Origin of the sequence: Streptomyces sp. MAR4 CNX-425 (assembly GCF_048656465.1) — a bacterium.
GTDB lineage: Bacteria > Actinomycetota > Actinomycetes > Streptomycetales > Streptomycetaceae > Streptomyces.
The window spans coordinates 230,687-286,854 of record NZ_JBMDLF010000009.1 but is presented as its reverse complement, the minus strand read 5'-3'; the positions used below and the strand labels follow the sequence as shown (position 1 = coordinate 286,854).

Annotated in this window: 49 protein-coding genes, 3 tRNA genes and 3 pseudogenes (1 of these 55 cut by a window edge); 16 read left to right on the top strand and 39 right to left on the bottom strand. The window is 74.1% G+C overall.

Features of this window, described 5'->3' with window-relative positions:
* Positions 1–184, bottom strand: a pseudogene (locus ACHZ99_RS24865) (acylphosphatase); its annotated part reaches 95 nt to the left of the window's first position; the annotation flags it as partial.
* A 141-nt stretch (positions 185–325) separates the two neighbouring features.
* Here ACHZ99_RS24865 and ACHZ99_RS24860 point away from each other — a divergent pair.
* Positions 326–1,300: a CAP domain-containing protein gene (locus ACHZ99_RS24860; RefSeq protein ID WP_420306948.1), complete on the top strand. Its 975-nt coding sequence runs from the start codon at positions 326–328 to the stop codon at positions 1,298–1,300.
* Positions 1,301–1,309: 9 nt separating this feature from the next.
* Here the strand turns inward: ACHZ99_RS24860 and mutM are convergent, their stop codons facing one another.
* From mutM to recG, 8 genes are all read right to left on the bottom strand, one after another.
* On the bottom strand, positions 1,310–2,164 hold the full coding sequence (gene mutM / locus ACHZ99_RS24855; RefSeq protein ID WP_420306947.1) for a bifunctional DNA-formamidopyrimidine glycosylase/DNA-(apurinic or apyrimidinic site) lyase: 855 nt from the start codon (positions 2,162–2,164) through the stop codon (positions 1,310–1,312).
* Between the two features lie 7 nt (positions 2,165–2,171).
* Positions 2,172–3,071 carry a ribonuclease III gene (rnc, locus tag ACHZ99_RS24850; RefSeq protein WP_420306946.1) on the bottom strand — a complete coding sequence of 300 codons (900 nt, stop codon included), beginning with the start codon at positions 3,069–3,071 and terminating at the stop codon, positions 2,172–2,174.
* Positions 3,072–3,089: 18 nt separating this feature from the next.
* Complete coding sequence (rpmF, locus tag ACHZ99_RS24845; protein WP_018844671.1) at positions 3,090–3,263, bottom strand: 50S ribosomal protein L32; 174 nt, start codon at positions 3,261–3,263, stop codon at positions 3,090–3,092.
* A gap of 2 nt (positions 3,264–3,265) precedes the next feature.
* Positions 3,266–3,883, bottom strand: a complete 618-nt coding sequence (locus ACHZ99_RS24840) for a YceD family protein (RefSeq protein WP_420306945.1) — start codon at positions 3,881–3,883, stop codon at positions 3,266–3,268.
* Positions 3,884–4,055: 172 nt separating this feature from the next.
* Positions 4,056–5,282, bottom strand: a complete 1,227-nt coding sequence (locus ACHZ99_RS24835; protein ID WP_420306944.1) for a cell division initiation protein — start codon at positions 5,280–5,282, stop codon at positions 4,056–4,058.
* A 24-nt stretch (positions 5,283–5,306) separates the two neighbouring features.
* Entirely contained in the window at positions 5,307–5,786 is a 480-nt protein-coding gene (gene coaD / locus ACHZ99_RS24830) for a pantetheine-phosphate adenylyltransferase (RefSeq protein WP_420307009.1), read from the bottom strand.
* A gap of 80 nt (positions 5,787–5,866) precedes the next feature.
* A complete protein-coding gene (rsmD, locus tag ACHZ99_RS24825) occupies positions 5,867–6,442 on the bottom strand; it encodes a 16S rRNA (guanine(966)-N(2))-methyltransferase RsmD (RefSeq protein ID WP_420306943.1) in 576 nt (191 codons plus the stop codon).
* Positions 6,443–6,569: 127 nt separating this feature from the next.
* Positions 6,570–8,846 (bottom strand): ATP-dependent DNA helicase RecG, encoded by a 2,277-nt coding sequence (gene recG, locus ACHZ99_RS24820; RefSeq protein WP_420306942.1) that lies wholly within the window; start codon positions 8,844–8,846, stop codon positions 6,570–6,572.
* A 145-nt stretch (positions 8,847–8,991) separates the two neighbouring features.
* Here recG and ACHZ99_RS24815 point away from each other — a divergent pair.
* Positions 8,992–9,864: pseudogene (locus tag ACHZ99_RS24815) on the top strand (ATP-binding protein); the annotation flags it as partial.
* A 76-nt stretch (positions 9,865–9,940) separates the two neighbouring features.
* On the opposite strand, the gene ACHZ99_RS24810 reads toward ACHZ99_RS24815, so the two are convergent.
* Positions 9,941–11,104 (bottom strand): RNA-guided endonuclease InsQ/TnpB family protein, encoded by a 1,164-nt coding sequence (locus ACHZ99_RS24810; RefSeq protein ID WP_420306941.1) that lies wholly within the window; start codon positions 11,102–11,104, stop codon positions 9,941–9,943.
* 73 nt (positions 11,105–11,177) lie between these two features.
* On the opposite strand from ACHZ99_RS24810, the pseudogene ACHZ99_RS24805 reads away from it, so the two are divergent.
* A pseudogene (locus tag ACHZ99_RS24805) lies at positions 11,178–14,303 on the top strand (tetratricopeptide repeat protein); the annotation flags it as partial.
* Positions 14,304–14,322: 19 nt separating this feature from the next.
* On the opposite strand, the gene ACHZ99_RS24800 reads toward ACHZ99_RS24805, so the two are convergent.
* Complete coding sequence (locus ACHZ99_RS24800) at positions 14,323–16,074, bottom strand: DAK2 domain-containing protein (protein WP_420306940.1); 1,752 nt, start codon at positions 16,072–16,074, stop codon at positions 14,323–14,325.
* 209 nt (positions 16,075–16,283) lie between these two features.
* Here ACHZ99_RS24800 and rpmB point away from each other — a divergent pair, with 209 nt between their 5' ends.
* Positions 16,284–16,469, top strand: a complete 186-nt coding sequence (rpmB, locus tag ACHZ99_RS24795; protein ID WP_018839653.1) for a 50S ribosomal protein L28 — start codon at positions 16,284–16,286, stop codon at positions 16,467–16,469.
* A 102-nt stretch (positions 16,470–16,571) separates the two neighbouring features.
* On the opposite strand, the gene thiD is transcribed toward rpmB, so the two are convergent.
* Both thiD and ACHZ99_RS24785 read right to left on the bottom strand, forming a co-directional pair.
* Positions 16,572–17,468 carry a bifunctional hydroxymethylpyrimidine kinase/phosphomethylpyrimidine kinase gene (gene thiD, locus ACHZ99_RS24790; RefSeq protein WP_420306939.1) on the bottom strand — a complete coding sequence of 299 codons (897 nt, stop codon included), beginning with the start codon at positions 17,466–17,468 and terminating at the stop codon, positions 16,572–16,574.
* The gene (locus ACHZ99_RS24785; RefSeq protein WP_420306938.1) at positions 17,461–18,435 is read right to left on the bottom strand and encodes a thiamine-phosphate kinase; all 975 of its coding nucleotides are present in this window, start codon (positions 18,433–18,435) and stop codon (positions 17,461–17,463) included. The genes thiD and ACHZ99_RS24785 overlap by 8 nt, the downstream gene beginning before the upstream one ends.
* A gap of 137 nt (positions 18,436–18,572) precedes the next feature.
* Here ACHZ99_RS24785 and ACHZ99_RS24780 point away from each other — a divergent pair, with 137 nt between their 5' ends.
* Together ACHZ99_RS24780 and ACHZ99_RS24775 are read left to right on the top strand one after the other, a co-directional pair.
* Positions 18,573–18,806, top strand: a complete 234-nt coding sequence (locus ACHZ99_RS24780; protein ID WP_018839656.1) for an Lrp/AsnC family transcriptional regulator — start codon at positions 18,573–18,575, stop codon at positions 18,804–18,806.
* A 20-nt stretch (positions 18,807–18,826) separates the two neighbouring features.
* Complete coding sequence (locus ACHZ99_RS24775; protein WP_420306937.1) at positions 18,827–19,405, top strand: DUF3515 domain-containing protein; 579 nt, start codon at positions 18,827–18,829, stop codon at positions 19,403–19,405.
* On the opposite strand, the gene ACHZ99_RS24770 is transcribed toward ACHZ99_RS24775, so the two are convergent.
* The 3 genes from ACHZ99_RS24770 to ACHZ99_RS24760 form a co-directional block, all read right to left on the bottom strand.
* Positions 19,402–20,571: a D-alanine--D-alanine ligase family protein gene (locus ACHZ99_RS24770; protein WP_420306936.1), complete on the bottom strand. Its 1,170-nt coding sequence runs from the start codon at positions 20,569–20,571 to the stop codon at positions 19,402–19,404. The two genes, ACHZ99_RS24775 and ACHZ99_RS24770, sit on opposite strands and share 4 nt — an antisense overlap.
* A 328-nt stretch (positions 20,572–20,899) precedes the next feature.
* On the bottom strand, positions 20,900–21,922 hold the full coding sequence (locus tag ACHZ99_RS24765; protein WP_420306935.1) for an NAD(P)H-dependent glycerol-3-phosphate dehydrogenase: 1,023 nt from the start codon (positions 21,920–21,922) through the stop codon (positions 20,900–20,902).
* The gene (locus ACHZ99_RS24760) at positions 21,919–22,665 is read right to left on the bottom strand and encodes a lysophospholipid acyltransferase family protein (protein ID WP_420306934.1); all 747 of its coding nucleotides are present in this window, start codon (positions 22,663–22,665) and stop codon (positions 21,919–21,921) included. The genes ACHZ99_RS24765 and ACHZ99_RS24760 overlap by 4 nt, the downstream gene beginning before the upstream one ends.
* Positions 22,666–22,821: 156 nt before the next feature.
* Here ACHZ99_RS24760 and cofC point away from each other — a divergent pair, with 156 nt between their 5' ends.
* Both cofC and ACHZ99_RS24750 read left to right on the top strand, forming a co-directional pair.
* Positions 22,822–23,589 (top strand): 2-phospho-L-lactate guanylyltransferase, encoded by a 768-nt coding sequence (gene cofC / locus ACHZ99_RS24755; RefSeq protein WP_420306933.1) that lies wholly within the window; start codon positions 22,822–22,824, stop codon positions 23,587–23,589.
* A 66-nt stretch (positions 23,590–23,655) separates the two neighbouring features.
* On the top strand, positions 23,656–23,859 hold the full coding sequence (locus ACHZ99_RS24750; protein WP_420306932.1) for a hypothetical protein: 204 nt from the start codon (positions 23,656–23,658) through the stop codon (positions 23,857–23,859).
* 154 nt (positions 23,860–24,013) lie between these two features.
* Here the strand turns inward: ACHZ99_RS24750 and ACHZ99_RS24745 are convergent, their stop codons facing one another.
* The 4 genes from ACHZ99_RS24745 to leuC form a co-directional block, all read right to left on the bottom strand.
* A complete protein-coding gene (locus ACHZ99_RS24745) occupies positions 24,014–24,682 on the bottom strand; it encodes an HU family DNA-binding protein (protein ID WP_420306931.1) in 669 nt (222 codons plus the stop codon).
* A gap of 127 nt (positions 24,683–24,809) precedes the next feature.
* Positions 24,810–25,022, bottom strand: coding sequence for a hypothetical protein (locus tag ACHZ99_RS24740; protein WP_344294954.1), 213 nt, complete (start codon positions 25,020–25,022; stop codon positions 24,810–24,812).
* A 126-nt stretch (positions 25,023–25,148) separates the two neighbouring features.
* Positions 25,149–25,760, bottom strand: a complete 612-nt coding sequence (gene leuD / locus ACHZ99_RS24735; protein WP_420306930.1) for a 3-isopropylmalate dehydratase small subunit — start codon at positions 25,758–25,760, stop codon at positions 25,149–25,151.
* Between the two features lie 3 nt (positions 25,761–25,763).
* Entirely contained in the window at positions 25,764–27,176 is a 1,413-nt protein-coding gene (leuC, locus tag ACHZ99_RS24730) for a 3-isopropylmalate dehydratase large subunit (RefSeq protein WP_420306929.1), read from the bottom strand.
* 120 nt (positions 27,177–27,296) lie between these two features.
* Here leuC and ACHZ99_RS24725 point away from each other — a divergent pair, with 120 nt between their 5' ends.
* Positions 27,297–28,013, top strand: coding sequence for an IclR family transcriptional regulator (locus tag ACHZ99_RS24725; RefSeq protein ID WP_420306928.1), 717 nt, complete (start codon positions 27,297–27,299; stop codon positions 28,011–28,013).
* Between the two features lie 82 nt (positions 28,014–28,095).
* Here ACHZ99_RS24725 and ACHZ99_RS24720 read toward each other — a convergent pair.
* From ACHZ99_RS24720 to ACHZ99_RS24670, 11 genes are all read right to left on the bottom strand, one after another.
* Positions 28,096–28,171: transfer RNA gene (locus tag ACHZ99_RS24720), tRNA-Glu, on the bottom strand.
* Positions 28,172–28,207: 36 nt separating this feature from the next.
* A tRNA-Glu gene (locus ACHZ99_RS24715) sits at positions 28,208–28,280 on the bottom strand.
* A 24-nt stretch (positions 28,281–28,304) separates the two neighbouring features.
* Positions 28,305–28,376, bottom strand: a tRNA-Gln gene (locus tag ACHZ99_RS24710).
* Positions 28,377–28,475: 99 nt separating this feature from the next.
* The gene (locus ACHZ99_RS24705; protein WP_078627698.1) at positions 28,476–29,069 is read right to left on the bottom strand and encodes a GTP-binding protein; all 594 of its coding nucleotides are present in this window, start codon (positions 29,067–29,069) and stop codon (positions 28,476–28,478) included.
* Entirely contained in the window at positions 29,050–29,688 is a 639-nt protein-coding gene (locus ACHZ99_RS24700; protein ID WP_420306927.1) for a DUF742 domain-containing protein, read from the bottom strand. The genes ACHZ99_RS24705 and ACHZ99_RS24700 overlap by 20 nt, the downstream gene beginning before the upstream one ends.
* 89 nt (positions 29,689–29,777) lie before the next feature.
* The gene (locus tag ACHZ99_RS24695; protein WP_078524293.1) at positions 29,778–30,191 is read right to left on the bottom strand and encodes a roadblock/LC7 domain-containing protein; all 414 of its coding nucleotides are present in this window, start codon (positions 30,189–30,191) and stop codon (positions 29,778–29,780) included.
* Between the two features lie 9 nt (positions 30,192–30,200).
* Positions 30,201–32,969, bottom strand: coding sequence for a nitrate- and nitrite sensing domain-containing protein (locus ACHZ99_RS24690; RefSeq protein WP_420307008.1), 2,769 nt, complete (start codon positions 32,967–32,969; stop codon positions 30,201–30,203).
* Positions 32,970–33,433: 464 nt separating this feature from the next.
* The gene (locus ACHZ99_RS24685) at positions 33,434–34,027 is read right to left on the bottom strand and encodes a GTP-binding protein (protein ID WP_078627698.1); all 594 of its coding nucleotides are present in this window, start codon (positions 34,025–34,027) and stop codon (positions 33,434–33,436) included.
* Positions 34,008–34,418: a DUF742 domain-containing protein gene (locus ACHZ99_RS24680; RefSeq protein ID WP_026276533.1), complete on the bottom strand. Its 411-nt coding sequence runs from the start codon at positions 34,416–34,418 to the stop codon at positions 34,008–34,010. The genes ACHZ99_RS24685 and ACHZ99_RS24680 overlap by 20 nt, the downstream gene beginning before the upstream one ends.
* Positions 34,419–34,491: 73 nt before the next feature.
* The gene (locus ACHZ99_RS24675) at positions 34,492–34,914 is read right to left on the bottom strand and encodes a roadblock/LC7 domain-containing protein (protein WP_047018298.1); all 423 of its coding nucleotides are present in this window, start codon (positions 34,912–34,914) and stop codon (positions 34,492–34,494) included.
* The gene (locus ACHZ99_RS24670) at positions 34,915–38,553 is read right to left on the bottom strand and encodes a nitrate- and nitrite sensing domain-containing protein (RefSeq protein ID WP_420306926.1); all 3,639 of its coding nucleotides are present in this window, start codon (positions 38,551–38,553) and stop codon (positions 34,915–34,917) included.
* Between the two features lie 596 nt (positions 38,554–39,149).
* Between ACHZ99_RS24670 and ACHZ99_RS24665 the strand changes: the two genes are divergently transcribed.
* Genes ACHZ99_RS24665 through gltX form a run of 3 tightly spaced genes read left to right on the top strand, consistent with a single transcriptional unit; the run spans position 39,150 to position 41,696 of the window.
* The gene (locus ACHZ99_RS24665) at positions 39,150–39,326 is read left to right on the top strand and encodes a hypothetical protein (RefSeq protein ID WP_420306925.1); all 177 of its coding nucleotides are present in this window, start codon (positions 39,150–39,152) and stop codon (positions 39,324–39,326) included.
* Positions 39,327–39,370: 44 nt separating this feature from the next.
* Positions 39,371–40,192: a fumarylacetoacetate hydrolase family protein gene (locus ACHZ99_RS24660; protein ID WP_420306924.1), complete on the top strand. Its 822-nt coding sequence runs from the start codon at positions 39,371–39,373 to the stop codon at positions 40,190–40,192.
* Positions 40,185–41,696 (top strand): glutamate--tRNA ligase, encoded by a 1,512-nt coding sequence (gene gltX / locus ACHZ99_RS24655; protein WP_420306923.1) that lies wholly within the window; start codon positions 40,185–40,187, stop codon positions 41,694–41,696. The genes ACHZ99_RS24660 and gltX overlap by 8 nt, the downstream gene beginning before the upstream one ends.
* A 93-nt stretch (positions 41,697–41,789) precedes the next feature.
* On the opposite strand, the gene ACHZ99_RS24650 is transcribed toward gltX, so the two are convergent.
* Both ACHZ99_RS24650 and ACHZ99_RS24645 read right to left on the bottom strand, forming a co-directional pair.
* Positions 41,790–42,005 (bottom strand): acyl-CoA carboxylase epsilon subunit, encoded by a 216-nt coding sequence (locus tag ACHZ99_RS24650; protein ID WP_420306922.1) that lies wholly within the window; start codon positions 42,003–42,005, stop codon positions 41,790–41,792.
* A 53-nt stretch (positions 42,006–42,058) separates the two neighbouring features.
* Positions 42,059–43,582, bottom strand: coding sequence for an acyl-CoA carboxylase subunit beta (locus ACHZ99_RS24645; protein ID WP_420307007.1), 1,524 nt, complete (start codon positions 43,580–43,582; stop codon positions 42,059–42,061).
* Between the two features lie 336 nt (positions 43,583–43,918).
* On the opposite strand from ACHZ99_RS24645, the gene ACHZ99_RS24640 reads away from it, so the two are divergent.
* Positions 43,919–44,419 carry a MarR family winged helix-turn-helix transcriptional regulator gene (locus ACHZ99_RS24640; RefSeq protein ID WP_420306921.1) on the top strand — a complete coding sequence of 167 codons (501 nt, stop codon included), beginning with the start codon at positions 43,919–43,921 and terminating at the stop codon, positions 44,417–44,419.
* A 104-nt stretch (positions 44,420–44,523) separates the two neighbouring features.
* Positions 44,524–46,059 carry an MFS transporter gene (locus ACHZ99_RS24635; RefSeq protein ID WP_420306920.1) on the top strand — a complete coding sequence of 512 codons (1,536 nt, stop codon included), beginning with the start codon at positions 44,524–44,526 and terminating at the stop codon, positions 46,057–46,059.
* Between the two features lie 24 nt (positions 46,060–46,083).
* Here ACHZ99_RS24635 and cimA read toward each other — a convergent pair whose 3' ends face one another.
* Positions 46,084–47,721 carry a citramalate synthase gene (gene cimA, locus ACHZ99_RS24630; RefSeq protein WP_420306919.1) on the bottom strand — a complete coding sequence of 546 codons (1,638 nt, stop codon included), beginning with the start codon at positions 47,719–47,721 and terminating at the stop codon, positions 46,084–46,086.
* A 383-nt stretch (positions 47,722–48,104) separates the two neighbouring features.
* Between cimA and ACHZ99_RS24625 the strand changes: the two genes are divergently transcribed.
* Positions 48,105–49,181, top strand: coding sequence for a S1 family peptidase (locus tag ACHZ99_RS24625; protein WP_420306918.1), 1,077 nt, complete (start codon positions 48,105–48,107; stop codon positions 49,179–49,181).
* Between the two features lie 93 nt (positions 49,182–49,274).
* On the opposite strand, the gene ACHZ99_RS24620 is transcribed toward ACHZ99_RS24625, so the two are convergent.
* A complete protein-coding gene (locus ACHZ99_RS24620) occupies positions 49,275–50,369 on the bottom strand; it encodes a branched-chain amino acid aminotransferase (RefSeq protein WP_420306917.1) in 1,095 nt (364 codons plus the stop codon).
* 271 nt (positions 50,370–50,640) lie between these two features.
* Positions 50,641–51,681 (bottom strand): 3-isopropylmalate dehydrogenase, encoded by a 1,041-nt coding sequence (locus tag ACHZ99_RS24615; RefSeq protein WP_420306916.1) that lies wholly within the window; start codon positions 51,679–51,681, stop codon positions 50,641–50,643.
* Between the two features lie 131 nt (positions 51,682–51,812).
* Here ACHZ99_RS24615 and ACHZ99_RS24610 point away from each other — a divergent pair, with 131 nt between their 5' ends.
* Positions 51,813–53,393, top strand: a complete 1,581-nt coding sequence (locus ACHZ99_RS24610) for a purple acid phosphatase family protein (protein WP_420306915.1) — start codon at positions 51,813–51,815, stop codon at positions 53,391–53,393.
* Positions 53,394–53,422: 29 nt separating this feature from the next.
* On the opposite strand, the gene ACHZ99_RS24605 is transcribed toward ACHZ99_RS24610, so the two are convergent.
* The 3 genes from ACHZ99_RS24605 to ACHZ99_RS24595 all read right to left on the bottom strand — a co-directional run bounded on the left by ACHZ99_RS24605 (position 53,423) and on the right by ACHZ99_RS24595 (position 56,117).
* The gene (locus ACHZ99_RS24605) at positions 53,423–53,569 is read right to left on the bottom strand and encodes a hypothetical protein (protein ID WP_420306914.1); all 147 of its coding nucleotides are present in this window, start codon (positions 53,567–53,569) and stop codon (positions 53,423–53,425) included.
* A gap of 216 nt (positions 53,570–53,785) precedes the next feature.
* Positions 53,786–54,496 carry an HAD family hydrolase gene (locus ACHZ99_RS24600; RefSeq protein WP_420306913.1) on the bottom strand — a complete coding sequence of 237 codons (711 nt, stop codon included), beginning with the start codon at positions 54,494–54,496 and terminating at the stop codon, positions 53,786–53,788.
* A 37-nt stretch (positions 54,497–54,533) separates the two neighbouring features.
* A complete protein-coding gene (locus ACHZ99_RS24595; RefSeq protein WP_420306912.1) occupies positions 54,534–56,117 on the bottom strand; it encodes an FMN-binding glutamate synthase family protein in 1,584 nt (527 codons plus the stop codon).
* Between the last annotated feature and the right edge of the window lie 51 nt (positions 56,118–56,168).

Genomic DNA, 56,168 nt, shown 5'->3' with positions numbered 1-56,168 from the left:
CCAGCAGCTCCCGGCACCGCTCGCGCGGGCCCTCGGCGACGACCTGCACGCGGCCGTCCGCGAGGTTGGCGGCGAACCCGTCGAGGCCGCCGATCTCCAGCGCCCGGGCCCGGGTGAACCAGCGAAAGCCGACCCCCTGGACCGCGCCGCGCACCCAGGCCGTCATGCGGACGTCGTTGCTCATGGGACGCACGCTATCCGGACGATCGGCCCGCGGGCCCGTGCGGGGCGGGGGGCATGGCGTACAGTCTGCCGACAGTAAGTCACCCGTGTGGGTGATGTGAACGTGTGAAGCCGTTGTCGTCGGACGTGAGGGGTCAGCCGGATGGGCCGCCACAGACGCTCACAGCCCCAGCCCCAGCCCGCCGCCGTACGCCGCCGGGACGCACCCGGCGCCTACGGCGGCGACGAGGTGTACGGCACCGGCCGGCCCCGCGGGCAGCACCGCAAGCAGAGCCCGGCCCGGGCCGGGATGCTCGGCACGTCGGCGGCGCTGGCGGTGGGCGCGGTGGCGATGGCCTCCGGGGTCCTCGGCAACGGGTTCGACCTCGACCGCGGCACCGGCGGCCCCGCCGGGCACGTGGAGGCGGGCGATCCGCCGTCGCCGAGCACGCAGGGCGGCTCGGAGCTGCCGACCCTGGAGGCGTCGCCGTCCGCGAGCGGCGGCTCGGACCGGCCGGAGAGCCCGACGCCGGACGGCAAGAAGGCCGCCGGCAAGGACGGCGGGAAGGACGCGGACGGCCGCGAGTCGAAGAGCGCCTCACCGTCGACCACGGCGCCCGAGCGCGAGCCCTCGAAGTCGGCGGAGCCGTCGTCCGCGTCCCCGGACCCGTCCCGTACGGAGTCGGAGTCGCCGACCCCGACGAGGACCGAGACCTCGGAGCCCACCCGCAGCTCGAAGCCGCCCGCCACGGCCGACGCGGCCACCGCCGCGGAGGCGGAGGTGCTGCGGCTGGTCAACCAGGAGCGCGCGCAGGCGGGCTGCCGCCCGCTGACGAACGACCCGGAGCTGGCGAAGCTGGCCGGCGACTACAGCCAGGACATGGCCGAGCGCGGCTTCTTCGACCACACCGACCCCGACGGCGACGACCCGTGGGACCGCGCGCAGGAGTACGGCATCTCGGACCTCGGCGGCGAGAACATAGCCCGCGGCCAGGCCGACGCGCGGGCGGTGATGGACGCCTGGATGAACAGCGAGGGCCACCGCGCCAACATCCTGAACTGCGACTTCCGCACCCTGGGCGTCGGCGCCCACTTCGCCGGCGGCGGCCCCTGGTGGACGCAGAACTTCGGCTTCTGAGACGCCGCGTCAGCGGCGCGGGGGGCGCTGGCAGCGCGGGCAGAAGTAGCTGGAGCGGTTCATCCACGGGCGGCGGCGGATCGGGGAGCCGCAGCGGCGGCAGGGTTCGTCCTCGCGGCCGTACGCGTCCAGCGAGCGGGCGAAGTAGCCGGACTCGCCGTTGACGTTCACGTAGAGGCTGTCGAAGCTGGTGCCGCCGACCTCCAGCGCGGCGCCCAGCACCGCCCGGACGTGCCCGAGGAGTTCGGCGGTGCGGGGGCGGGTGAAGCCGGCGGTGGGGCGCTCGTAGTGGAGGCGGGAGCGCCACAGGGCCTCGTCGGCGTAGATGTTGCCGACGCCGCTGATCAGCGACTGGTTCAGCAGCGCCCGCTTGATCGTGGTGCGGCTGCCGCGCAGCGCCGCGTGGAACGCCGCGTCGTCGAACGCCGGGTCCAGCGGGTCCCGGGCGATGTGCGCGAGGACGTCGGGCAGCCCCTCGGCGGCGTTCGGGTGCAGCGACAGGCCGCCGAAGGTGCGCTGGTCGACGAAGCGCAGCTCGGTGCCCGTCGCGTCCGCGAAGCGGACCCGGATCCGCAGGTGCTTCTCGTCCGGGGCGGCCTCCGGCTGGACCAGCAGCTGGCCGCTCATGCCGAGGTGCGCCAGCACCGACTCCGGACCGTCCGCCAGCGGCAGCCACAGGTACTTGCCGCGGCGCCTCGGCTCCCCCAGCGGGTGCCCCGCCAGCCGGGCGGCGAAGTCGGCTCCGCCGGCGGGGTGCCGGCGTACGGACCGGGGGTGCAGCACGTCGACCGACGCCACCGTCCGGCCCGCGACCCACTTCGCCAGCCCGCGGCGCACCACCTCGACCTCCGGCAGCTCCGGCATCGGCGGGCTACCGGTCGGCGGCCTGCGCGGCGGGGCCCGCCGCGGCGTCCCCGTCCGCACGGTCCGGCGCGACCGCCGGCGCGGCCTCCGGCGCGTCCGCCGCGGCGGTCGCCGGCGCCGCGGAGCCGTTGCTCCCCGCCGCGCCGTCCTGGCCCGCCCCGGCCGCGGCGTCCGCGCCCGCCGCGCTGATCGCGCGCCACGCGGTGTCCGCCGCCTGCTGCTCCGCTTCCTTCTTGCTGCGGCCGGTGCCGGTGCCGTACGTGACACCACCGACGCGGGCGGCAGCCGTGAAGGTCTTCTCGTGGTCCGGGCCGGTCTCGCTGACCAGGTACTCCGGCACGCCCAGCCCTCTGGCGGCGGTCAGCTCCTGGAGCGAGGTCTTCCAGTCGAGGCCCGCCCCGAGGTTCGAGGACTTCTCGATCAGCGGGTCGAAGAGCCGGTGCACCAGCTCCGACGCCGCGTCGAGTCCCTTGTCCAGATAGACCGCGCCGATGACGGCCTCCAGCGTGTCCGCGAGGATCGACGCCTTGTCCCGGCCGCCCGTGCCCTCCTCGCCCCGGCCCAGCCGGATGAACGCGCCGAGGTCGAGCCCGCGGCTCACCTCGGCGAGCGCACGCGAGTTGACCACCGCGGCCCGCAGCTTGGCCAGCTGCCCCTCGGGCAGATCGGGGTGGCCGCGGAACAGCGTGTCGGTGACCACCAGGCCGAGCACCGAGTCCCCGAGGAACTCCAGCCGCTCGTTGGTGGGCAGACCGCCGTTCTCGTACGCGAACGAGCGGTGGGTCAGGGCACGCACCAGAAGGGCGGGCTCGAGTTCGTACCCGAGCCGCCCTTCCAGGATCTTGGGGGACGAGGCCGTATCCGGATGTCCAGCCGGCGCTTTCCGCGGCGTAGTGGCATCTGACATGAGCCTTCTCCCCGTCGCTCAGACCTCGAGGACCTGGCGGCGGTTGTACGTGCCGCAGTTCGGGCAGGCGATGTGCTGCTGCTTCGGCTCGTGGCAGCGCTCGCACGCCACCAGGTGCGGGACCGCAGCCTTCCACTGCGACCGGCGGTGGCGCGTGTTGCTGCGCGACATCTTCCGCTTCGGAACGGCCACGGCTACTTCTCCTGCTTCTCGCCGGCGCCGTCGTCAGCGCCGTTCGGGTCGTCCTTCTCGCCGTCCGGGACGGTTTCGGCGAGTCCCTGCAACGCCGCCCACCGGGGGTCGACGACGTCGTGGCGGTGGTCCGGGTCGTCCGCGAGCCGCGCCCCGCAGTCGGGGCACAGGCCCGGGCAGTCCTCCCGGCACACCGGCTGCAGCGGCAGTGCGAGCACCACCGCGTCACGCAGCTCCGGTTCGAGGTCGAACAGGTCGTCCTCTAGGTAGAGCGTCTCCTCCTCCGCGTCCGCCTCCTCGGCGTCCGCGCCGGAGGCGCCGCCGCGGGCCACGCGGCCCCGGGCGTCGGTCTCCGGGTAGGAGTACATCTCCTGGAAGTCCACTCGGAGATCCTGCCCGAGCGGCTCCAGACACCTTACGCACTCGCCCGTCGCCCGCGCCCGGGCGGTGCCCGTGACGAGTACGCCCTCCATCACGGACTCCAGCCGCAGCTCCAGCTCGACGGGGTCGTCCTCCGGCACGCCCACCACCTCGTTGCCGAGGTTCTTCGGCGCCGGCACGGTGCGGGTCAGCCGCTTGAGCGTACCGGGACGGCGGCCCAGGTCCCGTGTGTCGAACACGAGCGGGGCGCGGTGGTCCGGATGGGCTTTCAGGGCTTTCCTGCTTTCGTGCACCCTGCGCGTGACGGGCAGGGACGGGCGCGGTGCGGTAGGGCGAGGATCCAGAATACTTCAGGCCCCGCCCAGGACCCAATCCGGGCGCTGCCCCGCCGCCGGGGGGACCGGCGGCGGCTCAGCGGCCGCGGTCGTCGTACTGCCGCAGCTGCGTCATGTCGATCATGCTGGTGTCGAAGAGGCTCGTCTCGTCCAGCGCGGCCGGTGCCGGGGTGTAGCCGCCCTGCTGCGGCGGGTGCGCCTCGTCCTGGCCGTACGGCACCTGCCCCGGCTGGGCGGCGTCGGGGTACGCGCCGGGCGGGGCCTGCTCCGGCTGCCCGGCCGGCTGCGGCCAGCCGTAGCCGGGGTCGGGCTGCTGGTAGCCCTGCTCGTAGCCCTCCTGGTAGCCGTGCTGGTAGCCGGGGGTGCCCTGGCCGTAGTCCGGCTGCGGGTAGTCCGGCTGCTCCGGCTGCGGGTAGCCGTGCTGGGCGAAGCCCTGCGCGGCCGCGGCGGCGCCGTCGGTGCCGTCGTAGTACGCCGCGGCGGCGGGCTGGGGGACGGCCTGCGGCCGGGCGGCGGGCTGCGGGACGCCGGGCTGCTGGTGCGCCGCGCCGGGCGGCGGGCCGTCGGCGAGCTCGGCCAGCTCCGCGAGGTAGCTCTCGTCGGTGCCGGCGCGTGCGCCGGCCTGCCCGAAGGTCTCGCCGAGCTGGTCCGTGGGCCGCGCGCCCTGGAGCTTCTGCCGGCCCCGGCCGACCGCCTCCAGGGTCTTGGCCAGCACCGACTGGAACGCCTGGAACTGGGCGTCGACGTAGTCGTCGGCGCGCCTGCGCTGCTCCTGCGGGTCCGCGCTGCGCTCCGGCGCCGCGTCGGGGCCCTCGTCCCGGCCCGCCGCGTCGAAGCCGTGCGGGTCGTCGTAGCCGGGGGCGCGGCCCAGCAGCTTGTCCCGGCCGCGGTCGACCGAGCCGATGGTCTTGGTGAGGACGACCTCGAAGTTGGCGAGCTTGCTGTCGACGTAGTCGTCGGCCTCGACGCTGATCTGCTCGGCCTCCTGCCGGGCCTCGCCGAGGATCCGGTCGGCCTCGGCCTGGGCGCGCCGGGCCACTTCCGTGTCGGAGATCAGCGCGCTGCGCCGGTTCTGCGCCTCTTCGAGGATCTGCTCGGCCTCGCGGCGCGCGTCCTCGACCAGTTGCTCCCGCCCGCCGAGCAGCTGCTGCGCCTGGGCCAGCGACCCGGGCAGGGCCTCGCGCACCTCGTTCAGCATGCCGAGCAGCTCGGCGCGGTTGACCACGCACGACGCCGACATGGGCATGGACCGGGCGCCCTGGAGGGCCTCCGCGATCTCGTCGAGCTTCCTCTGCACGTCCATGGTTGAAGACTCTACGGCGCCCGGCTAGGAGTTGGTGAGGCGTTCGCCAAGTGCCCGGTCGACCACCGGGGGTACGAGGTGGGACACGTCGCCGCCCCAGGTGGCGACCTCTTTGACCAGGCTGGAGGAGAGGAAGCTGTAGGTCGGGTTGGTGGGGACGAAGAGGGTCTCCACGCCCGAGAGGCCGTTGTTCATCTGGGCCATCTGCAGCTCGTAGTCGAAGTCGCTGACGGCGCGCAGGCCCTTGACGATGGCGGGGATGTCGCGTTCCTTGCAGTAGTCGACGAGGAGCCCGTGGAAGCTCTCGACCGCCACGTTGCCGTACTCCGAGGTGCACTGGCGGATGAGGTCCATCCGCTCGTCGACGGTGAACAGCCCTTTCTTCGACTTGTTGATCATCACGGCGACGTGCACGACGTCGTAGAGCTTCGAGGCTCGGGCGATGATGTCGAGATGTCCGTTGGTGATGGGGTCGAAGGACCCCGGACAGACGGCGCGGCGCAACGGAGGTTCCTCGCTCTCGGGTCCGGTCGTGCGGGTCATGGGGGTTTCGGCCGGCGCGGGGCGGGGCCGGGGACGGGTGGTCATGGGGCGGGTGAGGCGGCGCGACCGTACCAGAGCGTGCCCTCGCCGTAGCGCCTGGACCGGAGCCCCTCGAACCCGTCGGGCCAGGGGAATTCGCCGCCCCGGGTGCTGCGCTCCACGGTGGCGAGCGCGCCCGGGGACAGCCAGTGGCGGGTACGGAGTGTGACGAGTATCTCGCCGACCACGGCGTCCCCGACCTCGTACGGCGGGTCGAGGAAGACCACGTCGTACGGGTCCGGGGGCGGCGGCCCGGCGACGACCTGCTCCGCGCGGGCGTTGCGCACCTCGGCGCCGGGCAGGCCGAGGGCGCGGGCGTTCTGCCGGATGACGCGGGCGGCGCGGGCGTCGGCCTCGACGAGCAGCGCGTGCCCGGCGCCGCGGGACAGCGCCTCCAGGCCGACGGCGCCGGAGCCGCCGTACAGGTCGAGGACGCGCAGGCCGTCGAGCGGGCCGAGGAGGGCCCGCCAGGTGGAGAAGAGACCCTCGCGGGCACGGTCGGACGTGGGCCGGGTGCCGGTGCCGGGCGGCACGGCCAGGCGCCGCCCGCCGGCGGTTCCGGCGATCACGCGGGTCATGGCTGCTGGGTGTCCTTGTCCTCACGGGCGCGGTCGCTCCCACGATATGCCTCCGGGGTGACGGCCGGGGTGCCGCCCGGTGGCGGGCGGGCGCCGGGCGGGCACGGCCCGTACGGCGGGCGCCGGCTCAGCCCTTGTCGAGGAACTGCTCCCGCTCGTCGTCCAGCAGGCTCGCCAGCGCGCCGCGCAGCTCCGGGTACGCGGCCAGCTCCGGGTCCGCCGCCACGAGCGCCGCGGCGGCGTCCCGGGCCTCGGCGATGACGTCCTCGTCGTCGATGACCGCCAGCATCTTCAGGCTGGAGCGCGCCCCGGACTGCGCCTGCCCCAGCACGTCGCCCTCGCGGCGCTGCTCCAGGTCGATGCGGGAGAGCCGGAAGCCGTCCTGCGTGCCGGCCACCGCGTCCAGCCGGGTCCTGGCCGGGGTGCCCTCCGGCATCTCGGTGACCAGCAGGCACAGCCCGGCGGCCGACCCGCGGCCGACCCGGCCGCGCAGCTGGTGGAGCTGGGAGACGCCGAAGCGGTCGGCGTCCATGATGACCATGACGGTGGCGTTGGGGACGTCGACGCCGACCTCAATGACGGTCGTGGCGACCAGCACGTCCACCTCGCCAGCGGCGAAGCGCCGCATCACGTCGTCCTTGGCGTCCGGCTGCATCCGCCCGTGCAGCACCTCGACCTGCAGCCCCGCCAGCGACGCCCCGGGGCCGGCGGAGAGCTGCGCGGCGACGTCGAGCACCGCCAGCGGCGGCCGCTTCTCCGCCTCGTCCTCCGGCGACGGCGGCGCGGACTTCTTCGCCCCCTTGCCTTCCTTGCCGCCCTTGGCCTCCGTCTCCTCGGCGGAGTCGCCGATGCGGGGGCAGACGACGTACGCCTGGTGGCCGCCCTCGACCTCCTCCCGCACCCGTTCCCAGGCGCGGGAGAGGAAGTGCGGCTTGTCGGCGGCCGGCACGACGTGGCTGGCGATCGGCGAGCGGCCGGCCGGGAGCTGGTCGAGGACGGAGGTCTCCAGGTCGCCGAAGACCGTCATCGCGACCGTGCGCGGGATGGGCGTGGCGGTCATGACCAGCAGGTGCGGCGTGCGCTTGTCGTCGCCGCGGTTGCCCTTCGCGCGCAGCGCGTCCCGCTGCTCGACGCCGAAGCGGTGCTGCTCGTCGACGACGACCAGGCCGAGGTCGTGGAACTGCACCTTGTCCTCGATGAGCGCGTGCGTGCCGACGACGATCCCGGCCTCGCCGGTGGCCAGGTCGAGCAGCGCCGCGCGGCGCGCCGCCGCGCCCGAGGAGCCGGTGAGCAGCACGACCTTCGTGCCGTGCTCGGCGCCGCCGAGGAGTCCGGCCTCGGCCAGCTCGCCCATCATCGACGTGATCGACCGGTGGTGCTGCTGCGCCAGCACCTCGGTCGGCGCGAGCAGCGCCGCCTGGCCGCCCGCGTCGACGACGGCGAGCATCGCGCGCAGCGCCACGAGCGTCTTGCCGGAGCCCACCTCGCCCTGGAGCAGCCGGTGCATCGGGTGGTCGGTGGCCAGGTCGGCGAAGACGTCGGCGGAGACCGCCCGCTGGCCGTCGGTGAGGGTGAACGGCAGCCGGGCGTCGAAGTCCGCGAGCAGCCCCTCGGCGGGCGCGGCCCGCGGCACGGCGGGCAGCTGCCCGTCCGCATGCCGCCGCCGGGCCAGGGCGACCTGGAGGACGAACGCCTCGTCCCACTTCAGCCGCTCCCGGGCGGCCCACAGGTCGGCCCTGGTCTTCGGCCGGTGCACCTTCAGCAGCGCCTCGCGCAGCGGTACGAGCCCGCGCTCGGCGCGCAGCGCGGCGGGCAGCGGGTCGGCGACGCCCTCCCAGCCGGTGGCCTCCAGGCCGTCCAGCACGGTGTCGACGGCCTGCTGGAGCTGCCAGGAGGCGAGCTGCCGGCAGGCCGGGTACAGCGGGAGCAGCTTGTTCGCCCACTCGTCGGCGGCGGCGTCCTCGCCGGGGCGGTCCTCGCCGGCCAGCGGCTTGTAGTCGGGGTGGGCGAGCTGCCGCTTGCGGTTGAAGACGGTCACCTTGCCGGCGAAGAGGGCGCGGCGGCCGGGCAGCAGCTCCTTCTGCGGGTGGTACGCGCCGCGGCCGAAGAAGACGAGCGTCAGCCGGCCGCTGCCGTCGGTGATGACGACTTCCAGCCGGCGCCCCCGGCCCGTGCCGAGCATGCCGGCCTTCTCCACCCGCGCGACGACCGTGACGTGCTCGTCGACCTCCAGGTCGGCCAGCCGGGTCAGCTCGCCGCGCTCGGCGTAGCGCCGCGGGTAGTGGTGCAGCAGGTCGCCGACGGTGTGCAGCCCGAGGTGCTCCGCCATCGCCTTGGCGGTCCGGTCGCCGACGGACTTCTTCAGGGACTCTTCCAGCACGGACACGCGTCCATTGCACACCATCGGGCCGACAGAGCGTGGAAACCGCTGGTACCGCGGGCCCGCGCGGTTCTACGATGGTCCGCCTCGAACTCCCCTTCGCGATCACCGGCACCGCTCGGGGTCGCCCGACCCGCGCCGCCGCCCACCCCCCGCCGGCGCTCCCGCGATGACTTCTGAGAACGCTGCCGCGCCCACCTCGTCCCACACCTTCCAGGTCGATCTGCGCGGCCTGGTGGACCTGCTCTCGCACCACCTCTACTCCAGTCCCCGGGTGTATCTGCGGGAGCTGCTGCAGAACGCCGTCGACGCGGTCACCGCGCGCCGCGCGGCCGACCCCGCGGCACCGGACCGCATCCGGCTGTACGCGGGCCCGGACGCCGCCGCCGCGGACGGGGGGCCGGCGGGCGGGCTGCGCGTGGAGGACAGCGGCGTCGGGCTCACCGAGGCGGAGGTGCACGAGCTGCTCGCCACCATCGGCCGCAGCTCCAAGCGCGCCGGGGACCTGGAGTCCGCCCGGGCGGAGTTCCTGGGCCAGTTCGGCATCGGCCTGCTGGCGTGCTTCCTGGTCGCCGAGCGGATCCGGGTGGTGAGCCGGTCGGCGCGCGAGCCGGCGGCGCCGCCGGTGGAGTGGACGGCCGCCGGCGACGGTTCGTACACGGTACGGACCCTCCCCCCGGACGCCCGCCCCGAGCCCGGCACCACCGTGCACCTGACGCCGCGGCCCGGCTGCGCCGAGTGGTTCGACCCGGACCGCGTCGCCGAACTCGCCCGCGACTTCGGCTCGCTCCTGCCGTACGACGTGCGCGTCGGCGAGACGCCCGTCACCGACCTGCCCGCCGTCTGGGACCGCCCGCACCCGAGCCCGGCCGCCCGCCGGGTGGCGCTGGCGGGCCACTGCCGGGAGGTCTTCGGCTTCACCCCGCTCGACGCCGTCGAGCTGGACGTGCCGCTCGCGGGCGTGCGCGGGGTCGCGTACGTGCTGCCGTCCGCCGTCAGCCCGGCCCAGCGCGCGGGGCACCGCGTGCACCACCTGGGCGTCAACTACCTCGGACTGGAATCCGGGGTTTGCAGGCAGTATGAGGCGTGATGCCCCACTGTGGTTCCTGCGTCCGGAGCTATCTTGCGGTAGCTCTGGGGCGGTTGACTGCGCCCCGCTTCCACGCAGCCTCGCCGCGGTGGGCGATGTTGCGGGAGCCGTTGTGGTCCGCGTGCATGACGATCCCGCAGGAGCGGCACGCGAACCGTGCTTGTGTCACCCGGTTGGTCCGGTGGGTGTGCCAGCACTCGGAGCACTGTCGGGAGGTGTTGCGCGGGTCCACATGGACCACGGCGACACCGGCCCGCCGGGCTTTGTACTCGACGAAGGCGCCGAGCTGGGCGAAGGCCCAGGAGTGCAGTCGTGCCCGCTGGTCCTTCTTGGCCGTGACCCTCTGCCGGATGCCGCCCAGGTCTTCCAGGACGATCGCGCGCGAGGTGCGTTCAGCGGTATGCACGAGCTTCTTGGCGATGATGTGGTTGCGCTGAGTGGCGTATCGTGCCTCGCGGCGCCGGTTGCGCTTCAGGGCTCGCGCGGCGGACTTGGTGCGCTTCTTCTGGAGCTTGCCCCGAAGGTCACGCCTGCGCTTGCGGTAGCGATTGACCTGGCGGCCGGACATGATCTCGCCGTCGGATGTGGTGGCGATGTTCACGATCCCCAGATCCACGCCGAGGAACCCGTCCGGCTCGGACACCGGCGGTTCGGGGACATCAATGGTGGCGTACAGGAAGAACATCCCGTCCCGCATCACCAGATCCGATTCGCCCTTACGGGACGCCAGCAGCCTCATGGCCTCGGGCGAGCAGATGAACGGGACACCCTTGACACGTCCGGCCACGGTCCAGATGGACACCGTCCGGGCGTCCAGATTCCACGTCAGGATGCGGTCGTCGTATGGCTGCGCGGCGTCCTCGCGGAAGACGACCGGCTTCGACTCCACCCACGCACGACTCTTGGAGCCTGGCGGACCGTAGTTCCCCGCCCGGACGTTCGCCTTCACGGTGGCGTAGGCGTCACACACCTTCTTCACCACGCGCACGGCCGGCTGCGCCCCCAGATCGAAATCAGCCTTGATCCGGTGGTACACCGCCTCTTGCAGCACGTTCCGCCGCTTCAGGCCCTTGGCGAACGCCACCTGAGAGGCCACGTTCGCGGCCCGGTTACAGGTACGCAGGGTCGCCGCCAAAGCGTCCGCGTCATACGCGGACACCGGCAGCAACTTCACCTGCGCAACAATCTTCACGCAGAACACGCTAGTACAACCGGTCACCAGACATCAAACTAGGAGAACGCAAAGGAGCCCGAGGGCCCCGGCGTTCGTGCCCTTCGCGCGGCTGCTGCGCATGTGGGACGAGCGGCCGGAGGACTTCGACGAGGAGGACACCCACCGGCTGTTCTGGATGTTCAAGTGGGTCTCCTCCGGGATGATCGACCAGCCGCACATCCCGCTGGCGGCGATGGAGAAGTGGCTCGCCGAGATGGGGCGCCGCTACCGCCTCGCCGGGCACAGCGAACGCGCCGTGCGGCAGGCGGATTACCACATCGCGGAGCACGTCGGCGACGAAGCGCGCGCCGCCCGCGCGTACACCGCCTGGCGCGCCGCGGAGCGCGACGCCATGAGCGACTGCCACGCCTGCGAGCTGCGCGGCCAGGGCGGCTGGGAGGCGGCCCACGGCGACGACGCCGCGGCGCTGGAGCTGTGGCGGCCGGTGCTCGGCGGGGTCCACGCCTGCGCCCACGAGCCGCACGCGACGCTCGCGGAGTCGCTGCTGCCGCTGCTGCGGCTGGGCCGGTCGGCGGAGGCGCGGGCGAACCACCTGCGCGGGCACCGGATGGTGCGGCAGATGGAGAGCATGCGGTTCGCGTTCGCGCGGCACGTGGAGTTCTGCGCGCTGACGGGCAACGAGGCGCGGGGGCTCGAACTGCTGGCGGAGCGGCCGGCGTATCTGGCGGACCGCGGGGAGCCGTCGAGCCTGATGGCGTACCTGGCGGTGACGACGCTGCTGACGCGGCGGCTCGCGGCGCTGGGACTGGGCGGTGAGCGGGTGGTGGGCCCGCCGGGGGCCGCCGGGGGCGCGGCCGGCGGGTGGACGGTCGCGGAGCTGGCGGCGTACGCGGAGCGGGAGGCGCTGGAGCTGGCGGGCCGCTTCGACGCGCGGAACGGCACCGCGGCGGTGTCGGCGAGGGTACGGGAGCGGATGGCCCGCGAACCGCTGGCGGAGCGGCTGCCGCTGGGGCTGCGCGCGGGCCGCGCGGCCGGCGCGGGGCGGCGGGCACCGGGGACGGCGGGTCCGGCGGACGGACCCGCGACGGGGGCCGCGGCGGGTTCCGCTGCCGGTTCCGCGGCCGGGGCGGCCGCCGTCCGGCCCGGGGTGGCGGAGCTGCTCGACGCGGCCCGGGAGCGGACGGCGGCCCGTCACCCCCGGGCGGTACGGGCCTGGGCGGAGGCGGCGCGCGCGGCGGCGGAGGCGGGCACGGAGCTGGACGTACGCGACCGCGCCGCCGCCGCCGCGCACCGCGCCATGGACCCGGCCACCGCGCCCGGCGAGGCGGCGGCCCTGTTCACCACCTCGGCCGAGCTGTTCGAGGCCGCCGGCGACCCGGGCCAGGCGGCGGTGTCGCGCGCCCGCGCGGCGTTCGCGACGGCGCTCGACGGCCGTACGGAGGAGGCCCTGGCGGCGGTCTCGGAGCCCTGCGCCCGGGCGCAGGCGCTGCACGCGGAGGGCCGCGCGAGCGCGGGCCAGGCGGTGGCCCCGCTGGTCAGCCGGGCCCGTATCCACGTGCTGCGCGCCGAGGCCGAGGCCGCCGCGCCGCCCGCGCCGGACTCCGCCGCTCCCGCTCCCCGTACCGCCGACGAGGCGCTCGCCGCGCTGCTGGCGTTCGCCGAGCCGCACCGGGACGACCCCCGCGTGGCCGGCCGGATCGCCGAGGCGCACGAGCTGCTGGCCGGACTCGCCGCGAACCGCGGCGACGCGGAGGGCGCCGCCGCGCTGTACGAGCGGGCGATCGGCGAGTACGCCGCCGCCGGCGTCCCCTGGTACGCGGTGCAGGCGCAGGCCGGGCTGGCCGGGCTCGCCGCCGGCCGCGGCGACCGCGAGACCGCCGAGCGCGCCGTGCGCGGCGCGCTGGAGCACAGTGCCCTGTACGACAGGCCCGCAGGGGAGGCGAGCCTCCACCTGCAACTGGCCGACCTCCTCTGCAACACCGGCCGCGACGCCGAAGGCGCCGAGCACCTGCTCGAAGCCGCCCACTGGGCCGACGAGGCCGGCGACGGCGACGGCATGGGCGCCTGGGCCCGCCACCACCTCGGCGGCGCCCTGCTGCGCCTGGGCCGGACGGCGGAGGCGGCGACGGTGCTGGAGGACGCGGTCGCCGACCTGGCCGCGGAGCGGCACGGCGACGGCCCCGTCGTCCAGACCCGCTGGTGGCTGGGCGACGCCCTGGGGCGGCTCGGGGAGCACCGGCGGGCGGCGGAGCAGTTCCTGCTGGCCGCCGAGGTCGCGGCGGGCTGGGGCGGCGAGGGGGCCCGCGACCACGCGGTGCTGGCGACGCTCGCCGCGCAGTCGCTGAGCGCCGCGGGCCTCGACGCCGAGGCGGGCCGCGCGTACGAGCGCGCCGGCGCGCTGTGGCGGGAGCTGGGCGACGTCCCGGCGCTGATCCGCACGCTCCGGGCCCGCGCCTGGCTGGCCGTCCGCCCGGGCGGGCCGGGCCCGGCGGCGGGGCGGGAGCTGATGGCGGAGGCGGAACGGGAGTTGACGGCGGCCCTGGCGCCGGAGGCGGGAGCGGCGGCCGACGAGGCCGCCGGGCCGGCGGGTTCCGCGCCGACGGCCGGTCCCGCACCGGCGGCAGCGGCCCCACCAGGCACGGACCGTACGGGCACGGACCGCACGGGCACGGAGGCGTCCGGGCCCGGCGCCCCGCCGCCGACGGAGTCGGCACTCCCGGCCGCAGACGCCGCGGCTCCGCCGCCGGGCGATGGCGGGGATCCGGGCGGCGCCGCCGGCGCCGGCGCCGCGCCGCCCCGCGACGTGCTGCTCGCCGAACTCGCCGCCACCCGGCGGCAGACCGGCGACCTGATCGCCTCCGCCTGCGGCACCACCCCCTCCGACCCCGACGAGGCCGCCGCCGGCGCCGCCCGCGCCGCGTACGAGGAGGGCCTGGCCCACGTCGTACGCGCCGTGGCCGGCTTCGCCTCCCTGGGCCCCGGCTGCCGCGGCGAGCACACCGGCGCGCAGCTGCTCGCCGGCTGGCTGGAGGCCGACCTCGGCCGCCCCGAGGCGGCCGCGCGGCACTCCCGCGCGGTCCTCGCGGCGTACGGAGACGGGGAGGACGGCGTGGCAGACGGCGGGGACGGCGACCCGGAGGACGACGAGGCGGCCGACGAGACCGCGGAGTCCCGCCGCGGCGAGGCCCGGGCGCTGCTGGACTACGTGACGGACTGACCGCCGCCCGGCCGCGCCGCTACTCCACCCCGATCAGCAGCGGCGCCGCCTGACTCCCGCCGTCGTACACCACCGTGTCGACCGCCAGATGCGCCCCGCGCACATGCGCCTCCAGCCGCCCGCCGAAGCCCGGCGGCAGGTCCGGGCCCAGCACCAGCGTGACCAGCTCGCCGCCGCCCGCCAGCATCCGGTCCAGCACCGCCTCCGCGGTCTCCGCGAGGTCGGCGCCGACCACCGCCACGTCGCCCTCCACCACCCCGAGCACGTCGCCCGGGCGGCAGATCCCCGCCGTCGTCCACGCCTCCTGCTCCGCGACCGCCAGCTCCGCGTGCCGGGTGGCGCCGGCCGCGGCGGTCATGGAGACCACGTCCTCGTCGAACCGGCGCCCCGGGTCGTGCACCGCCAGCGCCGCGAGCCCCTGCACCGCCGCGCGCGTGGGGATGAGCGCCGCCCGTACGCCGGACGCCCGCGCGTCCTCCACCGCCACCGCGGCGGTGTGCCGCAGCCCCGCATCGTTCGGCAGCAGGACGACCTCCCGCGCCCCGGTGCCGCGCATCGCCGCCGCCAGCTCCCCGCTCGCAGGCGGCTCCCCTTCCCGTACGGTCACCACCCCCGCGCCCGCCTCCGCGCACAGCGCCGCCAGCCCGTCGCCCGGCACGACGGCGACGACCGCCCGCCCCGCGCGCTCGCCCCCGGCCGCGCCCGTGCCGGGGCCCGCGGGGGCGGCGAGGGCCAGGTGGGTGATCCGGATGCGGTACGGGCGGCCGGCCTCGACGCCGGCCTCGACGGCGGCGCCGGCGTCGTCGACGTGCACGTGCACCCGCCACAGCCCGTCGCCGCCGACGACGACGAGGGAGTCGCCGAGCGCGTCGAGCCGCGGCCGGAGCCGGGCGACGGCGTCGTCGCCGGCCTCCAGCAGGTAGATCACCTCGAACGCGGGCCCGCCGCCGGCAGGTCCGGGCGCCCCGGGCGCCGCGCAGGCGTCGTCGTCGATCCGTCCGGCGGCCGCCGGGACCCCCGCGCGGCGGCCGGAGAGGGCCAATTCCGTGGGCCGGGCGGCGCCGCTCAGGGCGTCGGCCAGCGTGCCCAGCACCGCCACCAGCCCCAGCCCGCCGGCGTCCACGACGCCCGCCCGCCGCAGTACGTCCAGCTGCCCCGTCGTCGCGGCCAGCGCCTCCCGGGCGCCTTCGTACGCGCCGCGCGCCACCCGCGTCGCCGGCGCGGGGCCGCCGTCGGCCGACCGCTCCGCCGCCGACCGCTCCGCGGCCGCCGCGGCGGCGTCGGCGACGGTCAGCATCGTGCCCTCCACGGGATGCTCCACCGCCGCCCGCGCGGCGTCCGCCCCCCGCCGCAGCGCGCCGGCCAGCAGCCGCCCGGCCCCGGCACCTCCCCCGGCACCGGCACCGGCACCGCCACCGCCACCGGCACCGGCCGCGACCACCGCGCCTGTCAGCCCCCGCAGCAGCTCCGCCAGGATCGTCCCCGAGTTGCCGCGCGCGCCGATCAGCGCGCCGTGCGCCATCGCCCGCAGCACGTCCGCCACCGCCGGCTCCCCGCCGCCGTCGCCGTCGCCCGCGGCGCCGTCCCCCGCGAACGCCCCGTAGACCGCGTCCACCGCCTGCGCCGCCGACTCCACCGTCAGATACAGGTTCGTTCCGGTGTCGCCGTCGGCGACCGGGAAGACGTTGACGGCGTCGATCTCCTCCCGGCCGCGGCCCAGCGCCTGAAGGGCCAGGGCGCACCAGGCCCGCACGGCAGCGGCGTCGAGCACCTGCGCAACCCCCTCGGAGACGGCCGACGGCAAGGCCGGGTACGGTGTAGCCGCAGCGTAGCCGCTGGACCGGCGATTTCCTCCGCCGGGAAGCGCCGTAGTATGCTGCACAGGTTGCCCGGTCCCGTACCGGGCCCTTCCTTCCCGGCACGGCGGATCCGCTCATGCCGGGATCCGACCGTTCGTGCATCAGAAGCTTGGAGTGACCCGTGGCAGCCAACTGCGACGTCTGCGGCAAGGGGCCGGGCTTCGGCAACAACATCTCCCACTCGCACCGCCGCACCCGCCGCCGCTGGAACCCCAACATCCAGCGGGTGCGCGCCGTGGTCGGGGGGACGCCGAAGCGCCTCAACGCCTGCACCTCGTGCATCAAGGCGGGCAAGGTCTCGCGCTGACGTAGCGCGGCCTCCCGGCACGCACAGCGAGCCGGTCCACCCCGGGTGGGCCGGCTCTCTCGCGTTCCCGGCGGCGCTCCGGCCCGTACGCGGGCGGACGGGTCAGGGCGTACGGGGCTCCTCCCCCGCGTCCGGCCGCCACCGCCAGCCGTGGTCCACCGGCCCGGTCCCCTCCCCCAGCGGGAACCCGCCCGCGATCGCCCCCGTCACGTACTCCTTCGCCGCCGCCACCGCCTCGGGGACCGTCCGCCCCCGCGCCAGATACGCGGCGACCGCGCTCGCCAGCGTGCAGCCGGTGCCGTGGGTGTGCCGCGAGGGCAGCCGGGGGGCGCGCAGCCAGTGCTCCTCGGTGCCGTCCGTCAGCAGGTCCACGGCGTCCACGGGGTCCGCGGCCTCCGCGCCACCCGGCCCGCCGGCACCGCCGCCCGCCGGCAGGTGGCCCCCCTTCACGAGCGCCCACCGCGGCCCGTACGCCAGCAGCGCCGCCGCCGCCCGCGGCATGTCCGCCTCGCCCGCCACCCGGATCCCCGTCAGCCACGCCACCTCGGCCAGGTTCGGGGTGACGACCGTGGCGGCCGGCAGCAGCCGCGTCCGCACCACGTCCAGCGCCCCGGCCGCCAGCAGCCGGTCGCCGTGGGAGGAGACGCCCACCGGGTCGACCACGACCGGCGCGGCCGTGGTCGCCAGCAGCTCCGCGACCGCCGCCGCCGTGCCGGGGCCGGCGAGCATGCCGGTCTTCACGGCCTGCACCCCGATGTCGTCGACGACGCTGCGGAACTGCGCCCGGACCGCCGCCGCCGGCAGTTCCCAGCTGCCCTGCACACCCCGGGAGTTCTGCGCGGTCACGGCGGTGACGACGCTCATGCCGTGCACCCCGAGCGCCAGCATCGTCTTCAGGTCCGCCTGGATGCCCGCGCCGCCGCCGGAGTCGGAGCCGGCGACGGTCAGCACCCGCGGCGGCGCGGCCCGGCCGGCCGCGGCGGCCGCCGGCTCAGTCACCGAAGTGGTCCCAGCCCGCCGCGCCGCGCCACGGCTCGCCGTCCACGGTCACCTGCGCCGCCGCCGACGGCGCCCGTACCTCGCCCACGACCCGCCACCGCGCCGGCAGCTTCACCTGCGGCGGGAACGTCGCCACGATCGCGTGGTCCTCGCCGCCGGTGAGCACCCACTGCAGCGGGTCCACGCCCACCGCCTTGCCGATGTCCGCCATCTGCCCGGGCACGTCGAGGGCCGCGGTGCGGATGTCGATACGGACCTTCCCCGCCGCCGCGACGTGCCCGAGGTCGGCCAGCAGCCCGTCGCTGACGTCCGTCATCGACGTCGCGCCGAGCCCCGCCGCCGCCGGGCCCGCCTGGTAGGGCGGTTCGGGGCGGCGGTGGGCCTCGACGAAGGCGCGGGGCGAGCGGAAGCCGCGGGCCAGCACGGCGTGACCGGCCGCGGACCAGCCGAGCCAGCCCGTCACCGCCACCACGTCGCCGGGGCGGGCGCCGGCGCGGGTGACCGGCTCGTGGCCCTGCATGTCGCCGAGCGCGGTGATGGCGAGGGTGATGGCCTCGCCCCGGACCACGTCGCCGCCGACGACGGCGGCGCCGGCCACCTGGCACTCGTCGCGCAGGCCGTCCATCAGCTCCGCGGGCCAGGTGACGAGCAGGTCGGCGGGGACGACGAGGCCGACGAGGAGCGCGGTGGGGACGGCGCCCATGGCGGCGATGTCGGCGAGGTTCTGCGCGGCGGACTTGCGGCCCACGTCGTACGCCGTGGACCAGTCGCGGCGGAAGTGGCGGCCCTCGATCAGCACGTCCGTGCTGGCCACCACCCGGCGGTCGGGGGCGCTGATCACCGCCGCGTCGTCGCCCGGCCCGACCCGTACCGCCGGCGTCGTGGTCAGCCGGGAGGTCAGCTCCCGGATGAGCCCGAACTCGCCCAGCTCCCCCACGGTGCCCCGCCCCTGGCCGTGGCCCCTCATCGGATCGCTCCTTCCGTCAACCCGGCGCCCGCGGTCTCGCCCGTCGTGGCCGGTCCCGACCCTCCCGCGCCGGCCGGACAACGCGATACGGTTGCGTCTCTTCCCACATGATCCTCGAAGCCGCCCCTGGAGGTTCCGTGGTACAGGCTTACATCCTGATCCAGACCGAGGTCGGCAAGGCCTCTGCCGTCGCCGAAGTCATCGCCAAGATCCCCGGAGTGATCCAGGCCGAGGACGTCACCGGGCCGTACGACGTGATCGTGCGCGCCCAGGCGGACACCGTCGACGAACTCGGCCGCCTCGTGGTGGCCAGAGTCCAGCAGGTGTCGGGCATCACCCGCACCCTTACCTGCCCGGTCGTCCATCTCTGAGCCCCCCGTATGCTCGGCCCGTGACCACGCTGAGCTCACCGTCCCGGCCTGCCCGGCCCGACCCCGCCGCGCCAGCAGACCGCCTCGTCCCGCACTTCCGCCCCACCCGGCCATTCCGCTCCGCTCGCCGCCTGCCCGCCGCGCTCCTGCTGCTCGCCGCCGTCCCGCTCGCCTGTTCCGGGGGCGACGGCGGCGCGCCGCAGCTGGCCGTGCCGACCCCGAAGGGGAAGGCGGTGGACTTCTGCGGCAGGCTCGCCGAGCGGCTGCCGGACACCGTGGACGGCCAGGAGCGCCGCAAGACCGAGCCGGTCTCGAAGCTGACCGCCGCGTGGGGCGACCCCGCCGTGCAGCTGCGCTGCGGCGTGCCCAAGCCGGCGGTGCTCACCCCAGGCAGTGAACATTACAACCCCTACGTCCAGGCGGCCGTCGTGAACGGGGTCGACTGGGTGGTGGCCGAGGCCGACGACGGGCGCCGCTTCGTCACCTCCGGCCGCAAGGCGTTCGTCGAGGTCACCGTGCCGTCCGCGTACGCGCCCGAGGTGAACCCCCTGACGGACCTCGCGGACGCGGTCAAGTCGGCCGTCCCGACCAGGCTCTAGCGCAGCCCCGTCGAGCGGCGCAGCGCCGCCTGGATGAGCCGGTCGACCAGCTCCGGGTAGCTCACGCCGCTCTCCTGCCACATCCGCGGGTACATCGAGATGGGCGTGAAGCCGGGCATCGTGTTGACCTCGTTGATGACGAACGCGCCGTCGTCGGTGCGGAAGAAGTCGGCCCGCACCAGCCCCTCGCAGGAGCACGCCTCGAAGGCGGCGACCGCGAGCCGCTGCACCTCGGCGGTCTCCTCGTCGGTCAGCGGCGCCGGCACGACGCCGTCGGCGGAGTCAATGTACTTCGCCTCGAAGTCGTAGAAGTCGTGGCTCGTGGTCGGCGGGATCTCGGCGGGCACGCTGGCCCGCGGCCCGTCCTCGAACTCCAGCACGCCGCACTCGATCTCGCGCCCGCTGACCGCCGCCTCCACGATGATCTTCGGGTCGTGCCGGCGCGCCTCGGCGAGCGCGTCCTCCAGCTCGCCGAGCCCGGCGACCCTCGTGATGCCGATGGACGACCCCGCCCGGGCCGGCTTCACGAACACCGGCCAGCCGTGGTCGGCGGCGAAGTCCACGATCTTCTTCCGGGCCGCCGCGCCCTCCCGCCCGGGCTCGCCCTGCTCCCACTCGCGCGGGCGCACCACGGTGTACGGGCCGACCGGCAGCCCGTACGAGACGAAGACCCGCTTCATGTACTCCTTGTCCATGCCGACCGCGGAGGCCAGCACCCCGGAGCCCACGTACGGCACCCCGGCCAGGTCGAGCATGCCCTGCAGCGTGCCGTCCTCGCCGTACGGGCCGTGCAGCATCGGGAAGACGACGTCGACCTCGCCGAGCGCCTTGGGCACCTGCCCCGGCTCGGTGTAGACGACCTCGCGGCTGCCCGGGTCGGCGGAGAGCACGACGGCGCCGTCCTCCGCCTCGGCGTCCACGAGCTCCGCCACGGTGGGCACCCGGCGGTCGGCGATGGCCATCCGCTCCGGGTCGTCCGCGGTGAGCGCCCAGCGGCCGTCCGCGGTGATGCCGATGGGCAGCACCTCGTACTTCTCGCGGTCGATGGCGCGCATCACGGCGCCCGCGGTGACCACGGAGATGCCGTGCTCGGAGCTGCGCCCGCCGAAGACGACGGCGACGCGCGGCTTGCGGCCCTGGCTTTCGTAGGAGTGCTCGCTGCTCATCGCTCGCACATTACCCGCTGCGCGGGGGAACGTCAGTGTCCCGCGGTCCGGCGCCGCGCGTCAGTGTCCCTCCGCCCTTGGCGCTGCGCGACATCGGCTCCTTCAGTGCCACCAACGGGCGGCTTGCGTCGTGTTCCCGTCGTGCCCGGCGGGACGGGGCGGCGGCGGGAAGGGGGCGTGCGCGCGGGGGAACGTCAGTGTCCCGCGGTCCCGGCGCCGCGCGTCAGTGTCCCTCGGCCCTTGGCGCTGCGCGACATCGGCTCGTTCAGCCTCGCGTCAGTGTCCCTCCGCCTTGGCGCTGCGCGACATCGGCTCGTTCAGCCTCGCGTCAGTGTCCCTCCGCCTTGGCGCTGCGCGACATCAGCTCCTTCAGCGCCACCAGCGGCGGCTTCCCGTCGTGCACGATCCGCACCACGGTCTCGGTGATCGGCATGTCGACCTCGTGGCGGCGGGCCAGATCGAGCACCGACTCGCAGGACTTGACGCCCTCGGCGGTCTGCCGGGTGGCGGCGATGGTCTCCGCGAGGGTCATGCCGCGGCCGAGGTTGGTGCCGAAGGTGTGGTTGCGGGACAGCGGCGAGGAGCAGGTGGCCACCAGGTCGCCCATGCCGGCGAGGCCCGCGAAGGTGCGCGGGTCGGCGCCCAGGGCGCTGCCGAGGCGGGCGGTCTCGGCGAGGCCGCGGGTGATGAGCGACGCCTTGGCGTTGTCGCCGAGGCCCATGCCGTCGGCGATGCCGACGGCCAGCCCGATGACGTTCTTGACGGCGCCGCCGAGTTCGCAGCCGACGACGTCGGTGTTGGTGTACGGGCGGAAGTACGGGGTGTGGCAGGCCGTCTGGAGCCGCCGGGCCACCGCCTCGTCCGCGCAGGCGACCACGGCGGCGGCGGGCTGCCGGGCGGCGATCTCGCGGGCGAGGTTGGGGCCGGTGAGCACGGCGACGCGGCGGTGCACGTCCGCGGCGGCGGCGCCCTCCTTGGCGACGACCTCCTCGATGACCTCGCTCATGCGCCGGGCGGTGCCCAGCTCGACGCCCTTCATCAGGCTGACGAGCACGGTGCCGTCCGCGAGCAGCGGCGCCCAGCGCTCCAGGTTGCCGCGGAGCGTCTGCGCCGGTACGGCCAGGACCGTGAACTCGGCGTCGCGGGCCGCCTCCGCGGCGTCGGCGGTCGCGGTGACCGCGTCGGGCAGGCGGACGCCGGGGAGGTAGTCGGGGTTCTCGCGGGTGGCGTTGAGGGCGTCGACGAGCGCGGCCCGGCGGCCCCACATCGTCACCCGGCAGCCGGCGTCGGCCAGCACCAGCGAGAAGGCCGTGCCCCACGAGCCGGTGCCGAAGACGGCGCAGCGCGTCACGAGTTCTCCTTACGGTCCGCGGAGCGGCGGCGCTGTTCGGCGCGTACGGTCTTCGGGTCGAAGCGCTCCGCGGGCGCCTGCTCGCCGCGCAGCTCCTCCAGCAGGCGGGTGACGGCGTCCATGATGACCTCGGTGGCCGCCGCGAGCACCTGCGGGGTGGGCTCCCTACCGTAGAACTCCGACAGGTCCACCGGCGGCCCGGCGAGCAGGTGGAAGGTCTTGCGGGGCAGCAGCCGGGGCTTGCCGTACGGCGGCAGCACCTCGTTCGCGCCCCAGTGGGCGACGGGGATGACCGGCGCCCCGGTGACGAGCGCGACCCGGGCGACGCCGGTCTTGCCCTTCATCGGCCACAGCTCCGGGTCCCGGGTGAGCGTCCCCTCGGGGTAGAACGCGACGCACTCGCCGTCCTCGACGGCTTTGACGGCGGCCCGGAATGCTTTGGAGGCGTCGGTCGACTCGCGGTAGACGGGAATCTGCCCGGTGCCGCGCATCACCGTGCCGACGACGCCCTTCTTGAACAGTCCGTCCTTCGCCAGGAACCGCGGCACCCGCCCGGTGTTGTACTGGAAGTGGGCATAGAAGAAGGGGTCGAGATACGAGTTGTGGTTGACGGCGGTGAGGAATCCGCCGTCGGCCGGTATGTGCTCCGCGCCACGCCAGTCCCGCTTGACGAGCACCCGCAGCGGCGGCTTGCAGATGGCCGCGACCAGCCGGTACCAGAAGCCGATCCTCCGCCGTGACACGGTCCTCTTCACCTTCCCGGATTTTCCTCGGTGCACCTTTCGTGGCCGAAACAGTCTCGCCGCGGGTCGCACGTCTGTCGAGAACACCGTACGCCCATGTGACCGGCCCACCGGTCCGGACGGAGCACCGGCAGGTGACAATGGGGCGGAACGACGATGACGAAACGCATGGCACCTGCGCAGACGGAAGTACCCGGCCGGCCGGGCCGGCGGCTCTGGCATGTCGTCGTGCCGCTGAAGCCGCTGGCGCTGGCGAAGTCCCGGCTGGGCCCGGCGGCGGGCGAGCCGGGCCGGGGGCGGCTGGCGCTGGCGTTCGCGCTCGACACGGTGGCCGCGGCGCTCGGCTGCCCGGCGGTGGGCTCCGTGACGGTCGTCACGGACGACGCCGAGGCGGCGGGGCGGCTGGCAGCGGTGGGGGCGCGGGCCGTACCGGACGCCCCGCGGGCGGGGCTGAACGCGGCGCTGGCGCACGGGGAGCAGCGGATCCGGGCCGAGCGCCCCGGCGCCGCCGTCGCGGCGCTGAACGCGGACCTGCCGGCGCTGCGGCCGGCGGAGCTGGCCCGGGTGCTGGCCGGGGCGCCGGGAGAGCCGGACGGCGGGGGCGGGGCGGACGGCGCGGGCGGCGGGCGGGCGTTCCTGGCCGACGCCCCGGGCACGGGCACGACGCTGCTGGCGGCGGCCGCGGGGGTGGCGCTGGCGCCGGGGTTCGGGGTCGCGTCGCGGGCGCGGCACCTGGCGTCGGGGGCCCGGGAGATACGGCTGGCGGGGGTGGACTCCGTACGCCAGGACGTCGATACGGCCGCCGACCTGCGGGCGGCGCTGGCGCTGGGGGTGGGGGGGCACACGGCGGCGGCGCTGGCTCGGCTGGCGGCGTGCGGGCGGCCGGTGGCGGGGGCGGCCGGGGCGAACGGCGGATGCCGGTGAGCGGATGCCGGTGAGCGAATGGCGGCGGGCGTGTGCCGGCGGGCGCGGGCCGGTAGCCTGCCGCGCATGCAGGCCACAGCGTTCACGTACGACCCGCAGACCCGCAGCGGCAGCGTGCTCCTCGACGACGGCACGCCGCTGCCCTTCGACGGGGCGGCGTTCGCCGCGGGGGGGCTGCGGCTGCTCAGGCCGGGCCAGCGGGTGCGGATCGAGACCGAGGGCGAGGGCGAGTCGCGCAGGATCGTCCTGGTGACGCTGCAGACGCTCTGACGCCGCGCGCGCCCGCGCGCACCGCCTGCGCCACGCGCGCCGCCCGTGCCGCGGGCGGCGCGGGCCCGGCGCCCCCGCGCGGCCGCCCGGACATGCCGCGGGCCGGTCTCCCCGAGGGGAGCCGGCCCCGCTTGCGGACCCTGCGCCGGGTCCGTCACCGCTTCCTGGCAGTGGTCTTCTTGGCCGTGGTCCGCCGGCCGGCGGACTTGCGGGCCGGCGCCTTCTTGGCGGTGGCCTTCTTCGCCGGGGCCTTCTTGGCCGACTTCTTGGCGGTCGCCTTCTTGGCGGTGCTCTTCTTGGCGGTGGTCTTCTTCGCCGAGGTCTTCTTGGCCGTCGTCTTCTTCGTCGCGGACTTCTTGGCCGTGGCCCGCGTGGCCGGGGCCTTCTTGGCCGCGGTCTTCTTGGCGGTGGTCTTCTTCGCCGTGCTCTTCTTGGCCGCGCTCTTCTTGGTGGCCTTCTTGGCGGCGGCCTTGGCGGTGGTCTTGGTGCCCCCGGACAGGCTGCCCTTCGGGGCCTTCTTCACGGCCGTGTCGTTCTTCGGCAGCCGCTTGGAGCCGGAGACGAGGTCCTTGAAGCCCTGGCCCGCGCGGAAGCGCGGCACGGAGGTCTTCTTGACCCGGACGCGCTCGCCGGTCTGCGGGTTGCGGGCGTAGCGCGCCGGCCGCTCCACCTTCTCGAAAGAGCCGAAGCCGGTGACCGACACCCGCTCGCCGGAGACGACCGCACGAATGATCGCGTCGAGGACGGCGTCCACGGCGTCGGCGGCCTGCTGCCGGCCGCCCATCTTGTCGGTAATAGCTTCAACGAGCTGTGCCTTGTTCACGTCTTCCCCTTCGGAGGCATTGATTGCCGGAACGAAATGTTCAAGCCTTTTCGCACGTTAGGCAGATATATACCGCAAATCAAAGGCAAAACGTCTCTCATCACCCTTGTGTCGCAACGGACTCCCGCTACGAGCGGGCGTCCAGCTCCCGCCGCAGGCGCTCCAGCCGCCGTGCGGCCCCGGCGAGATCGTGCTTGGCGGCACCCGTGATGGCGAGCAGGCGCCTTGTCAGCTCGGCGCGTTCGGCGTCCGTGACGGCCACCTCGCGCACCTTGCGGTGAGCCTCCTTCAGCCCGGCGGCGACGGCCTCGTAGAGCGCGAGTTGGCCGTCGGGATCCATGCGCCGATTGTGCCATCTGCGGTGAGTTGTCGCTCGGGGGGACGCCAACGCGGCGGCGTGCAAAACCCCGCGCCCGCCACCGGTCGGTGGCGGGCGCGGGGTCGCTGCGCGGCGGAAAACCGCCGGTCAGGCCGGTACCGTCGACGGCTTGAACGCCGGCCGGGACGCCTCGAAAGCGGCGATGTCGGCTTCGTGCCGAAGAGTGATGCTGATGTCGTCGAGGCCGTTCAGCAGCCGCCAGCGGGCGTTCTCGTCCAGCTCGAACGGCGCGGTGAACGCGGGGGCGCCGGGCGCACCGCCGGCGCGTACCTCCAGGGCTTCGAGGTCGACGGTCACCTCGGTCGCCGGGTCGGCCTCGACCAGCTCCCACAGCCGGTCGACGGCCGCCTGCGGCAGCACCACGGTCAGCAGTCCGTTCTTGAGCGAGTTGCCGCGGAAGATGTCGGCGAAGCGGGACGACACGACCGCCCGGAAGCCGTAGTTCTGCAGCGCCCACACGGCGTGCTCGCGGGACGAGCCGGTGCCGAAGTCCGGGCCGGCCAGCAGGACGCTCGCGCCCCGGTGGGCCGGGCTGTTCAGCACGAACTCCGGGTCCTTGCGCCAGGCCTCGAAGAGGCCGTCCTCGAAGCCGTCCCGGGTGACCTTCTTGAGCCAGTGGGCGGGGATGATCTGGTCGGTGTCGACGTTGCTGCGGCGCAGCGGCACGGCGCGCCCGGTGTGGGTGGTGAAGGCTTCCATGGATCAGACCTCCGCGGTGGTCAGGTCGGCCGGGGAGGACAGCCGGCCGGTCACGGCGGTGGCCGCGGCGACCTGCGGGGAGACCAGGTGCGTACGGCCGCCCTTGCCCTGCCTGCCCTCGAAGTTGCGGTTGGAGGTGGACGCCGAGCGCTCGCCGGGGGCGAGCTGGTCGGGGTTCATGCCCAGGCACATCGAGCAGCCCGCGTGCCGCCATTCGGCGCCGGCGGCCGTGAACACCTTGTCGAGCCCCTCCTCCACGGCCTGCAGCGCGACCCGTACGGAGCCGGGCACGACCAGCATCCGTACGCCGTCGGCGACCTGCCGGCCGCTCACCACCTCGGCGGCGGAGCGCAGGTCCTCGATCCGGCCGTTGGTGCAGGAGCCCACGAACACGGTGTCGACCGCGATCTCGCGCAGCGGCTGCCCCGCGGTCAGGCCCATGTACTCCAGCGCCTTCTCCGCGGCGACCCGCTCGGCGGTGTCGGCGTACGAGGCCGGGTCGGGCACCTGCGCCGTCAGCGGCGCGCCCTGCCCGGGGTTGGTGCCCCAGGTGACGAACGGGGCCAGCTCGGCCGCGTCGATGACGACCTCCCGGTCGAAGACCGCGTCGTCGTCGGTGCGCAGCGTGCGCCAGTACTCCAGGGCGGCGTCCCAGCCGGGGCCCTCCGGGGCGTGCGCGCGGCCCTTCAGGTACGCGAACGTCGTCTCGTCCGGCGCGACCATCCCGGCGCGCGCGCCGGCCTCGATGGACATGTTGCAGATCGTCATCCGCGCCTCCATCGAGAGCTTCTCGACGGCCTCGCCGCGGTACTCGATGACGTAGCCCTGGCCGCCGCCGGTGCCGATGCGGGCGATGATCGCGAGGATCAGGTCCTTGGCGGTGACGCCGTCGGGCAGCTCGCCGTCGACGGTCACGGCCATGGTCCGGAAGGGGGCCATGGGCAGCGTCTGGGTGGCGAGCACGTGCTCGACCTGGCTGGTGCCGATGCCGAACGCCAGCGCGCCGAACGCGCCGTGCGTGGAGGTGTGGCTGTCGCCGCAGACCACGGTGGTGCCCGGCTGGGTGAGCCCCAGCTGCGGGCCGACGACGTGGACGACGCCCTGCTCGACGTCGCCGAGCGGGTGGAGGCGTACGCCGAAGTCGGCGCAGTTCTTGCGCAGGGTCTCCAGCTGGGTGCGCGAGACAGGGTCGGCGATGGGCTTGTCGATGTCGAGGGTGGGGGTGTTGTGGTCCTCGGTGGCGATGGTCAGGTCGGTCCTGCGCACCGGACGGCCCGCCTTGCGCAGGCCGTCGAAGGCCTGCGGGCTGGTCACCTCGTGGAGCAGGTGCAGGTCGATGAAGAGAAGGTCGGGCTCGCCCTCCGCGCGCCTGACGACGTGGTCGTCCCAGACCTTCTCCGCGAGTGTCCTTCCCATCGCATTCCCATCGTCGTTGATCGCGAACTGCGTGTGTGCGTACGTCCGTGCCCCACAGGGTGACGCGTCCGCCGGAAATTTGAACTTGCGTTTCACAGTGTGAGACGCGAGTATCGTTGCATGGACAACTCTAGCGGCGTCGGCGTACTCGACAAGGCGGCTGTGGTGCTGAGCGCGCTGGAGTCCGGTCCGGCCACCCTCGCCGGGCTGGTCTCCGCGACCGGTCTCGCCCGCCCCACGGCCCACCGGCTCGCGGTGGCCCTGGAGCACCACCGCATGGTGGCCCGGGACATGCAGGGCAGGTTCATCCTCGGCCCCCGGCTCGGCGAGCTGGCGGCGGCGGCCGGCGAGGACCGGCTGCTGGCGGCGGCCGGGCCGGTCCTCACGCATCTGCGGGACATCACCGGGGAGAGCGCCCAGCTCTACCGGCGCCAGGGCGACATGCGCATCTGCGTGGCGGCGGCCGAGCGGCTCTCGGGCCTGCGCGACACCGTGCCGGTGGGCTCCACGCTGCCCATGAAGGCGGGCTCGGCGGCCCAGGTGCTGCTCGCCTGGGAGGAGCCCGAGCGGCTGCACCGGGGGCTGCAGGGCGCCCGGTTCACGGCCACGGCGCTGTCGGGCGTACGGCGCCGGGCGTGGGCCCAGTCCGTCGGGGAGCGGGAGCCGGGCGTCGCGTCCGTCTCCGCGCCCGTACGGGGCCCGTCGCACCGCGTGGTGGCCGCCGTCTCGGTCTCCGGCCCGATCGAGCGGCTGACCCGGCACCCGGGGCGGATGCACGCCCAGGCGGTCGTGGACGCCGCCGCGCGGCTCACGGACGCGCTGCGCCGGTCGGGCTGACGCACCCGCGGCGGGGCCGGCGGCGCACGAGCGGCACGAGCAAGGGCCTCCCGCGCGGCGGGAGGCCCTGCGATGGTCCGGCTGGTACCCCCGACCGGATTCGAACCGGCGCTACCGCCTTGAGAGGGCGGCGTGCTAGGCCGCTACACAACGGGGGCCTTGGACGATCCCCTCCTCGCGATGGAGAGGACCTGTACCCCCGACCGGATTCGAACCGGCGCTACTGCCTTGAGAGGGCAGCGTGCTAGGCCGCTACACAACGGGGGCGAGCACGTCAGCAACTGCGTTGCGCTGGGGTACCAGGACTCGAACCTAGACTAACGGAACCAGAATCCGTCGTGCTGCCAATTACACCATACCCCACCAAAACACAACCCCCGTCGCGGGGGCTCTGTTCAGGTGGCCGCCGTTCCCGGCGACGGACAGAACATTACCCGATCGCGGACCGCACTCCAAAACGGGTTAGCGGAGCCGGGCCATGAGCGCGTGCTCGACCAGCGTGATCAGCGTGGACTTGGACTCCGAACGCTGCCGGGCGTCCGTCGTCAGGATCGGCGTCTCCGGCCCGATCTGCAACGCCTCCCGCACCTCGTCCGGCGAGTACGGCTGATGACCGTCGAACCCGTTCAACGCGATCACGAACGGCAACCCCGAGTTCTCGAAGTAATCCACCGCCGGGAAACAATCCGCCAACCGCCGCGTATCCACCAGCACCACCGCACCGATGGCACCACGCACCAGATCGTCCCACATGAACCAGAAACGATCCTGACCAGGCGTCCCGAACAGATACAGGATCAAATCCTGATCCAGCGTGATCCGGCCGAAGTCCATCGCCACCGTCGTCGTGGTCTTCCCCGACACCTGCGACAGATCATCGATCCCCGCGGACGCCGACGTCATCACCGCCTCGGTACGCAACGGATTGATCTCCGACACCGAACCGACGAACGTGGTCTTGCCCACCCCGAAACCACCCGCCACCACGATCTTCGCCGACGTGGTCGCACGAGCCGGAGGAGAACCGGCCACACCACTAGAGCTTGCGAAGTCCACTGAGCACCCTTTCGAGCAAAGTCACATCTGGCTGACCCCCCGCGGAGTCGCCGCCGCCCGGCTGGTGGATCGTGACCAGGCCGGCTTCCGCGAGGTCGGCCACGAGGATGCGCGCGACGCCCAGCGGGAGGGTCAGCAACGCGGAGACCTCCGCGACCGACTTGAGTTCATAGCACAGTCGGCAGATGCGCTGGTGCTCGGGGAGCTGGGAAGTGAGGCGGGAGGGGTCGGCAGTGGTCTGCACCAATGCCTCGATGGCGAGCTGGTAGCGCGGCCGGGTCCGGCCGCCGGTCACGGCGTACGGGCGCACCAGCCGCGACTGCGGGCCCCGGGCCGCCCGTCCGCCGCCGGCGGCGGGCGCCGGGGCGGGCTGCGGCGCGGGCGCCGGGCGGCCTCGGTGCTGCGGCGGGTGGCCGTCGCCGTACGACGACGGGGCCGGAGCCGGGGCCGGCGGCTCGTGCTGGGGCTGATGGTACGGCTGGTGGTACGGCTGCGGCCCGCCCGGGGACCCGGGCGCGCTCGGGTCGGGGTACGGCATGCCCGGCTGGTCGGTCGGCTGCGGCCCGTAGCCGTACCGCCAGTCCTCACCACCGTGAGGTACCTCTTGGTGAGCTGCCACTGCGTTCCCCTTCCCCGACGGCGTGCCGGAGCATCACTGCACTCGACGCACCTTAGCCCGGCGAGCGTGCAACGTGCATCGATTGTCGGCTAGTTCAGCAGGCTGCCCTGCAGCTCCGCGCGCAGATCGGGGGTGAGCACCGCGCCCGCCCGGTCGACCAGCAGCGCCATCTCGTAGCCCACCAGGCCGATGTCGCACTCCGGGTGCGCCAGCACGGCCAGGGCCGAGCCGTCGGAGATCGACATGATGAAGAGGAAGCCGCGCTCCATCTCCACCACCGTCTGGTTGACGTAGCCGCCCTCGAAGATGCGCGAGGCGCCGGCCGTCAGCGACGTCAGACCGGACGCCACCGCCGCCAGCTGGTCGGCACGGTCCCGCGGGAAGCCGTCGGACATCGCCAGAAGCAGTCCGTCGGCGGAGACCACCACCGTGTGCGACACCCCGGGGGTGTTGTCCACGAAATTGGTGATCAACCAGTTCAGGTTCTGCGCCGCCTGGCTCATCGGGCTCACCTAACGCTCCTGATCGTATGTGCCGGGGCCTGTGCCCGGCCCGTCACTCTGCTGCGGTCCCTGCTGCCGGCCCTGCTGGACACCGCGGCGCAGGTTGCTCAGCCGGCCGCGTACGTCCTCCGGGTCGCGGGAGACCTGTGGGCCTCCCAGCTGGGGCTGCTCCGCGGTGCCCTCCACCAGGTTCTGGCGGGGCACCCGCCGGGGAAGGCCCGCGGAGGTGACCCCGCCCGCCTTCGGTTCGCGCACCTGCTCGGCGCGCTCCCAGCGTTCGTCGTTCGCCGACCGCCACTCGTCGTCGGGCGAGGCCGGCTCCGGTTCGCCGAAGCCGAAGCCCCGGCGGCCGTCCCCGGCCTCAACCGGAGATTCCGCTTCCAGTTGCGCCGGGCTGTCGTACGCGCCCTGCCCCGTCCAGGAGTTCGGCGGGGCGTCGGGCTCCACGTGGCCGTACGTATCGTACGCGGGCTCCGGCGAGATGCCCCCGGGCGCGAAGGGATCAGTGCCCACATCTTCCGCTTGGGAATCGTGGAAGCCGGGGGTACGGTCCTGCGCCGCCGCTTCCAGCGCCGCCCGGCGCTCCTCCCGCAGCAGCGAGCGCTGGATGGGGTCGAAGACGCCCTCCTGGCCGCCGAGCGCCGGCATCGGCGAGCGCGGCCCGTCGAGCTGGGGGGTCTGGTACGAGGAGTCGTCGAAGCCCAGCTCCGCCGCGCTGCGCGCGCGCCCGCCCGGGAAGCCGTTCCCCGCCGGCTGGAAGGACGGGCGGTCCGCGACGATGCGCGAGACGGTGAACTCGTCCTGCTGGTCGGACGTCTCGGCGGCGCCGCCGAAGGCGATGGCCTCGGGCAGCATCACCAGCGAGGTGGTGCCCGACTGCTCGCCGGAGGGGCGCAGCTGCACCCGGATGCCGTGCCGGTCGGCCAGCCGGCCGACCACGAACAGGCCCATGCGCTGCGAGATCGCGACGTCCACGGTGGGCGGGTTGGCGAGCCGGTGGTTGATGTCCGCGAAGTCCTCGGCGGTCAGCCCGATGCCCTTGTCGTGGATCTCGACCATCACCCGGCGGTCCGGCAGCCGGGTGGCGGTGACCCGCACCTTGGTGTGCGGGGAGGAGAACGTGGTGGCGTTCTCCAGCAGCTCGGCGAGCAGGTGGACGAGGTCGGTGACGGCGCTGCCGTGGATCTCGCTGTCGGGCACGCCCTCCAGCTCGATGCGCTCGTACGACTCGACCTCCGAGGTCGCCGCGCGTAGCACGTCGACGAGCGGGACCGCCTCGTCCATGTGCCGGCCGGTGTCCTCGCCCGCGAGCACCAGCAGGTTCTCGCCGTTGCGGCGCATGCGGGTGGCGAGGTGGTCCATGTGGAACAGGTTCTCCAGCTGCTCCGGGTCCGCCTCGTGGTCCTCCAGGCCGGAGATCAGCTCCAGCTGGCGTTCGATGAGGCCCTGGTTGCGCCGGGAGAGGTTGGTGAAGATCGCGTTCAGGTTGCCCCGCAGCAGCGCCTGCTCGGCGGCCAGCCGGACCGCCTCCCGGTGCACCTGGTCGAAGGCGCGGGCGACCTCGCCGATCTCGTCGCGGCTGTGCAGCGGGATCGGCTGGACGCGGGTGTCCACCCGGCCGGGGTCGGTGCGGGAGAGCTGGTCGACGAGCATCGGCAGCCGCTGCTCGGCGATGCCGAAGGCGGAGTTGCGCAGGAGCCGCATGCTGCGGCCCATGGCGCGGGCCATCATCGCGGCGATGACGAAGCCGATGAGCAGCGCGCCGACGGCGATCGCGGCGCCGACGACGGTGTCGCGCTTGGCGGACTCGACGATGTCGTGGGCGTCGGCCACCGCGCGGTCGGCGAACTCGATCTCGACGGTCCGGTACGCGGCGATGGGCACGCTGGTGGCGGCGTACCAGGTCTGCGGGGTGATGCCCTGCTCGGCGAGCGACTCGGGGGTGGCGCCCTCGCCGATCCCGGCGATGCCGGCGAGCATCGCCGAGGGCTCCGGCGGCGCGGTGAACTCGCCGCCGCCGCTCTCGGCCTCCCGCTGCGCCTCCGCGAGGCGCTGCCTGGCCTCGTCCTCCTGGTCGGCCAGCGCGTCCCCCAGCATCCGGTTGTCGGCCTCGGTGCTGCCGGTCCGGAACTCGTCGAGGGCGATGGGCTCCAGATAGGCGAAGGAGGCCAGCGCGGTCTTCTCCTCGGCCAGCACCTCGGCCTTCTCGGGCGGGCTGACCAGCAGCTCGGTGCCGATGGAGCGGACCAGCGAGGCGGCGGACTTGGACAGCGAGATCGCGTACATCGCGCGGCCGTAGCTGGTGATGTTGCTCGTGCCCAGGCCCAGCTCGTTGGCGAAGGTCATCAGCGGGCGGTACATCTGCGCGTACCCGAGGTGGGTGTCGGTGCCGGGCATCCGGGACGTGAACGCCGCCTGGCGCATCTGCTCCAGCTTCTTCTCCTGCTCCCGGAAGGCGTCGAGCCGGCGCTGGAGGCCGTCGGTGTCCGGCATGTCCTCGACCTGCCGGTCGAACTCGGCCGCGGCGGCGTCGGTGGCCTGGCGCGCCTCGGTCACCCGGCTCGACTCGCGGTCGCCGTGGAGCAGCGGCTGCACGGAGACGTCGCGCTCCGCCATGAGGCGGTCGGCGTAGTCGGCGGCGGCCTTGGCCACCTTGGCGGTGCTCTCCGCGTCCTGGGCCTCGCGCCAGGTGTCCACGGAGTTGGTCACCTGGAAGCCCGCGAAGACCAGGGCCACGATCACCGGGATCAGCAGGATCGCGTTCAGCCGGGTGGCCACCCGCCAGTTGCGGGGCGACAGCCGGCTGCCGCTCGGCGGCGGCGGGGCCGGCTGCTGCGCCCCGGCAGGGGGCGGCGCCGCCGCGTGCGGCGGCGGGCTGAAGTTGCCCCGCGCCTCCTGCGCGGGGCCCTTGCTGCTGCGCCTCACCGGACCAACAACCTCTCGGCCTACTCTCGGGTCAGTTCCTCGAATTCCAGCACGCCGGGCGGCACATTCCAAACGCCTGGCGCGGACTTCGTACGCTCACATCGGGACCGTCAAATAGGGCGTAAGCGGCGACAACCGACAAAGCGCTACGACGCCATCAGCGGAACGGAGTCGGCCGCCTGCGTCCTGTGCATCCGATCCCCCCAATCTGCTTCCAAACGTTATCAACGCCTCAGGGGCGGGCCGCACCCCTTGGTGCGACCCGCCCCTGGGCGAAGTCCCCGGCCGGCGGCACCCGTCGGGGCCGGCCGGCCCGGTCAGCGGAGCCGGGCCATGAGCGCGTGCTCGACCAGCGTGATCAGCGTGGACTTGGACTCCGAACGCTGCCGGGCGTCCGTCGTCAGGATCGGCGTCTCCGGCCCGATCTGCAACGCCTCCCGCACCTCGTCCGGCGAGTACGGCTGATGACCGTCGAACCCGTTCAACGCGATCACGAACGGCAACCCCGAGTTCTCGAAGTAATCCACCGCCGGGAAACAATCCGCCAACCGCCGCGTATCCACCAGCACCACCGCACCGATGGCACCACGCACCAGATCGTCCCACATGAACCAGAAACGATCCTGACCAGGCGTCCCGAACAGATACAGGATCAAATCCTGATCCAGCGTGATCCGGCCGAAGTCCATCGCCACCGTCGTCGTGGTCTTCCCCGACACCTGCGACAGATCATCGATCCCCGCGGACGCCGACGTCATCACCGCCTCGGTACGCAACGGATTGATCTCCGACACCGAACCGACGAACGTGGTCTTGCCCACCCCGAAACCACCCGCCACCACGATCTTCGCCGACGTGGTCGCACGAGCCGGAGGAGAACCGGCCACACCACTAGAGCTTGCGAAGTCCACTGAGCACCCTTTCGAGCAAAGTCACATCGGGGGTTCCGTCGGCATCCGTGCCGCCGCCGGGCTGGTGGATCGCCACAAGACCGGCCTCGGCCAGGTCGGCGACCAGAATGCGCGCGACGCCCAGCGGCAGGGTCAGCAGCGCGGAGACCTCGGCAACGGATTTCACCTCGCGGCACAGGTGGCAGATCCGCTGGTGCTCCGGAAGCAGCCCCTGCAGCCGCATCGGGTCGGCCGACGTGCTCACCAGGGCCTCGATGGCGAGCTGGTAGCGGGGCCGGGTCCGGCCACCGGTCATGGCGTAGGGCCGGACCAGCGGCTGATCGCCTTCACCTTCGTAGGGCTGATGCTGGGCACCACCGTACGAGTCGGGTGAGGCGGGTGGCGGGGTCATGGATCCTCCGGACGGGAACATGGCCGATGGGGAAGGTCTGATAAAAGCGGGCGGCCGGACGGCCGGCCGTGGTTCAGTTCAGCAGGCTGCCCTGCAGCTCCGCGCGCAGGTCGGGGGTGAGCACCGCGCCCGCCCGGTCGACCAGCAGCGCCATCTCGTAACCCACCAGCCCGATGTCGCACTCCGGGTGCGCCAGCACGGCCAGCGAGGAACCGTCCGAAATCGACATGATGAAGAGGAAGCCGCGCTCCATCTCCACCACCGTCTGGTTCACGCTCCCGCCCTCGAAGATGCGCGAGGCGCCGGCCGTCAGCGACGTCAGACCGGACGCCACCGCCGCCAGCTGGTCGGCACGGTCCCGCGGGAAGCCGTCGGACATCGCCAGAAGCAGTCCGTCGGCGGAGACCACCACCGTGTGCGACACCCCGGGGGTGTTGTCCACGAAATTGGTGATCAACCAGTTCAGATTCTGCGCCGCCTGGCTCAATGGACTCAACTAACGCTCCTGCTGATAGGTGGGACCAAAGCCGTTGCCACCGAGGGTCTCGCCGGTGCCGCCGGCCTGGCGGCCCCGCTGGATCCCCCGGCGCAGGCTCGTCAGCCTGCCGCGCACGTCGTCGGGCGCGCGCGAGACCTGGGTTCCGCTGGCGTTCGCGGACTGCTGCGCGGTGCCCGCGACGAGGTTCTGCCGCGGCACCCGCCGCGGCAGCCCCGACGTGGTGACGCCGCCCGCCTGCGGAGTGCGCAGCTGCTCCGCCTGGCGCCAGCGGTCGTCGTTGGGCGAGGGCCGCCAGGCCGGTGCGGAGCCGGTCGCGGCCGGCTGCGGCGCGGGTGCGGCCGGCGGCGGAGGCGGGGCCTCCGGTGCCGGGCGCTCGGCGGGCGACGGGTCGGCCGGGGCCTCCGGCGCGCGCTGCGCGGCGGGGGCCTCGGGCTCCGGCCCGCGCTCGCGGGTGCCGCGGAACCAGTCCGACTCCATCGACTCGAAGATCGGCGTCCGCTCGTCGCCGCCGGCGGGTACGGGGCCGCCGTCGAGCAGGCCGTCGTCCGGCCGCTGCGGCGGCGCCGCCGTCGGGTACTCGCCGGTGTCGTGCGCGCCCGGGCGCTGCCCGGGGACCGCGTACTCGCCGGTGTCCTGGGGGCCGGGGCGCTGCCCCGGCACCGGGTGCTCGCCGGTGTCGTGGGGCGCGCCGCCGGGGCGCGCCACGGGGTGAGCACCCGTGTCGTACGAACCGGGGGCCGGCGGCGGCAGCGCGTGCCCGCCGGTGTCCTGCGGGCCGGCGCCCGGCCGCGCCACGGGGTACCCGCCGGTGTCCTGCGGGCCCGGGCCGGGCTGCGGGCGGCGCTGCGGCGGCGGCACCGGGTGCTCGCCGGTGTCCTGCGGGGCGCCGTACGCGGCGGCCTCGCCGGGGACGGGCGACCGCGGGGAGTCCGGCGGCGGCACGGAGCCGAAGGCCGGGATGCCCTGGCCGCCGCCGGGCGCGCCGGCGCCCGGGGGCGGGCCGGCGCCCGGGGGCGGGCCGGACACGTCGGGCCGGGCGAACCGGGTGGTGTCGGCGTCGTCGTGCTGCCGCGGGCCGTCGGCGTCGCGCGGGCCGGCGCCGGCGGACCGGGTGCCGGCCGGCTCGCGGGGGCCCGCATCGCCGCCCGGCCGGCCGGGCAGCCCCTGCCGGGCCGGACCCGAGCCGAGGCCGGAGGTGGAGCCGGAGCCCGGCGAGGCGCCGAAGGCGGAACCGCCGGGGAAGGCCGACCCCGTACCGGAGCCGGGCCGGCCGGAGCCGGCGCCCGCGGGCGTACGCCCGGGCAGCCCGGGGCGCTGGCCGCCGGAGCCGCCCGCGCCGCCGTCGCGGCTGGGCAGCGCGGGCCGGCCGGAACCGGTGCCCGCGCCCACCTGGCCGCGCTGCTGCGCGGCGCCGAGCCTGCTCATCGCGCCCCCGCGGCCCGCCGGCGCGGCCCCGCGCGCCGGGGCGCCCTGGCCGGCGCCGGACGCGCCCGCACCGGACGCGCCCGCGGCGCCCGCCGCGGGGCCCGCGGGCTGCTTGGCGCCCGCGCCGCCGTTCTGCGTGACATCGACGGGGAGCATGACCAGCGCGGTGGTGCCGCCGGAGTCGGAGGGGCGCAGCTGGATGCGGATGCCGTGGCGCAGGGACAGCCGGCCGACCACGAACAGGCCCATGCGGCGGGAGACGGAGACGTCGACCGTGGGCGGGTTGGCCAGCCGCTCGTTGATCGCCGCGAGGTCCTCGGGCGACAGCCCGATGCCGGTGTCGTGGATCTCCACCAGCACCCGGCCGTCGGGCAGCGCGTGGCCGGTGACCTTGACCTTGGTCTGCGGCGAGGAGAACGAGGTGGCGTTCTCCAGCAGCTCGGCGAGCAGGTGCACGAGGTCGTTCACGACCCGGCCGGCGACCTGGGTGGCCGGCACGGCGGACAGTTCGATGCGCTCGTACTGCTCCACCTCGGAGGCGGCGGCGCGCAGCACGTCGACCAGCGGGACCGGGCGGGTCCACCGGCGGCCCGGCTCCTCGCCGGCGAGGACCAGCAGGTTCTCGCCGTTGCGGCGCATGCGGGTGGCGAGGTGGTCCAGCTTGAAGAGGTTCTCCAGCTGGTCCGGGTCGGCCTCGCGGGACTCCAGTTCGGATATGAGGGAGAGCTGACGCTGGATGAGGCCCTGGCTCCGGCGGGAGAGGTTGGTGAACATCGCGTTCACGTTGCCCCGCAGCAGCGCCTGCTCGGCGGCCAGCCGGACCGCCTCCCGGTGCACGTCGTCGAACGCGGACGCCACCTTGCCGATCTCGTCCCGGCTGTTGATGCCGACGGTCTCGACGGAGGTGTCGACGTCCTGCGGGTCGGCGTCGGAGAGCTGCTTGACCAGCTCGGGCAGCCGCTTCTGGGACACCGTCTGGGCGGTGTCCTGCAGCCGGCGCAGCGAGCGGACCATGGAGCGGGCGACGACGAAGGCGCCGATGAGCGAGATGAGCAGGACGACGAGGATCAGGGCGCCGTTGAGGATCGCCTCGTTCTGGGCCTCGGACCGCAGATCGCGCGCGGCCTGCTCCATCTCCTGGAGCAGGTGCTGCTCGATCTTCTTCATCTCTTCGATCTTGACGCTGTCGAGCTCGTACCAGTGCCGGTAGCTCATGTCGGCGTTCTTGATGCTGTCCGGGTTGTTCACCAGGTTCTTGGCGAACGTGTCGGCCTGCTGCACGGAGGCGTTGCCGCCGTCCAGCGAGCGCATCAGGTCCGTCAGCCCGATCCGGCCCGAGTACAGGTGCGCGAAGAGTTTGAGCGAGGAGCTCTCGGCCTCCTGGGCGGAGGCGGCCTCCAGCCGGTCCGCCTCGGCGAACTCGTCGCGCGGCTCCTCGGCGAGGGCGGCGCTGATGATCGCCTGCTGGACGGAGGCGTACTCCTTGGCGGAGGAGAAGGTGGCCAGCGCCCGGGTCTTGGCGATCATCTCCGGGTTGCTCGTGGCCAGGGCCATGTCCTGGGAGAGCGAGACCAGGGAGTCGACCAGTTCGCCGTACGCCTTGACCGTCTGGGCGGCGCCGCCGGTGTCGTCCGAGTACGCGGTCTTGCGGATGCTGTTGATCTTGTTGAGCTTCTCGATGACGCTGGTCAGCGAGTTGTTGACGCCTTCGAGGTCCTGGTCCTCGGTGGTGTCGATCTCGTCCGCGGACCGGGTGAAGGCCGCCAGGGCCTGGTCGGTCTCGTCGCGGGCGTCGGTGATGTCGGGGTGCTTGGGGTTGCCGTCGACGATGAGGCCGGCCGACTTGTCGCGCTCCTGCTGGAGCATGTCGGCGAGCTCGGTGGCCTCCTCGGTCATGTCCGTCAGCAGCTTCATGTTCTCCAGCTGCTGCAGGTTCTGCCAGGAGTCCTCAATGCGGAAAGCCCCCAGCGTGGTCGCGGCGACCACGGGGAGCGCGAGGAGCGAGACGAGTCTGGTGCTGATGCGCCAGTTGCGCAGCAGGATCCGGGAGCCCGGACCCTTGGAGCCCTTGGGCCGCTGCATGCCGGCGAAGTCCCCGGCCTCGGGCGCGGGTATTCGGGCGCCGCCGCCGCGGTCGGCCGTCCGGTCCGGCGAGGAGCTCGCGCTCTGGCCGTACCGAAGAGAGGCTGCGCGGTCGGTCGACCCGCGCACCTCAGGCTCGCCCGGAACGCTGCCGTCAGTCTTCAATCGTCCCTGCACTAGCGTCGCAACCTCTAGGACCGGCTCCGGTGCGGACACCGGAGCGTTGTCTGGTCGTGCGGGAGCTTAGGCCCCCGCCCGCCGTGAACCAACCGGCGCAAGCTCCCCGTACAGCCCCCCGCGTGACGCCCCGTTGCGCCCTCTGCGTCGACTGCACCCCAGCGACGGTCCGTGGAATTCCAGCACAGTGCCGGGATCTCCAACAAGGCCCGCGGGTAACAGCTCGACCGCCATCACTCACCGTGCCAGCCAGATTACACGTGGTGGACATGACGGGTGGGGATAACGGACATTTTCCTACGAGGTGCACGGCGCGGGCTCGTGTCCCGGGTCGAGCCCATCAGTTGGGGAATGTCAGCCTTGCCGGGCAATAGCCCGTTTTAGCCGATCAGTGGAGTAGACGATATTCGGCATTCGTCACCGGCGGGGTGAGGAAAGTCACAATGCCGTACGGGATGGGTCCCGGCGGGGCGGGGAATAGCGGCGCCTACCCTTCCCTTGACACAACGGAACGTTCCGTAAAGAACCGGAAGGCACAGCTCACCGTCATGATCCTCCGCACCATAGCCAACCCCCGGCGCACCACTCTCGCCCACCTCGACGACGCCGCGGACCTGCTGGTTCCCGGGCCCCCCGAGCCGGCCCCGGCCGCGGACGCCCCGGCGCCGGAGCGTACCGCCAACCCGCGGCGCACCGTGCTGGAGGAGACCCCTTCCGGCGCCTGACCCGCGCGGCCCGGCGCGGGGTGGCGGGGCGATAACCTGGGCCCGTGCGTATCGCCAGGTTCTCCGTCGACGGCAGCGTCGCGTTCGGTGTGGTCGAAGGCTCCGACGGCTTCGACGGCGCGGGCGCCCCCCGGGGCGAGGTCACCCTCGACGTGATCAAGGGCCATCCCTTCGCCGAGTTCGAGCGGTCGGGCCGCAGGCTCCCGCTGGACAAGGTGCGGCTGCTGCCCCCCGTCCTGCCCAACAAGGTCGTCGCGATCGGCCGCAACTACGCCGAGCACGCCGCGGAGCTGGGACACCCCTTGTCGAGCCCGCCCGACGTGCCGGTCACCTTCTTCAAGCCGTCCACCTCGGTGATCGGCCCCGGCGACCCCATCGCGTACCCGTCCTTCTCCGACGACGTGCAGCACGAGGCGGAGCTGGCCGTCGTCATCGGCCGGCTCTGCCGCGAGGTGCCGCTGGAGCGGGCCGGGGACGTGATCCTCGGCTACACCTGTGCGAACGACGTGACCGCGCGCGACGTCCAGCGGCGCGAGAAGCAGTGGGCCCGGGCCAAGGGCTTCGACACCTCCTGCCCGCTCGGCCCCTGGGTCGAGACGGGGCTGGACCCGGCGCGGATCGCCGAGGGCCTCGCCGTCCAGTGCACCGTCAACGGCGACCAGCGCCAGCTCGGCCGCACCGCGGACATGGTGCGCTCGGTCCCCGAGCTGATCGTGCACATCACCGAGGCGATGACGCTGCTGCCCGGCGACGTCGTGCTCACCGGGACCCCCGCGGGCGTCGGCCCGCTCCACGACGGCGACGAGGTCGCCGTCACCATCGAAGGCATCGGCACTCTCGCCAACAAGGTGATCAAGCGTGGCTAGCGCAGCCCCCGCGACCCCCGTACGGGTCCGCTTCTGTCCCTCCCCCACCGGCAACCCCCACGTGGGCCTGGTGCGCACCGCCCTGTTCAACTGGGCGTACGCGCGCCACACCGGCGGCTCGCTGGTCTTCCGGATCGAGGACACCGACGCCGCCCGCGACTCGGAGGAGTCGTACGAGCAGCTGCTCGACTCCTTCCACTGGCTCGGCATCGACTGGGACGAGGGCCCCGAGGCCGGCGGCCCGCACGCGCCGTACCGGCAGTCGCAGCGCATGGAGGTCTACGCCGACGTCGCCCGCCGGCTGACGGACGCCGGGCACGCCTACCGCTGCTACTGCACCGCGGCGGAGCTGGAGGAGCGCCGCGAGGCGGCGCGGGCGGCCGGCCGCCCCTCCGGGTACGACGGGCACTGCCGCGACCTGACCGCGGAGCAGGTGGCCGCGTACGAGGCCGAGGGCCGGACCTCGATCGTCCGCTTCCGCATGCCGGACGAGACGGTCACCTTCACCGACCTGGTGCGCGGCGAGCTGTCCTTCGCGCCCGAGAACGTCACGGACTACGGCCTCGTCCGCGCGAACGGCGCCCCGCTCTACACCCTGGTCAACCCGGTCGACGACGCGCTGATGGAGATCACGCACGTGCTGCGCGGCGAGGACCTGCTGTCCTCCACCCCGCGGCAGATCGCGCTCTACCGCGCGCTGATCGACCTCGGCGTGGCCAAGCGGGTGCCGGAGTTCGGCCACCTGCCGTACGTCATGGGCGAGGGCAACAAGAAGCTGTCCAAGCGCGACCCGCAGTCCTCGCTCAACCTCTACCGCGAGCGCGGCTTCCTGCCCGAGGGGCTCATCAACTACCTCTCGCTGCTGGGCTGGTCGCTCTCCGCCGACCGGGACGTCTTCACCCGGGACGAGCTGGTCGCCGCCTTCGACATCGCCGACGTGGTGCCCAACCCGGCCCGCTTCGACCTGAAGAAGGCCGAGGCGATCAACGCGGACCACATCCGCATGCTGGACGTGAAGGACTTCGCCGAGCGCTGCGGGCCCTGGCTGCGCGCGCCGTACGCGCCGTGGCGTCAGGAGTCGTTCGACGCGGACGCCTTCGCGGCGGTGGCGCCGCTGGCGCAGACGCGGCTGACGGTGCTGTCCGACATCACGGCCAACGTCGACTTCCTCTTCCTCGACGAGCCGGTGTTCGACGAGAAGTCGTGGGACAAAGCCATGAAACCGGGGCAGCCGGGGCAGCCGGGGGCGGCCGGGCTGCTGCGCACGGCGCGCGGGAAGCTGGCCGCGGCCGCGTGGTCGGCGGAGGCGCTGAAGGAGGCGGTCCTCGCCGCGGGCGAGGAGCACGGGCTGAAGCTGGGCAAGGCGCAGGCGCCGGTGCGGGTCGCGGTGACGGGGCGGACGGTGGGGCTGCCGCTGTTCGAGTCGCTGGAGGTGCTGGGCCGCGAGCGCACGCTGGCGCGCGTGGACGCCGCGCTGGCGCGGCTGGAGGAGGCGCAGGGCTGAGCCCGGCACCGCCGGGCCCGGGCCCGTACGGCACACGCGAAGGCCCCGCCGGCGGCGGGGCCTTCGTCGTGGCGCGGGGCGGCGGCGCCTTCGTCAGCGCTGCCAGCTGTGCGGGGCGCGGAAGCCGTGCTGGCGCTCCAGGCGGCGCCAGCGGGCCGCGGACGCGCCGTGCCCGCCGTGGCGGGCGTGCGCCGCCGGGCCCTCGGCGGCGGCGCGGGCGAGCAGCACCGCGGTGAGCGCGGCCAGCTCCTCCTCGCTGGCCTCGCCCTTCTCGACCCGGACGAGGTTCTCGGCGTTCGGCGTGGTCACGTGTGTGCTCCTGGGCTGTTCTGCGGGGTCGGCTGCGGGTCGGGCCGCGGTGGTCACTGCGGCGGGTTGCCGTGCTTGCGCGCCGGCAGGTCGGCGTGCTTCGTACGCAGCATCGCCAGGGACCGGATGAGGACCCGGCGGGTGTCGGCGGGGTCGATGACGTCGTCCACCAGGCCGCGTTCGGCGGCGTAGTACGGGTGCATCAGCTCGGCCTTGTACTGCTTGACCATCTCGGTGCGCTTGGCCTCGGGGTCCTCCGCGGCCGCGATGTCGCGGCGGAAGATGACGTTCGCCGCGCCGTCGGCGCCCATCACCGCGATCTCGTTGGTGGGCCAGGCGTACGTCAGGTCGGCGCCGATGGACTGGCTGTCCATGACGATGTACGCGCCGCCGTACGCCTTCCGGAGCACCACCGAGATCCGCGGCACGGTGGCGTTGCAGTACGCGTACAGCAGCTTCGCCCCGTGCCGGATGATCCCGCCGTGCTCCTGGTCGACGCCCGGCAGGAACCCCGGCACGTCGAGCAGGGTGACGATCGGGATGTTGAAAGCATCGCACATCTGGACAAAGCGGGCACCTTTCTCGCTCGCCTCGATGTCCAGCACCCCCGCCAGCGACTGCGGCTGGTTGGCGAGCACGCCGACCACCTGGCCGTCGAGCCGGGTCAGCACGCAGAGCAGGTTGGTCGCCCAGCGCTCGTGCACTTCGAGGTACTCGCCGTCGTCGACGATCTCCTCGATCACCCTGCGCATGTCGTACGGCCTGTTGCCGTCCGCCGGCACCAGGTCGAGCAGGGCGTCGCCGACCCGGTCGGCCGGGTCCTCGGCGGCGACGGCGGGCGGGTTCTCCCGGTTGTTCTGCGGGAGCATCGACAGCAGGTAGCGCACCTCCTCCAGGCACGTCACCTCGTCGTCGTACGCGAAGTGGCACACCCCGGAGGTCTCCGCGTGCACGTCCGCGCCGCCCAGCCCGTTCTGGCTGATCTCCTCGCCCGTCACCGCCTTGACCACGTCCGGCCCGGTGATGAACATCTGCGAGGTCTCGCGGACCATGAAGACGAAGTCGGTGAGCGCCGGCGAGTACGCCGCGCCGCCCGCGCACGGGCCCATCATCACCGAGATCTGCGGGATGACCCCCGAGGCGCGGGTGTTGCGCTGGAAGATGCCGCCGTACCCGGCGAGCGCCGAGACGCCCTCCTGGATCCGCGCGCCCGCGCCGTCGTTGAGGCTGACCAGCGGCGCACCCGCCGCGATCGCCTTGTCCATGATCTTGTGGATCTTGTACGCGTGCGCCTCGCCGAGGGCGCCGCCGAAGATGCGGAAGTCGTGCGCGTAGACGAAGACCGTCCGCCCGTGGACCGTCCCCCAGCCGGTGATCACGCCGTCCGTGTACGGCCTCTTGGCCTCCAGGCCGAAGCCCGTCGCCCGGTGCCGGCGCAGCGGCTCCACCTCGTTGAACGACCCCTCGTCCAGCAGCAGGTCGATCCGCTCCCGGGCGGTGAGCTTGCCCTTGGCGCGCTGCGCGGCGGTCGCCCGCTCACTGGGCCCCGCGTGGGCCTGCTCGCGGATGCGGCGCAGCTCGGCCGCGCGCCCCCGGGCCTCGTTCCCCGCGACGTTCCCGGTGGCGCTCCCGGCGGCGTTCCTGGTGACACCGACCGCCGCTGCCGCGTCGGAGGGGGCGTCGTCCACTGTGGTCATAGAACGACGGTACGGGTACGAGGGCGTCGAACCTTATGTCATTTCCCTACAACGTCGGCTCGAAAATCATGAGCAACCGGCACTACCGGCAGGTGACGGGGCCGCACACCGGCCAACGACACGTCGGCCCGAGCTGTAGGGCCCCAACAACGCAGCGGAGCAGATCGTCAACACGGAAAAAGGTTCCGTAGCAGACTTTCTTGTTAATCTGTGGGCATGACCACCACGCCCGCAGCCCGTCAGCCCGCCCGTACGGTACCGGACGTCACCGGCTACCTCATGCACACCGGACACGTGCTCAACACCAGGCTGTCCGCCGCGCTGAGCGAGATCGGCCTCCTCCAGCGGGAGCAGTGCGTGCTCGTGCACGCGCTGGAGGGCGAGCACACCCAGGGCCAGCTCGCCGAGATGGCGCGCATGGACAAGACGACGATGGTCGTGACCGTGGACGGCCTGGAGAAGGCCGGGTTCGCCGAGCGGCGGCCGTCGAGCACCGACCGCCGGGCCCGCATCATCCACGTCACCGACGCCGGCGCGGAGATCGCGGCGCGCGGCCAGGAGGTCGTCGACCGGGTGCACCGGGAGGTGCTCGGCTCCCTGCCGGCCGCGCAGCGGGACGCCCTCGTCGGGGCCCTGGAGAGCCTGGCGGCCGGCCCGCTCGCCCAGCCCGTCCCGTCCGACCAGCCCGTCCGCCGGGCGCGGCAGAACCGGCGGTAGCCCAGAGAAGGTCCGCAGAAGAAAACAAATTAAAAGAAGCTCCCGTACGAAACTATCTGCTACGGTCTTTCCTGTTGCCCGCATCCGCACCAGGAGAGACCTCCATGAACCCCACCGACCCACGGCCGGACCGGTCCCGCTGGCTCGCGCTCGCGATCCTCTGCACCGGCGCGCTGATGATCATCCTCGACGGGAGCATCGTCACCGTCGCGCTCCCCGCCGTCCAGCGGGACCTGGGGTTCTCCCCGGCCGACCTGACCTGGACGGTCAACGCCTACATGATCGCCTTCGGCGGGCTGCTGCTGCTCGCCGGCCGGCTCGGCGACCTGCTCGGCCGCAAGCGGGTGTTCGTCGCCGGCGTGCTGCTCTTCACCGCCGCCTCGCTGCTGTGCGGGCTGGCCGCCGAGCCGTGGACGCTGATCGCCGCCCGCTTCGTGCAGGGCGTCGGCGGGGCGCTGACCTCCGCCGTCGGGCTCGGCATGATCGTTACGCTCTTCACCGACCCGCAGGAGCGCGCGAAGGCCATCGGCGCCTTCGCGTTCACCGGCGCGACCGGCGCCTCGCTGGGCCAGGTGCTCGGCGGCGTGCTCACCGACGCGCTCAGCTGGAACTGGATCTTCTTCATCAACCTGCCCATCGGGCTGGCCACCGCCGTGCTCGCGCTGCGCGTGCTGCCGGGCGGCCCGGCCGGCCCCCGGCCCGGCCCGGCCGGGGGCGCCGACGTCGCCGGGGCGCTGCTGGTCACCTCCGGGCTGATGCTCGGCGTCTACACCATCGTCGAGACCGAGAGCCACGGCTGGGCCTCCGGCCGCACCCTCGGCTCCGCCGCGCTCGCCGCCGCGCTGCTCACCGGCTTCGTACTCCGCCAGGCCCGGGCCGCCGCGCCGCTGCTGCCGCTGCGGGTCTTCCGCTCGCGCACCGTGTCCGGCGCCAACGCCGTCCAGCTGCTCGTGATCTCGGGGATGTTCGCCTTCCAGATCGTCGCCGCGCTGTACATGCAGCAGGTGCTGGGCTACGGGGCCGCCGAGACCGGCTTCGCGATGCTGCCGGCCGCGGCCACCATCGGCGTCACGTCGCTGCTCGTCTCCGCCCGGCTGGTGGCGCGGTTCGGCGAGCGGGCGGTGCTGCTCGCCGGGCTGGTGCTGCTCACCCTCGCGCTGGCGCTGCTGGTACGCGTCCCGCGGGACCCGGCCGAGGTGAGCTACGTGGCCCACCTGCTGCCGACGATGCTGCTGATCAGCGGCGGCGGGCTGGTGCTGCCGACGATGACCGCGCTGGGCATGTCCGGGGCGCGGGAGGACGACGCCGGGGTGGTCTCCGGGCTGTTCAACACCGGCCAGCAGATCGGCGGTGCGCTCGGCGTCGCGGTGCTGACCACGCTCGCGGCGGCGCGGACGGAGTCGCTGAGCGCGGCCGGGCACGGCCGGGACGCGGCGCTGACGGGCGGCTTCCAGCTGGCGTTCGGCGTCGGGGCGGCGCTGGTGGCCGCCGCGGTGGCGGTGACGCTGGCGGTGCTGCGGCCCGCCCGGCAGGCCCCGCCCGGCAGCCCGGCGGGCGCCGCGCCGGCGGCAGGCGCCGCTCCCGCCGGGACGGCGGCCGTGGAGGACGGTCCCGCCGGGCCGCGGCAGCGCGCCCGCTGAGCTGGTCCGGGCCGCGGGCGGCCGCTACTCCTGCGGCACGACCCCGGCCCGGAGCAGACCGTAGGCGTACGCGTCGTCCAGCGCCTGCCACGACGCCGCGATGACGTTGTCCGCGACGCCCACGGTGTCCCACTCGCCGCGGCCGTCGCCGGTGGTGATGAGCACGCGCGTCGTCGACTCCGTGCCGTGGGTCCCCTCCAGGATCCGCACCTTGTAGTCGACCAGCTCGAAGTCCGCCAGCTGGGGGTAGATCCGCTCCAGCGCCACCCGCAGCGCCCGGTCCAGCGCGTGGACCGGGCCCTTGCCCTCCGCCGTGACGACGGTCCGCTCGCCCTTCGCCCACAGCTTCACCGTGGCCTCGTTGGCGTGGGTGCCGTCCGGCCGGTCCTCGACGATGGCCCGCCAGGACTCGGTGCGGAAGTAGCGCCGGACCCGGCCGGACTCGCGCAGCTGAAGCTCCTCGCGGAGCAGCAGTTCGAAGGAGGCGTCGGCGGCCTCGTACGTCAGCCCCCGCAGCTCGTTCTCCTTGACCCGCTCCACCACCCGGCTCAGCAGCTCGCGGTCGTCGCCGAGGTCGAGGCCGAGGTCCTTGCCCTTCAGCTCGATGGACGCCCGGCCGGCCATGTCGGAGACGAGCATCCGCAGCCGGTTGCCGACCAGCTCGGGGTCGATGTGCTGGTAGAGGTCGGGGTCGACCTTGATGGCGGAGGCGTGCAGGCCCGCCTTGTGGGCGAAGGCCGAGACGCCCACGTACGGCTGGTGGGTGGCGGGCGCGATGTTGACCAGCTCGGCGACGGCGTGCGAGATCCGGGTCATCTCCGCCAGCCGGCCCGGGGGCAGCACCCGCATCCCGTACTTCAGCTCCAGCGCGGCGACCACCGGGAAGAGGTTGGCGTTGCCGACGCGCTCGCCGTAGCCGTTGGCCGTGCACTGCACGTGCGTGGCGCCGCCGTCGACGGCGGCCAGGGTGTTGGCCACGCCGCAGCCGGAGTCGTCCTGCGCGTGCATGCCGAGCCGGGCGCCGGTCGCGGCCAGCACCTCGGCGACGGTCTCGCGCACCTGGCCGGGGAGCATGCCGCCGTTGGTGTCGCAGAGCACGACGACGTCGGCGCCGGCCTCGTGCGCGGCGGCGACGACCTGCTTGGCGTACGCGGCGTTGGCGCGGTGGCCGTCGAAGAAGTGCTCGCAGTCGACGAAGACCCGGCGGCCGTGCCCGCGCAGGAAGGCCACGGTGTCGCGCACCATCGCGAGGTTCTCCGCGAGCGTGGTGCGCAGCGCCAGCTCCACGTGCCGGTCGTGCGCCTTGGCGACCAGGGTGACCACCGGCGCCTCGGACTCCAGCAGCGCGCGCACCTGCGGGTCGTCCTCGACCCGCGCGCCCGGCTTGCGGGTGGCGCCGAAGGCGACCAGCTCCGCGTGCCGGAAGGGGAGCTCCGCGCGGGCGCGGCGGAAGAACTCCGTGTCCCGGGGCACCGCGCCGGGCCAGCCGCCCTCGATGAAGCCCACGCCGAAGTCGTCGAGGTGCCGGGCGATGGCCAGCTTGTCCGCGACGGTGAGGCTGATGCCCTCGCGCTGCGCGCCGTCGCGCAGCGTGGTGTCGAAGACGTGGAAACCCTCGTGGGGGGTGTCGGGGGTCTCGGGGGCTTCCGGCTCTGTGCTCATCGAAGTGCTCCTGTCGGGAGGGTGTGCTCTCCGGTCCCGGAAATGCAAAAGACCCCTCGCTGGTCGCGAGAGGTCTGCGCGCGGGTCTGGGACGCGGTGTGCCGTCACCGTATGCGGATCGCGGGACGGTCAGCGCGGACCGGCGCGCCTGTTGCCAATAATCATGACGGCAGACGAGGTCACGTCGGCAGTCTGGCACACCGCCCGCCCGGGCCGGAGTTCCGTCTCACGATACGGGCAGACTGCCCACGTTTCGTACGGCCGAGTCGGCCTGACGCGGTCTTGTGTCGATGACATGCGCGTGCCAATTTGGTCCCCGACCAGTCGGTACGGCAAACCTCCCACGAACCCCCACACGGTTCACACATAAGGAGAACCACCGCATGAGACCCCACATGTCCGCGCGCCTGGGCGGCGGCCTCGCCGCCCTTCTCCTGCTCGGCACCGCCGCCCTCGGCGGAACGGCCGCCGCGGCGGCCCCGCCGGCCGACGGCCCGGCCGAGGGCGTCGCGGCCGACGCGGCCACGCTCGCGCTGAACGCCGACGTCACGCGCGCCCTGGGCGCCGACAGCGCCGGCACATACCTGGACGCCGGTACCGGCGAGCTGGTCGTGACCGTCACCGACAAGGCCGCCGCGGAGCGGGCCCGGGCGGCCGGCGCCCAGGCCGAACTGGTCGAGCACAGCGCCGCGGAACTGCGCTCCGCGATGGGCGCCTTCGAGCGGCGGGCGCAGATAACCGGCACCTCCTGGGGTGTCGATCCGGCCACCAACCAGATAGCCGTGCAGGCCGACTCCACCGTGTCCGCCGCCGAGTACGCGAAGCTCAAGCGCGTCGCGAAGAGCCTCGACGGCGCGGCCCGGGTGAACCGGATCCCCGGGGTCTTCCACGAGGAGGTCATCGGCGGCGACGCGATCTTCGGCGGCGGCTACCGCTGCTCCGCGGCGTTCAACGTGACCAAGAACAACGCCCGCTACTTCCTGACCGCCGGCCACTGCACCAACGCGGGCGCCTCCTGGTCGGACAGCAACGGCGGCGACCAGATCGGCACCCGCGAGGGCACCAGCTTCCCGACGAACGACTACGGGCTCGTCCGGTACACCGACGGCTCCACCCCCGCCGGCACCGTGAACCTCTACAACGGCGGCAGCCGGGACATCACCCGCGCCGCCGACGCCGTCGTCGGCCAGGCCATCCAGAAGAGCGGCTCCACCACCGGGCTCACCAGCGGCGAGGTGACCGCCGTGAACGTGACCGTCAACTACAGCTCCGGCCCGGTCTACAACATGGTCCGCACCACCGCCTGCTCCGCCGGCGGCGACAGCGGCGGCGCCCACTTCTCGGGCAACGTCGCGTACGGCATCCACTCCGGCAGCGCGGGCTGCACCGGCACCGACGGCTCCGCCATCCACCAGCCGGTCACCGACGCGCTGGACGCGTACGACGTGAGCGTCTACTGACGCGACCGGCAGCACGACCGCACCACCGCACGACGGGCCGGGAAGGGGCCGCCGCCGGACCTCCGGCGGCGGCCCCGCCGCGTACGCCGCCCGTCAGCCCAGCTCGTGCATCCACCCGTGCGGGTCCGGGGCCTGCCCGGTCTGCACGTCGACCAGCGCCTTGCGCAGCCGCGCCGTGACCGGGCCCATCGACCCGTCGGCGACCGTCCACTCCGCCGTGCCGGACTTCGCGTGCCCCACCGGCGTGATGACGGCGGCCGTGCCGCAGGCGAAGGTCTCCGTGATCGTGCCGTCCGCGCAGCCGGCCTGCCACTCCTCCTTGGAGATCCGCACCTCGCCGGTCCGGTAGCCGAGGTCGGCGGCGATGGTCAGCAGCGAGTCGCGGGTGATGCCGGGCAGCAGCGTGCCGGTCAGCTCGGGGGTGACCACCTCCGCACCGGGGCCCTCGCCCCGCACGAAGTACAGGTTCATCCCGCCCATCTCCTCGATCCACCGGCGCTCCACCGCGTCCAGCCACACCACCTGGTCGCAGCCCTGCTGCACGGCCTGGAGGGTGGCGGCCATGGCGCCCGCGTAGTTGCCCGCGCACTTGGCCTCGCCGGTGCCGCCGGGCGCGGCGCGCACGTACTCCTCGGTGAGCCACACCGAGACCGGCTTGATGCCGCCGTGGAAGTACGCCCCGGCCGGCGAGGCCAGCACCATGAACAGGTACTCGCGCGCCGGCGAGTTCACCCCGAGGCCGACCTCGGTGGCGAACATGAACGGGCGCAGGTACAGCGACTCCTCGCCGGTGCCCGGCACCCACGCCTTGTCCTGGCGCACCAGCACGTCGATGGCCTCCACGAAGGTCTCGACGGGCAGCTCCGGCATCGCCAGCCTGCGCGCGGACCGCTGGAAGCGGCGCGCGTTGGCGTCCGGCCGGAAGGTGCGGACGCCGCCGTCGGGCTGCCGGTACGCCTTCAGCCCCTCGAAGATGGACTGTCCGTAGTGCAGCGCCATCGTCGCCGGGTCGAGGGTCAGCGGCGCGTACGGCTGGAGCTGCGCGTCGTGCCAGCCGCGGCCCTCGGTCCACCTGATCGTGACCATGTGGTCCGTGAAGTGCTTGCCGAAGCCGGGGCTGGTCAGGATCGCCTCGCGCTCCGCGTCGGACAGCGGGTGCGCGGACGGCTTGAGCTCGATCGAGGTCATGAGATTCGTGTCCTTCACCGTTCGGTGTGTGGCGGACCGCGTCCCGTACTGAGGTCCTCGTACCCCCAAGGTACTAGGACGTCCGAGCATTACCCCGCGCCGCGGCCCCGCTTCGATTATGACGTGGGCGGGGGCAGCGGCAAGCGTGGCGGTGGTACGCGGCCCGAAGGGTCATCGTCGCACTGCCGCCGCCCGGAGGGCAGCGGTCAGCCGGCCGTTACGGAAGAAACCTGACCGGCCGGGCCGGCCGCACGAGGCGTGGTCCCGGCGGTCAGCCGGATACTCGGGCGGCGAGCGCGTCGCCGATCTCGTCCGTGGTGCGCGCCTCCGGGCCGCGCGCGGCGAGGTCGGCCTCGACGGCCTCCTCGACGCGGGCGGCCTGCGGGGCGTGGCCGAGGTGGCGCAGGAGCAGGGCGACCGACAGGACCGTGGCCGTCGGGTCGGCCTTGCCGGTGCCGGCGATGTCCGGCGCGGAGCCGTGGACCGGTTCGAACATCGACGGGAAGGCGCCGGACGGGTTGATGTTCCCGGAGGCGGCGAGGCCGATGCCGCCGCTGATGGCGGCGGCGAGGTCGGTGAGGATGTCGCCGAAGAGGTTGTCGGTGACGATCACGTCGAACCGCTCGGGCTGGGTGGTCAGGAAGATCGTCGCGGCGTCGACGTGCAGGTAGTCGGTCGTGACCCCGGGGTACTCGGCGCCGACCCGGTCGAAGGTGTCCTTCCACAGCCGGCCGGCGTGGACGAGCACGTTGTTCTTGTGCACGAGGGTCAGCTTCCGGCGCGGGCGGGCCTGGGCGCGCTCGTACGCGTCCCGGACCACCCGCTCCACGCCGTAGGCGGTGTTGACGCTGACCTCGGTGGCGACCTCGGCCGGCGTGCCGGTGCGCAGGCTGCCGCCGTTGCCGGTGTACGGGCCCTCGGTGCCCTCGCGGACGACGACGAAGTCGATGGCGGGGCGGCCGGCCAGCGGGGTGTCGGTGCCGGGGTAGAGCTTCGACGGGCGCAGGTTCACGTAGTGGTCGAAGGCGAAGCGCAGCTTCAGCAGCAGCCCGCGCTCCAGCACGCCGGAGGGCACCGAGGGGTCGCCGACGGCGCCGAGCAGGATCGCGTCGTGGTCCTTCAGGGCGGCCAGCTCCGCGTCCGGCAGGGTCTCGCCGGTGGCGTGCCAGCGGCGGGCGCCCAGGTCGTAGCTCTCGGTCTGCAGCTTCACGTCCTGCGGCAGGACCGCGGAGAGCACTTTCAGGCCCTGGGCCACGACCTCGGGGCCGATGCCGTCGCCGGGAATGGACGCGAGACGAATGCTGCGAGACATGGGGGGAGCCTACGCGGTACGTCTCGCGGGACGGCACCGCCGTCCGGGATGTGGACAGGTGGGGGGGCGTTCACCACGCCGACGGCCGCGGTTGGCCGGTGGGCCGGGCGCGGCGGGGAATGCTCGGGGACATGGACACCCCCGGCTTCGGCATCCCCCCGCGGCTCGCCCGCACGATGAGCATGGCCGAGCAGCACGAGTACCTGCGCGCCCGGTACTCGCGCCGGCGCGTCGTCGCCGGCGCGGGCGGGCTGGCCGGCGGGCTGCTGCTCGCCGGGTGCGACGGCGGCGGGGACGGGGACGGCGGCGGGGGGCCGGGGCGTACGGACGACCCCTCGGCGGACGGCGTCACGCCCGCGCCCACCGGGGCGCCGGCGGCGTTCGGCCGGCATCTGGCGTTCGGCGCCGACCCGCGCACGCAGCTGCGCGTCGGCTGGCAGCTCCCGCTGCCGGTGCGCCGCCCGTACGTGCGCTTCGGCACCCGCCGCGACGGCCTCGGCGAGCGCGTCGACGCCGAGATCCGGCCGCTGAAGACCCCGGCGCTGCACGGCCTTCCCGCCGTGGAGCAGCACTACGTGCACGCCGCGCTCGACGGCCTGGAGCCCGGCACGGCGTACGTCTACGGCCTCGGCCACGACGAGTTCGACCCCGCCGCCTCACCGGGGGCGGCGGCGCACCTGGCGGAGTTCCGCACGGCACCCGCCCGGCCGGAGCGCTTCGTCTTCACCGCCTTCGGCGACCAGGGCCTCGGCCGCGCCGCCCGCGCGGTCACCCGGCGCCTCGCCGCCCTGCCCGGCGGCCCCCCGGCCTTCCACCTGCACGCCGGCGACATCTGCTACGCCGAGGACTCCGGGCTCGGCCTGCCGACCGGCCGCTACGACGCCCGGGTGTGGGACCGCTTCCTGCGGCAGATCGACCCGGTGGCCTCCCGGATCCCGTGGATGCCGGCGATGGGCAATCACGACATGGAGGCGTGGTACTCCCCCGACGGCTACGGCTGCCAGCGGGCGCGCTGGACGCTGCCGGACAACGGGTTCGACCGGCGCGGGACGCCGGGCGCGTACTCCTTCGTCTACGGCAACGTGGCTGTCGTGGCGCTGGACGCCAACGACGTGTCGTACGAGATCCCCGCCAACCTCGGCTACAGCGACGGCGCCCAGGCGCGCTGGCTGAACCGCCGGCTCGGGGAGCTGCGCAGGGAGCCCGGCGTCGACTTCGTCGTGGTCTTCTTCCACCACTGCGCGTACTCCACCAGCACCCACGCCTCGGACGGCGGGGTGCGGGACCACTTCACGCCGCTGTTCGACACCCACCGCGTCGACCTGGTGATCAACGGCCACAACCACGTCTACGAGCGCACCGACGCGCTGCGCGCCGGGGCGCTGACCCGGCCGCTGCCGGTCGGCGGCGCGGTGGACACCGAGCGGCACGGCGCGGTCTACGTGACCGCGGGCGGCGGCGGGCGCAAGCTGTACGACTTCGGCGCGCCGGACAGCTACGAGGGGCGGCGCCGCGACCGGGACGTGGTGGACACGTTCCGCTGGACGCGGTCGGGCGGGCGGGCGCCGGAGGGCGTCGAGTGGTCCCGGGTGCGCTACACGGGCCACTCGTTCCTCGCGGTGGAGTCCCGGCCGGGACCCGCACCCGTGCTCCGGGCGGCGGCGTACGCCGACGACGGCACCCGGATCGACCACTTCGAGCTGAGCCGCTGAGCGGCTCAGTGGCTCAGTGGCTCACTGGCTCAGTGGCCGGTCGAGCCGCCGTTGTCGCGGCGGTCGAAGGCGCGCTGGAGCGCGGCGGCGGCGTTCTTGCGGGCGACCGCGGAGTCCTGGCTCTGCCCGGTGCGGGCGGAGTGGCGGGCGCGGCGGACCGTGGTGGTGGCAGCCATGGGGCAGCTCCTCGGGGGGTGCCGGAGGTACGTGGGGACGCCGCTGGGGCGGGAGCGGCGCCGCAGGGGTGACCTGCCTGGGAGACGCCATGCCTCGACCACCGTCGCTGTTCCGCGAGCGTTCGGCTCCTACAAAAGTAGGACGTCAAAGCGTCGTTGTCCCGCGGAATACTCGGTCTTCCTACTATCTGAGACGGCACCGCCGCCGACCTGCGGTTACTGTGCGGAGTCCAGGGCTCCGAGGAGCGCTCCGAGCTGCCCCGGCGACGTGATGCGGCGCACACCCGCGGGGGCGCGCGGGGGGTCGGCGCCCCCGCGGTCCAGCCAGACCCCCGTCAGCCCCGCCGCGTCCGCGGCCGCCGCGTCGGTGTCCGGCCGGTCGCCGACGTAGGCGACGCGCTCCGGCGGCAGCCCGAGCGCGGCGCAGGCGGCGTGGAAGGCGCCGGGGGCGGGCTTGGCGATGCCCAGCTCCTCGGAGCACACCAGCGCCTCGAAGCGGTCGTGGAGGCCAATGGCGCGGAGCTTGTCCTCCTGGTGCGGGGTGCTGTTGTTGGACAGCAGGCCGTGGCGCCGGCGCGGGGTGAGGCCGTCGAGCGCCGGTACGACGTCGGGGAAGACCCGCCAGTGCCGCCGGTACGCGGCCAGGTAGCCGGCCATCCAGGCGTCGGCCTCGGCGTCGGTCAGCGGCCGGCCCGCCAGCACCCGGGCGCGCTCGCGGCGCTGGGCCAGGAAGGTGAACTCGCCGGCGAGGTAGCGGTCCACGTACTCCTCGGAGACCGCGTGCCAGTGCGCGGCGGCCGCGTCCGGGGAGGCGTACCGGCCCAGCAGCCCGCGGGCGGTCAGATACTCCAGGGCGGCGCGCCGCTCGGCGCCCGAGTGGTCGAAGATCGTGTCGTCGATGTCCCAGACAACGGCGAGAATCCGCATGTCACGACGGTAGCGCGGCCCCGGGGGGAAGGGGCGGTCAGACGGTGAAGCGGTCCGGGTCGGCCGCCGCCCAGTCCGCGGCCCAGTCCGGCGGCGGCGTGGCCGTCAGCTGCCCCGGCGCGGGCGGCGGGAGGGGCCGGTCCCCGGGGCGGTCGGCGCGGGGGTCGACGTACGTGCGCAGCTGGTGCGGCTGGAGCCGGGCGGGGTCGGACACGCCCATCGCCGACATGATCTCCAGCGCGCTCTGCACGGTGGCCCGCTGGAACCGCTCGACGCGCAGCGTCTTGTCGGCCACGTCGAGCGCCCGCACCCGGCGCGGGTCCTGCGTGGTGACGCCGACGGGGCAGGTGTTGGCGTGGCAGCGCTGGGTCTGCAGACAGCCGAGGGCGAACATCATCGCGCGGGCCGAGTTCGTGTAGTCCGCGCCCTCCACGAGCCGTCGGACGATGTCGGCGCCGGTGGCGACCTTGCCCGCGGCGCCGATCCGGACGCGGTCCCGCAGCCCGGTGCCGACCAGCGCGCCGTGCACGGCCGCGAGGCCCTGGGTGAGCGGGGCGCCGACGTTGTCGGCGAACCCGAGCGGGGCCGCCCCCGTACCGCCCTCCGAGCCGTCGACCAGGATGAAGTCGGGCGCGGTGCCCTCCGCCAGCATCGCCTTGCAGACCGCGAGGAACTGCACCCGCGAGCCCACGCACAGCTTGATCCCGGCCGGCTTGCCGCCCGCCAGCTCCCGCATCCGGGCGACGAACCGCACCAGCTCCCGCGGCGTGGAGAACACCCGGTGGTACGGCGGCGAGACCACCGTCTCGCCCTCCGGCACGCCGCGCGCCCGGGCGATCCGGGCGTCGACCTTCGCGCCCGGCAGCAGCCCGCCGATGCCCGGCTTGGCGCCCTGGGAGAGCTTCAGCGACACGCACTTGACCCGGTCGTCGGCGGCCTTGTCGGCGAACTGCCGGGCGTCGAAGCCGCCGTCGTCGGTACGGCAGCCGAAGTAGCCGGTGCCGATCTCCCACACCAGGTCGCCGCCGGGCCCGAGGTGGAACTCGGAGATGCCGCCCTCGCCGGTGTCGTGCGCGAAGCCGCCGCGCGCGGCGCCGCCGTTGAGCGCGAGGATGGCGTGGGACGACAGCGCGCCGAAGCTCATCGCGGAGACGTTCAGCAGCGCCATGTCGTACGGCCTGGTGCACTCGGGGCCGCCGACGCGGACCCGCGGCGGGGTGTCGGGCTTCGGCACCGGGGCCATGGAGTGCACCAGGAACGGGTAGCCGGGGGCCGTCACGTCGCGCTCCGTGCCGAAGGGCTCCTCGGCGGCGGTGCCCTTGGCGCGCGCGTAGACGATGCTGCGCACGTCGCGGTCGAAGGGGCGGCCGTCGAAGTTCCGCTCGATGAAGTACTGCTGGAGCTCCGGGCGGACCTTCTCCAGCAGGAAGCGCAGGTGGCCGAGGAGCGGGTAGTTCCGCAGCACCGAGTGGCGGCGCTGGAGCAGGTCCCAGCCGCCGAGCGCGGTGAGCGCCAGCAGCACGCCCGCGGCCGGCCACCACCAGGGCGAGACCAGGGCCGCGGCGAGGGTGCACCCGGTGGCGGCCGCCACGACGGCGGCGAGGACGCTCATCCTTTTCATACGCCCTCCATACGACCACAGCCGCGGCCCGCGCGCACGGGGCCGCCCCCG

What these genes read in the sequence shown, in the direction of transcription:
- ACHZ99_RS24860 (WP_420306948.1), top strand. Translation starts at nt 326, where the DNA reads ATGGGCCGCCACAGACGCTCACAGCCCCAGCCCCAGCCCGCCGCCGTA.
- mutM (WP_420306947.1), bottom strand. Translation starts at nt 2,164, where the DNA reads ATGCCGGAGCTGCCGGAGGTCGAGGTGGTGCGCCGCGGGCTGGCGAAG.
- rnc (WP_420306946.1), bottom strand. Translation starts at nt 3,071, where the DNA reads ATGTCAGATGCCACTACGCCGCGGAAAGCGCCGGCTGGACATCCGGAT.
- ACHZ99_RS24835 (WP_420306944.1), bottom strand. Translation starts at nt 5,282, where the DNA reads ATGGACGTGCAGAGGAAGCTCGACGAGATCGCGGAGGCCCTCCAGGGC.
- rsmD (WP_420306943.1), bottom strand. Translation starts at nt 6,442, where the DNA reads ATGACCCGCGTGATCGCCGGAACCGCCGGCGGGCGGCGCCTGGCCGTG.
- recG (WP_420306942.1), bottom strand. Translation starts at nt 8,846, where the DNA reads ATGGTGTGCAATGGACGCGTGTCCGTGCTGGAAGAGTCCCTGAAGAAG.
- ACHZ99_RS24785 (WP_420306938.1), bottom strand. Translation starts at nt 18,435, where the DNA reads ATGAGGGGCCACGGCCAGGGGCGGGGCACCGTGGGGGAGCTGGGCGAG.
- ACHZ99_RS24770 (WP_420306936.1), bottom strand. Translation starts at nt 20,571, where the DNA reads ATGAGCAGCGAGCACTCCTACGAAAGCCAGGGCCGCAAGCCGCGCGTC.
- cofC (WP_420306933.1), top strand. Translation starts at nt 22,822, where the DNA reads ATGACGAAACGCATGGCACCTGCGCAGACGGAAGTACCCGGCCGGCCG.
- ACHZ99_RS24750 (WP_420306932.1), top strand. Translation starts at nt 23,656, where the DNA reads ATGCAGGCCACAGCGTTCACGTACGACCCGCAGACCCGCAGCGGCAGC.
- ACHZ99_RS24740 (WP_344294954.1), bottom strand. Translation starts at nt 25,022, where the DNA reads ATGGATCCCGACGGCCAACTCGCGCTCTACGAGGCCGTCGCCGCCGGG.
- leuD (WP_420306930.1), bottom strand. Translation starts at nt 25,760, where the DNA reads ATGGAAGCCTTCACCACCCACACCGGGCGCGCCGTGCCGCTGCGCCGC.
- leuC (WP_420306929.1), bottom strand. Translation starts at nt 27,176, where the DNA reads ATGGGAAGGACACTCGCGGAGAAGGTCTGGGACGACCACGTCGTCAGG.
- ACHZ99_RS24725 (WP_420306928.1), top strand. Translation starts at nt 27,297, where the DNA reads ATGGACAACTCTAGCGGCGTCGGCGTACTCGACAAGGCGGCTGTGGTG.
- ACHZ99_RS24695 (WP_078524293.1), bottom strand. Translation starts at nt 30,191, where the DNA reads ATGAGCCAGGCGGCGCAGAACCTGAACTGGTTGATCACCAATTTCGTG.
- ACHZ99_RS24680 (WP_026276533.1), bottom strand. Translation starts at nt 34,418, where the DNA reads ATGACCCCGCCACCCGCCTCACCCGACTCGTACGGTGGTGCCCAGCAT.
- ACHZ99_RS24665 (WP_420306925.1), top strand. Translation starts at nt 39,150, where the DNA reads ATGATCCTCCGCACCATAGCCAACCCCCGGCGCACCACTCTCGCCCAC.
- ACHZ99_RS24640 (WP_420306921.1), top strand. Translation starts at nt 43,919, where the DNA reads ATGACCACCACGCCCGCAGCCCGTCAGCCCGCCCGTACGGTACCGGAC.
- ACHZ99_RS24635 (WP_420306920.1), top strand. Translation starts at nt 44,524, where the DNA reads ATGAACCCCACCGACCCACGGCCGGACCGGTCCCGCTGGCTCGCGCTC.
- cimA (WP_420306919.1), bottom strand. Translation starts at nt 47,721, where the DNA reads ATGAGCACAGAGCCGGAAGCCCCCGAGACCCCCGACACCCCCCACGAG.
- ACHZ99_RS24625 (WP_420306918.1), top strand. Translation starts at nt 48,105, where the DNA reads ATGAGACCCCACATGTCCGCGCGCCTGGGCGGCGGCCTCGCCGCCCTT.
- ACHZ99_RS24620 (WP_420306917.1), bottom strand. Translation starts at nt 50,369, where the DNA reads ATGACCTCGATCGAGCTCAAGCCGTCCGCGCACCCGCTGTCCGACGCG.
- ACHZ99_RS24615 (WP_420306916.1), bottom strand. Translation starts at nt 51,681, where the DNA reads ATGTCTCGCAGCATTCGTCTCGCGTCCATTCCCGGCGACGGCATCGGC.
- ACHZ99_RS24610 (WP_420306915.1), top strand. Translation starts at nt 51,813, where the DNA reads ATGGACACCCCCGGCTTCGGCATCCCCCCGCGGCTCGCCCGCACGATG.
- ACHZ99_RS24605 (WP_420306914.1), bottom strand. Translation starts at nt 53,569, where the DNA reads ATGGCTGCCACCACCACGGTCCGCCGCGCCCGCCACTCCGCCCGCACC.
- ACHZ99_RS24600 (WP_420306913.1), bottom strand. Translation starts at nt 54,496, where the DNA reads ATGCGGATTCTCGCCGTTGTCTGGGACATCGACGACACGATCTTCGAC.
- ACHZ99_RS24595 (WP_420306912.1), bottom strand. Translation starts at nt 56,117, where the DNA reads ATGAAAAGGATGAGCGTCCTCGCCGCCGTCGTGGCGGCCGCCACCGGG.